Origin of the sequence: Streptomyces sp. NPDC058985 (genome assembly GCF_042740985.1) — a bacterium.
Lineage (GTDB): Bacteria > Actinomycetota > Actinomycetes > Streptomycetales > Streptomycetaceae > Streptomyces.
Genome location: NZ_JBHYJX010000035.1, coordinates 1 through 56928, shown reverse-complemented (window position 1 = coordinate 56928; position 56928 = coordinate 1). Strand labels below are relative to the sequence as shown.

The following is a 56928-nucleotide window of genomic DNA, read 5'->3' as shown; positions in this document are numbered from 1 at the left end:
AGGCCGCGCACGCCGCGCACCCGTTCGTCGTGACCTGGGACGACCACGAGACCGAGAACAACTACGCCGGGAGCATCCCCGAGAACGACATCCCGCCGGAGGAGTTCCTGCTGCGCCGGGCCGCCGCCTACCGTGCGTACTGGGAGAACCAGCCGCTGCGCGCCGAGCAGCTGCCGCAGGGACCGGACGCCCGGCTGTACCGCCGGCTGCACTGGGGCACGCTCGCCCAGTTCGACTTCCTCGACACCCGCCAGTACCGCTCCGACCAAGCGTACGACGACCGGCCGCACGCCCCCGGGCCCGAGTCCGACGACCCGGCGCGCACCATGACGGGCGCGGCGCAGGAGCAGTGGCTGCTGGACGGCTGGCAGGGCTCGACCGCGCTGTGGAACGTGATGCCCCAGCAGGTCTGCTTCTCGCAGCGCAAGTTCGACGACACCGCCGACGCCGCGCTCTCCATGGACGCCTGGGACGGCTACCGCGCCTCGCGCGACCGGCTCGTCGCCGGGGCCAAGGCCGCCGGGGTCGACAACTGGCTGATCCTCACCGGCGACGTGCACGTGGGCTACGCCCTGGACGTCAAGGAGGACTTCGACGACCCGGCGTCCGCCACCGTCGGCACCGAGATCACCTGCACCTCGGTGGCCAGCGGCCGGGACGGCGTGGAGCAGCCCGCCAACTGGGAGCTGTACCTGCGGGCCAACCCGCACATGAAGTTCTACAACGGCAAGCGCGGCTACGTCCGGGTGGAACTGGACCGTCAGGCCGCCCACCTGGACTTCCGGACCGTGTCCGCCGTCACCACGCCCGGCGCCCCGATCACCACGGCCGCGTCCTTCGTCACGGAGGCGGGCGCACCGGGTCTGAAGCCCGCCTGAGCCCCCGGGCCGGCCGACGGGCGGATGCCGCGCGTACTGCACTTGGCACCCACCGCGTCCCCCATAGCGCGAAAGACGGCCGGGGCCGGTGTCGCCGCCGGTCTTTCCGGCAAGACCTGTGACTTCGTCGCAGTCGCACCGTGACCCACGGTCGCGCACCGAACACCGCTGTCTCGCACAGCCCTCGAAGGAGGCACATCGCATGGTCGGCAGACACGCCGCGCGCAGCCGCCGCGCAGCCCTGACCGCGCTCGGCGCCCTGGTCCTGACCGCACTCCCCTCGGCCGCCTCGGCCGCGCCGCTCCCCGCTCCCGGTGCGCAGCCCGCCGCCGTCCGGACGCCCGCCCCGGCGGCGCCGTCGGCGCGGATGCTGCGCGCGATGGAACGCGACCTCAGGCTGTCGCCCGGGCAGGCGGCGGCACGGCTGGCCAACGAGCAGGAGGCGGGTACGCGCGCGGGCATGCTGCGCAACACGCTGGGCGACCGCTTCGCGGGGGCCTGGGTGAGCGGCGCGACCTCCGCCGAACTGACCGTCGCCACCACGGACGCGGCGGACACCTCCGCCATCGAGGCGGGCGGCGCCAAGGCGGCGGTCGTCGAGCGGGGCCTGGCCGAACTCCGCTCGGTCAAGGAGAAGCTGGACGCGTCCGCCGTCCGCATGCGGACCCGGCAGACACCGGTGTGGTACGTCGACGTGAAGACCAACCGGGTCGTGGTCCAGGCCACCAGCCGGTCCGCGGCGGACGCCTTCGTCGAGACCGCCGGTCTGGCGGGCCAGGACGTGGGCGTCCGGATCTCCCCGAACCGGCCGCGGCTGCTGACGGACCTGGTCGGCGGCGACGCCTACTACATCAACGACCAGGCCCGCTGCTCCATCGGGTTCGGCGTCACCAAGGACGACCAGCAGGGCTTCGCCACGGCCGGGCACTGCGGCGACCCGGGCGCCACCACCACCGGATTCAACGAGGCCGCCCAGGGCACCTTCCAGGCCTCGACCTTCCCCGGCAAGGACATGGCCTGGGTGGGCGTCAACTCGGACTGGACGGCGACGCCGGACGTGAAGGGCGAGGGCGGCGAGAAGGTGCAGATCGCCGGCTCGGTGGAGGCGCTCGTGGGCGCCTCGGTGTGCCGCTCGGGCTCCACCACGGGGTGGCACTGCGGCACCATCCAGCAGCACGACACGAGTGTCACGTACCCGGAGGGCACCGTGAACGGGCTCACCGAGACGACGGTGTGCGCCGAACCCGGCGACTCGGGCGGCCCCTACGTCTCGGGCACCCAGGGCCAGGGCACCACGTCCGGCGGCTCCGGGAACTGCACGAACGGCGGGACCACCTTCTACCAGCCGATCAACCCGCTGCTGAGCGACTTCGGCCTCACCCTGAAGACCACCTCGGCCGCGACCGGGACCCCCGCACCGCCGCAGGACAACGCGGCGGCGGACGCGTGGACCTCGGGCCGGGTGTACGAGGCGGGCGCCACGGTGTCCTACGCGGGCGCCCGCTACCGGTGCCTGCAGGGCCACCAGGCGCAGGGCGTGGGCTCGCCGGCGAGCACCCCGGCCCTGTGGCAGCGGGTCTGACGAACGGACGGCCGCCGCGAGGCGGTCCTGGGCGCGGGGCCGCCGCTGAACGCGGCCCCGCGCCTATCGCTGTGCCTGCCGCGTCTGCTGTGTTTGCCGTGTCTGCTGCGTCTGCTGCGTCTGCTGCGTCTGCTGCGTCTGCTGCGTCTGCGCCAGGAAGGCGTAGGCGCCCGCGATGAAGGGGTCCGCGGCGCGGAAGCGTCTGCCGCACACCGCCGCCAGGGCCGTGCCCGTGTCGGGGCGGAAGCCCAGGAACGCCTGCTGGCCCAGGGTGGCCCCGCTGTGGAAGTACATCGGCCCGCCGTCGGTGGGGTGCCGGAACCAGGCCACCGTGTGCACGTGCCGGTGCCCCACGCCCCGCCGCAGCACGGGTACGCGCACGGCGCCCAGCGCTCCGGCGGCCGGTGAGCCGGCCGGGTCGAGGTGGGCTTCGAGGAAGGTGAGCAGGTCGTGCGGGGTGGACCGGACGGCCCCGGCCGCCTGGAAGCCGCCCGCGTCGAACGGCGGGACGGGGGTGCGGCCGTCCTTGCGGTGTCCCACGGCGTCGGTGCCGGGGCCCTCGGCGCGCAGGGCGGTGCCGCCGAGGCCGAGCGGTTCGAGGACCTGACGGGTGAGCAGGTCTTCCCAGGAAGTCCCCAGGACCGCGGCGACCGCGTGTCCGAGTACGGAGACGCCGTAGTTGGAGTAGTGCCAGCGGGTTCCGGGACGGTGCCTGGGCCGGTGGTGCAGGAAGGTGTCCGTCAGCCGCTCGGCCGGGTAGCGCGCGTAGGGGTTGGTGCGCCAGGCGGACAGTCCGGTGCGCAGGAAGCCGGCCGGGAGGGCGGGCAGTCCCGCCGTGTGGGTGAGGAGGTGGGCCAGCGTCACGGGGTGCGGGCCGGCCGGGCGGCCTGGGTCCAGGCAGGTGACGGCGGCCTCGCCGCCGGTGAGCGCGCCGCGCCGTACGAGCCGGGTCAGCAGCAGTCCGGTGAACGTCTTGGAGGCCGACCCGATCTCGTAGCGCAGGTCCTCGCGCGGGACGTCGGGGGGCGGTGCGGTGCCGCCGCCGACCAGGATGCGCCGGCCGTGCCGGGAGACGGCGAAGACGACGTCGGGGGCGTCGCAGGCGGCGACGGCCTCGGTCAGCCGCTCGCGCAGGGCGGCGTCGTCGGCGGGTGCGGGGGGCGCCGGCGGGCCCGTCGGGAAGTCGCCCGCGTCGTCGGGGTCGCCCGGCCAGGGCGTGGGACGGCCCGTCACGACGCCGTGTGCGCCAGCTCGCTGAGCGCGCGGGAGGTGGCGAGCAGGGAGGCGAAGGCGGCGACCAGGGTCGGGTGGTAGACCAGGTCGAACAGCGAGTCGGGGCTGCCCTCGGGCATGGTGCGTACGGCGGGCATGGCGCCGTCGGGCTGCTGCGCGGCGGCGAAGCCCCGCCAGGCGGCCTCGTCGAGGGTGGGCCGGGGCAGGCAGGCGTCGACCACGAGGAGTTCGCCGAGCAGGTCCCAGCGTTCGAGGTCCAGCCAGTCGTCGATCCACACCGGCAGCCAGGTGGCGAGGTACTCGGCCACGGAGGGCGGCAGCCCGCCGGGGTTCTCGCCCCAGTCGGTCAGGTGGAAGACGGTGTGCGTGATGTCGTACGCGGTGTGGCCCTCGACCGTCCAGGGCTCGGGGGTCCCGGCCAGCCAGGTGGTGGCGACCAGGTCGGCCTCGGGCGGCCGGGCGGCCAGGCCGAACCGGCGCTGGAACGCGGACAGGCCCAGGCGCCGGGTCGGCGTCACCGGGAACCGGGCCCAGCTGTCCAGCCGGTGGTTGAGGACCGTGGCCTCCTCCACCTCGGGCTGGCTGTAGCCCAGCTCCTTGAACGGCAGGTACACCTCGAAAGGGACGGGCGAGAAGGGCTCGATCCGCTGGCCGCGCACCAGCATCCGGCCGCCGTCCAGGGTCTCGCGCCAGGTGTGGTCGAGCAGTTGGCGCGCGAGCTGGGCCTGCCGGGAGCCGGCGACTCCCTCGCGGAAGAGCACTTTGCAGATCAGGGCGAGTTCGCCGATCGGTTTGAAGCGCTCCAGGAAGCCGGTCTCGGGGTCCACGTCCTGCTCCAGGCGGAAGCCGTCGCGGTGGGCCCAGAGCCACTCCAGCGCACCGGCGCCGACGCCGTGGATCAGGCGGGTGTCCGTCATCCCGGCACTCCTTGTCCGGCGTGGTCCGTGTCGCCCAGCCGTGCGGTGGTGAGCGCGGCCGCGAACACGGCCATCAGGGTGGAGTGGTAACAGTCCGTGAAGTCATAGGGATCGTTTCCCGCGTGCTCCCCGGCGGCGTCCTGCAGGGCCCCCTCCTCGGGGATCGCGCCGGACGCGTCCTGGGCGGCCGCGACGCGCGGCCAGGCGTCCTCCAGAACGGCCGGCTCCGGCGGGTGCGGCAGGCCGGCGGCGACCGCCAGCAGTTCGCAGCTCAGGTCCCACATCCGGGCCTCCAGACAGGAGTCGAGCCAGGGCGGCAGCCAGTGCGCCAGGTAGTCCGCGAGATCGGACGGCACGCCCTGGGGGCTGCGTCCCCAGTCGGTGAGGTGGAAGACGACGTGGGTGAGCGCGTAACCGGCCGCCCGTTCGAAGGTCCACGGCTCGGGCAGGCCGCCCAGCCAGGTCCGGCCCAGCGCCTGCGGGAGCCGCCCGTGCGGGTGGATGCCGCTGTGCCGCTCGGCCTCCAGCACGCCGAGCCGCCGGGTGGGGTACTGCTCGGTCAGCCGCCAGCCCCGGGTACGGGCCACCACCGCGGCGGACGCCTCGTAGCCCGGGTGGCGGAATCCGGCCGAGGCGAAGGCGGCGTACACCTCCAACGGGTAGGTGGCGAAGGGCTCCAGCGACTGCATCAGCGGAAACAGCTCGCCCCGGTGGGTCTGCTGCCAGGCGAAGTCCAGCAGGTCGGACACCCGGCTGTGCAGCGGGTCCGCCGGCGGGGTGCACAGGGACACGGAGGCGCAGACCCGGGTCAGCTCGCCCAGCGGTTTCCAGGTCCGGTTGACCTGGCCCTCCGCCGCGAGCGCGTCCTCGCCGAGCGCGAAGCGGTCCCGGTGGTCCCACACCCAGTCCAGGGCCGCCTCCTCGACGCCCCGGACGCTCACAGGAGGACTCCGGCGGGCATCAGCCGCGCCGCCTCCAGCTGGAGCGCCACCCTGGGGTCCGAGCCGCCCATGAGGCGTACGAAGTCGAGTCCCGCTTCGAGGCCCAGGCTCTCCGGCACCCCGTCCAGGAGGGTGAGCCAGCGTCCGGCTCCGGCCGCCTGCTGCCAGTCCCGGCGGCGCACCGCCCGGACGAAACCGCGGGCCACGTCGACCGGGCGGCGCCGGGCCAGGCGGGTCACCGCGCACTCCTCGCCGGGCAGCGCGAGCGGTGCGAGGACCGCGAGCTGATGGGTCAGCACCTGCCAACCGGCCTCGTCGAGCCAGCCGGTGCCGGGTTCCGCACCCGGCTCGCCGGCGGTCGGGCCGGGCGGCGGATGGTCGAGCCGGCGCAGGGCACGGGCCATGGCCCAGTGGCTCCATACGACGGTGGGGGCCGCGTCGGGACGCGGCGGATGGGCCGTGACGGCGTCCTTGAACACCGCGAGTTGCCCGGGGTCGGGCGGAACGCGCAGGAGGACGGCGGGCAACAGCGTGTCGGCGCCCAGAACGCGTACCGCCGCACGCGCGACGCCCTCACCGGCGCCGCCGGTCGTCAGGGTGCTGCCCGCTCGCACGTGGTCTCCGCTCCGAAGAGCGGAGACCACGTCGGAAGCGAGGTCCAGCACCGCGCCCTGCAGGAGGGTTGACGTGCTCGACTGCTCCATTTCACTGCTCCCGTCGGTCCGTCAGCCCTTCTTCGGGCGCGGGGCCGGCGGCGAAAGCAGCAGACTGCCGCCTCCGGACTGGAGGGCGAGCGCGGCGCACTCGCGGCTGTCACGGAAGACTCCGTCAGCCTCGGCGGGGTCGAGTACCGCGTCGATCTCGATGTTCTCGGTGCGGGTGACTTCCTCGAGCACCTTGTCCTTGGAAGGCATTTCACCATCTCCCTCTGGTAGCCAAATGGCCTTCACACCCCAGGGTGTCCGGTGAGTCCCAAAACATGCCTCTCTTCTCAAAATTCTCAGAAGATAACTTCTTCAACAAAAGCGACATATCAGGTACATCAGGGCTCTCACGCCCGTCGCAGGCGCCACACGTTGTCCTCGCGGAAGCCCTCCGCACCCTCCGGCGAGACGCTCGGACGGCGGACGGTCTCCGTGGTCCGGACGGTCCACTCGCCGTCCGGCAGGGCGAGTTCGGCGAGAACCCCGTCCAGGGTGGGGAAGACCGCGTCGAAGGGCGGCTCGGTCTGCCAGGAGGGCCAGCCGGCGTGCATCACGACCAGCAGCGTCCCGCCCTGCGCCACGGCCCGCGCCGCGGCGTCCAGGACCGCCCGCTGGTCGAAGGCGACCGGGGACTGCAGATACTGCGCGTTGACCAGGTCGAACGCGCCCTCGGGGAAGGAGAGTCCCAGCTCGTGGCGTTCCCAGGCGATCCGGTCGCCCACCCCGGCCTCGGCCGCGTGCCCGGCGGCCCTTTCGAGAGCGGTGCCGGAGATGTCCACGCCGGTGACCCGCCAGCCGCGGGAGGCCAGCCAGACGGCGTCCGCGCCCTCACCGCAGCCGAGGTCCAGCGCGGTCCCGGGCGTGAGGCCGCTCGCCTCGCGGACCAGCAGACCGTTGGGGCGGCCGCTCCAGACGCGGTCGGTGTCGCGGTAGCGGGCCTCCCAGAACTCCGCGGCGGGAGCGGGGAGGGGCAGGTCGGTCATGATGCCTCCTGGGCGGCGGTCGGACGCGTCTGTGCACGGGACGCGCGACCCGCGCGCGCCCCGTACGCAGGCTCCACCGGCCGCACCGGCGACGCCAAAGATGTTTGCCGGACCGGCAAATCCCGGCCCTCGCGTGTCAGCGCGTGAGCGCGTCCGCCTCGGCGTCCGGCTGGTCGGTGCGCACCCACACCGTCCGCTGCGGGAAGGGGATGTCGATGCCCGCCTCGTCCAGGGCCTCCTTCACCCGGCGGCGCAGTTCACGGGTGACACCCCACTGCTGGAGGGGCACGGTCTTGACCGCCAGCCGCACGAGGACCCCGTCGGCGTCCAGCGACTGCACGCCCCACACCGCCGGGTCCTCCAGCAGGACGTCCGCGAACCGCGGGTCCTCGCGCAGGGCGTGGCCGGTCTCCTCCAGGACGCGGTAGACGGCGTCGAGGTTGGCCTCGTAGGCCACGGCGACGTCCAGGACGGCGCGCGCCCACTCCTGGCTGTCGTTGCGGACGCGCAGGATCTCGCCGTTGCGGATGTGCCACAGGCCGCCGTTGAGGTCACGTACGTGGGTGAGCCGCAGGCCGACGTGCTCCACCTCGCCGACGGCCTCTCCGAGGTCGACGGAGTCGCCGACGCCGTACTGGTCCTCGACCATGATGAGCAGGCCCGACAGGTAGTCGGCGACGAGGCTCTGCGCGCCGAAGCCGATCGCCAGGCCGACCACTCCGGCGCTGGCGAGCAGGGGACCGAGCGCGATGCCGACCTGGTCGAGCACCATGGCCACGCCGACCATGAACAGCACGATGGTCACGGCGCTGCTGAGCACCGAGCCGATGGTGCGGGCCCGCTGCTCGCGGCGCTGGCGCGCCCTGGTCCGGTCGCGGTGCAGGACGGTGGCTCCACGGTTGGACCTGCGGGGGCGGCTCTGCTCGGCCTCGCCCGACGACGGCTCCAGAACCCCCTTGACCACGCGGGTGATGGCCCGCTTGGCCACCGCGCGCAGCACCAGCAGGACCAGGACGATGAGTGCGATGCGCAGGGGTATCCCGATGAGCGCCTCGGTGTGATCGCCGAACCAGTCCGACCAGGAGGCCGCCAACTGCGCGTTCGTGCCCTGGGCGGTGGGTGGGAAGGTGTGCGACATCGGCTCGACTGCTCCGTTCTTCGGGGATGACGTGTCCGCCGTCGGGGCCGCCTACCCATCCGGGACCCGAACATGACGCCCGGTGAGCCGGGACACACCCACCCCCTTCCCGCCACTTGCCCCTTATGTCCGACAGTTGCGTCATCTCCACTCGGCATCCGCTCATCAGCGGCGTGCGCCGGGGCACCCGAAAGGAGTCGTCCACAGCGGAGGGGGCCCCGCACCGTGGTTTACGTTGCCGTCCTGCTGCTGCCCGGAGTCGGGCTGCTGCTGTTCACCATGACGTATCTGGAGGACCGGCTGTTCGCCGACCCGGTCCCGGCCCGGCACGCCCGGCGCCGCCATCTGAGACTCCTCCCGGGCGGCCGCGGCCAGGACGCCCCGGCCCGCCTCCCCGAGCCGGCCGCGCCGCGCTCCGCGGAACGGGACGCCGCCGCCTGATCCCGGTGCGCACCCCGCCGAGCGGCGTCGCGGCGCCCCGGGCGATGCTGTTCCCGACGGGACACACGCGGCTCGGACGAGGAGATCGGATGGACACCGGGGAACGGCACGACGCGGACGAGGAGTTCGTCGGATTCTGGCGGGAGCGCCGGGTGTGCTTCCTGTCGACGCCGCGCGCGGACGGGAGCCCGCACCTGGTCCCGGTCGGAGTGACGTACGACCACACCACGCGCACGGCCCGGGTCATCACCGGCCGGGGCACCGCCAAGGCCCGCAACGTGCTGCGGGCCGGGTCCGCCGTCGTCGCCGTGGGGCAGGTGGACGGCAGACGCTGGTCCACGCTGGAGGGCGTCGCGACCGTACGGGAGGACGCCGCGTCGGTCCGCGACGCGGAGGTCCGGTACGCGGCCCGCTACAAGCAGCCCCGGGAGAACCCGGAGCGGGTCGTCATCGAGATCGAGGTGCGGCGCTACCTCGGCACGGTGCGGCCCGCCCCGGGGACTCCCGGCGCGTGACGTCCCGCCCGGGTCACTCCGTCCCGGGCGGTGTGCGGTGGCCGAGCCGGCTCGGCCACCAGGCGGCGCGGCCGATGTCGCGGGCGAGCGCGGGGACCAGCAGGGAGCGCACCACGAGGGTGTCCAGCAGTACGCCGAAGGCCACGATGAAGGCGATCTGCACCAGGAAGGCCAGCGGGATCACCCCGAGCGCGGCGAAGGTGGCGGCGAGGACGACACCGGCCGAGGTGATCACGCCACCGGTGGCGGTCAGGCCCCGCAGGATGCCCTCCCGCACCCCGTGCTCCAGCGACTCCTGGCGCACCCGGGACATCAGGAAGATGTTGTAGTCCACGCCCAGGGCGACCAGGAACACGAACCCGTACAGCGGGACGGAGGCGTCCGTGCCGCTGAAGCCGAACACGTGGGTGAAGACGAGGGCCGAGACGCCCAGGGTGGCCAGGAAGTTCAGCGCCACCGTCGCCACCAGCAGCACCGGCATCAGCAGCGAGCGCAGCAGGGCGATCAGGATGACCAGGATGATGGCGAGGACCACGGGCACGATGAGCGTGCGGTCGTGTTCGGCGGTGCACTGGGTGTCGTACTGCTGGGCGGTGTAGCCGCCGACCAGGGCGTCCGCGCCGGGCACCTCGTGGACGGCGGTCCTGAGCCGGGCCACCGCGCTCTTGGCGGCGTCGCTGTCGGCCGGCGCCTGGAGCGTCGCGTCGATCCGCACCCGTCCGTCGACGACCCTCGGCTCCCCGCGCCCGGGGCGGCCGGACTCGGTGACCGGGGCTGCGGAGGCGACGCCGCGGGTGTCGCGGGCGGCCGTGAGGACCGGGTCCGCCCGGTCGGCGTCGGCGATGATCACGGCCGGGTTGCCGGAGCCGCCCGGGAAGTGCCGGGCCAGCGTCTGCTGGGCGGAGACCGAGGGCGCGTCGTTGACGAAGATCTCGTCCAGCGGGACACCCCGGGAGGTCAGGGTCGGCGCGAAGGCGGCGCAGGCGATCAGCGCGGCCAGCGAGATCGCCCAGATGCGGCGCGGGGCCCGGTCCACCCGTTCGGCGACGCGGTGCCACAGGCGGTGCCCGGCCTCGGGGTCGCCGGTCCGGACGGGCTTGGCCGGCCAGTAGGCGGCGCGGCCGAGCAGCACCAGCACGGCGGGCAGGAAGGTGAGCGTGCTCAGCACCGCGCAGACGATGCCGATGGCACCGACGGGCCCGAGCGCGCGATTGTTGGTCAGGTCGCTGAGCAGCAGCGCCAGCAGGCCCAGGGCGACGGTCGCCGCGCTGGCGACGACGGCGCCCCAGGAGGCCCGCAGCGCGGCGAGCACGGCGCCGAACCGGTCGGGGTGCCGGGCGAGTTCCTCGCGGAAGCGGGCGGTGAGCAGCAGCGCGTAGTCGGTGGCGGCGCCGATGACCAGGATGGAGAGGATGCCCTGGACCTGCCCGTCCACGCGGACGACGCCGCGGTCGGCGAGGGCGTACACGATCGCGCAGGCCAGGCCGAGGGCGAAGACCGCTCCGAGGATGATGACCAGGGGCAGCAGGACGCTGCGGTAGACGAGCAGCAGGATCACCAGCACGGTGATCAGGGCGACGCCGAGCAGCAGTCCGTCGATGCCGGAGAAGGCGTCGGAGAGGTCGGCCTGGGAGGCGGCCGGTCCCGCGAGCTGCGCCTCGGTGCCGGGCACCTTCCCGACGGCGTCCTGGACGCGGTCCAGGGCGTCGGGCAGTGCCTCGCCGAGGTCGGGCCTCAGCTGGACGACGGCCTGGAGCGCCTCGCCGTCCTCGGAGGGCAGCGCCGGCGACGGGGGCCCCACGACGCCGGGCCCGCCCTCGACGGAGGCGACCGACCGGGTGGCCGCCGCGCGGTGCTCGGTGACGGAACCGCCGTCGTCCGCGGTCCACACGACGATGACCGGGAGCGTCTCGTCCTGCTGGAACGCCTTCTGGGCGTCGACGACCTGGGTGGACTCCGCGCTGCGGGGCAGGAAGGCGGCCTGGTCGTTGGTGGCGACCTCGCCGAGCTTTCCGGCGTACGGGCCGAGCACTCCGCCGATGCCGAGCCAGGCCAGGAGCAGGACGACGGGGACGAGCCAGCGGGCGCGTCGGGTGGGGATGGACATCGGTCTTCAGGTCTCCTGGTCTCCGGCGGCGAGGAAAGTAACTCGATCATAAACAATCTCAATGATTGAACTACTGAGGCCTCTCGTGACACACCGCTCTTCTGCCCCGGCGGGTCCTCCGGATGCGGCGGACGGCCCTCGATCAGCCGGCGTCGGACCGTACGAGACCCAGTTCCTGGTTCATCGCCGCCAGGAAACGCACCACGACCGCCAGTTCGTCCTCGTCGAAGCGCGAGCGGGCCGACGCGGCGGCCTCGGCCAGCGGCCTGAAGTACGTCCGGGCCGCCGCCCGCGCCTCCGGCACGTAGTGCAGATGAACGACCCTGCGGTCGGCGCTCTCCCGGACCCGGCGCACATGCCCCGCGCGCTCCAGCCGGTCCACGCACGCGGTCACCGCGCCCGAGGTGAGCCCGAGGTGCTCGCGCAGCCGGCCCGGCGTCATGGGCTCGGGCGAGTCGAGGATCGCCGCGAGCGCCTGCACGTCGGTGGCGTGCAGACCGTGGCTGCCGGCGAAACCGTGCACGAGGCGGTTGATCTCGCCGTTCATCCGCCTCAGGTGCGAGGCGAGGACGTGCAGGTCACTCGCCTCGGGACCGGCCCCGGTCCCCCGTTCGTGCGCGTGCTGCCCGCGCTGGTTCGCTGTCGCCACGCGATCAGCGTATAGAAGGGTCAACCTGGGCACTCGCGCATCCATCACCGTGCGCCCGCGGGAAGTGATCACGTGATGACTGTCCCGGGAGAGACGGAGCCCCATGAGTGCAGAACGCGACCGCGCGAGCGGCGAAGGCCCGAGTGACGGCGGCGGAACCAACCTGCGCTGCCTCGTCACCGGCGCCACCGGCTACGTCGGCGGCCGGCTCGTGCCGGAACTGCTCGGCGCGGGGCACCGGGTGCGGTGCCTGGCCCGCTCCCCGCACAAGCTGCGCGACCACCCGTGGGCCGGCGAGGCCGAGGTGGTGCGCGGCGATGTCCTGGACGCCGACTCGGTGGCGCGGGCGATGGACGGCGTCGACGTGGCCTACTACCTGGTGCACGCGCTGGGCAGCGGCGACGACTTCGAGGAAACGGACCGGCAGGCGGCGCGCACCTTCGCCGAGCGGGCCGAGGCGGCCGGGGTGCGGCGCATCGTCTACCTCGGCGGACTGACCCCGTCGGACGTGCCGGAACGGGAACTCTCCCCGCACCTGCGCTCCCGCGCCGAGGTCGGCCGCATTTTCCTGGCCTCGGGGGTGCCCACGACCGTGCTGCGGGCGGCGGTGGTCATCGGCTCCGGGTCGGCCTCCTTCGAGATGCTGCGCTACCTCACCGAGCGGCTGCCGGTGATGGTCACGCCCAGCTGGGTGCACACCCGCATCCAGCCGATCGCCGTCCGGGACGTGCTGCGCGCGCTCGTCGGCAGCGCGACGATGCCGGCGGAGGTGTCCCGCGCCTTCGACGTGGGCGGGCCGGACGTCCTGACCTACCGCGAGATGATGGTCCGCTACGCCGAGGTCGCACAGTTGCGCAAGCGGCTGATCGTCTCGGTGCCGATGCTTTCACCGGGCCTGTCCAGCCACTGGGTCGGACTGATCACTCCCGTCCCCGCCTCGATCGCCCGCCCGCTCACCGAGTCGCTGCGGCACGAGGTGGTGTGCCGGGAGAACGACATCCTGAAGTACGTGCCCGCGCCGCCGGGCTATCCGCTCGGCTTCGACGGCGCGCTGCGGCTGGCCCTGCAACGCGTGCGGGACGCACAGGTCACCACCCGCTGGTCGTCCGCGTCGGTCCCGGGGGCGCCCAGCGATCCGCTGCCCACCGACCCGGACTGGGCGGGCGGCAGCCTCTACACCGACCACCGCACGCTCACCGTCGACGCCTCGCCCGCCGCGCTGTGGCGGGTCATCGAGGGGATCGGCGGCGACAACGGCTGGTACTCCTTCCCGCTGGCCTGGGCGGTACGGGGCTGGCTCGACCGGCTGGTCGGCGGGGTCGGTCTGCGCCGCGGCCGCCGGGACGCGGCCCGGCTGCGGGCGGGCGACTCGCTCGACTTCTGGCGGGTGGAGGAGATCGTCCCGGGCCGGCTGCTGCGGCTGCGCGCCGAGATGCGGCTGCCGGGCCTGGCCTGGCTGGAGATGTACGCCGACACCGACGCCGAGGGCCGGACGCGGTACCGCCAGCGGGCGCTGTTCCACCCGCACGGGCTGGCCGGGCACGCCTACTGGTGGAGCGTGTGGGCCTTCCACGCAGCGGTGTTCGGCGGCATGGCCCGCAACATCGCCCGGGCCGCCACCCGGGACACGTCCGCCTCATGAGAGCCGCGCGCCGCGGATCCGCGACCGGCGCCGCGGCGGCCCGATCCCCCCACCAAGGAGCGTCATGACCACGTCGGTCGTCCTGTTCACCCGCGACCTGCGGCTGCACGACCATCCGCCGTTGCGTTCCGCCCTGGACGGGTCGAGCGCCGTGGTGCCGCTGTTCGTCCGGGACCACGCCGTCGACGCGGCCGGGTTCGCGGCGCCCAACCGGCTCGCGTTCCTCGCCGACTGCCTGCACGACCTGGACGCGGGGCTGCGGGAGCGGGGCGGGCACCTCGTCGTGCGCTCCGGCGACCTGGTGGACCAGGTGTGCGCGGTGGCCGCCGAGGCGGAGGCCGACGAGGTGCACATGGCGTCCGACGTCAGCGGGCACGCCCACCGGCGCGAGGAGCGGCTCCGCGACGCCCTCGAGGCCAAGGGGTGCCGGCTGCACGTCCACGACGCGGTGACGACCGTGCTGGCGCCGGGGGCCGTCACTCCTGCCTCCTCCGACCACTTCGCCGTCTTCACGCCGTACCACAGCCGCTGGAGCGAGTGCTCCGTGCGCGAGTCTCTCGCCGCGCCCCGCAAGATCCGGGTCCCGGGCGGCATCGGCTCGGAACCGCTGCCGAGCCGCCGGGACCTCACGGGACTGTCCCCAGGCCTGCCGGCCGGCGGCGAGCGGGAGGCCAGGAAGCGGCTGACCGCCTGGCTGCGCGACGGCATCACCGGCTACGCGGACGGCCACGACGACCTGGCCGGCGACGCCACCTCCCGGCTCTCCCCCCATCTGCACTTCGGTGCCCTCTCCCCCGTCGAGCTGGTCCACCGCGCCCGCGGCAAAGGCGGAGCGGGCGCGGAGGCGTTCGTACGGCAGGTCGCCTGGCGGGACTTCCACCACCAGGTGCTGGCCGCGCGGCCGCGCTCCTCGGCGCACGACTACCGCACCCGGAACGACCACTGGCGCACCGGCGCCCAGGCCGACGAGGACATCGCCGCCTGGAAGGACGGGCGCACGGGCTACCCGGTCGTCGACGCGGCCATGCGCCAGTTGCGGCACGAGGGCTGGATGCACAACCGGGCCCGGCTGCTGACCGCCAGCTTCCTCACCAAGACGCTCTACATCGACTGGCGGGTGGGCGCCCGGCACTTCCTGGACCTGCTCGTGGACGGCGACGTGGCCAACAACCAGCTCAACTGGCAGTGGACCGCCGGTACCGGCACGGACACCCGCCCGCACCGCGTCCTCAACCCCACGACCCAGGCACGGCGTTTCGACCCGGACGGGGCGTACGTGCGGCGCTGGGTGCCCGAACTGGCGGGACTGGAGGGGCGGTCGGTGCACGAGCCGTGGCGGCTGACGGGCCGGGAGCGCGCCGAGTACGACGCCTACCCGGACCCGATCGTCGACCTCGCCGAGGGCCTGGACCGCTTCAAACGGGCCCGCGGACGCGACTGAACAGAAGCGCCGGGCACTGCGCCGTCAGGTGGGAGGGGTGTCGGGGCCGGCCGTGTGGTCCGGGTGGTTCCGGGTGCGGCGGGCCTCCTTCAGCTCCGCCTCGTACAGGTGGTCGCGGCCCTCGGCGAGCCGGTCCACGGCCTCGCGCTCCAGGTCCCGGAACGGCTCGTAGTAGGTCCGGTCGTACGCCTCGACGACCTGGAACGTCCAGTGGCCGGGGATGACGTTGCGGCCCAGGATCTCCGTACGGACCCGTTCCGCCCACTCCGGGTGCCCGGCGGCGCGCAGCAGGTCGACGGCGCGGTCCAGCTCGAAGTCCGCCGAGCCGGTCAGCTGGTGGAAGGCGAACAGGTGCCCGCGGGCGCACTCGGTCGTCTCCAGGGCCTTGGACAGGGAGCCCAGGGCCGCCACTGTCTCGTCGCTGACGCCCTCGGGGCGCCGGTGCGGGTCTCCCATCGGGTGCGTCTCCTTCCGGCGGGCGCGACGGCGGTGTCATGCGAGGGGGTCATGGCCCCAGTTCATGAGCGAGTAGCGCCACCTGGACTCCTCGACGTCGCCCGACGGGCGCTGGGCCAGGTGCCGGCGGACGTAGCCGACGACCTTGCGCATGTGCTCGTAGTCGTCGTCCGAGAGGTCCTCCTTGTTCGTCCGCTGGATCCGCACGATCCGACGGCCGGACGCGTGTCCGGTGGACTCGCCCCCGTCCTGGTGATGACCGGCGTCCTGGGACTCGTCGGTCTCCAGCCATGCCTCCAGATCGGCCGGCGCCATGTTCACCAGCTCGCGGAAGCCGTCCCGGATCTCCTGCAGCTCGTCACCGTCCATGTCGCCTCACTTCTTCTTCAGCGCCGACGGCTTGTGCACCGCCGATCCGCCCGACTTGTCGCTGCGGACCTTGTACTGCGGGTCGTCGGGCGAGGCGTCCACCGTGCGGCCCCCGGCCTCCGTGCGCTTGGTGATCTTCTTCTCCACCTCGCCCTCGGCCCGGGAGCCGTGGCTGCTCCAGGTGACCTTGTCGCCCTTCTCCAGGTCCTCGCCCTTGCCCCGGTTCCTCGCCATGGCGCCGCTCCCTTCCCCTTCAGCCCCCTGCGTTTCCCCACCTGGGTTCCCAGCCGGGGGCGGGCCACTCGGGAGATGACCCGTTCCGTGGCGGAACTATCCTGGTCGCGGCCCGGGCACCGCCGTCCGGGGCCCCTCTCCTCGCCGCCGTCGTTCCAGGAGCAGCCCGTTGAACACCAGCACCGCGACCCCGGACAGCTACTACGAGCGGATCGACGAGCACCGCTACAAGCCCACCGTGCACGCCGGCGGGGCGTGGAGCGCGGACGAGCAGCACTTCAGTCCGCTCGGCGGACTGATCGTGCACGCCGTCGACCGCCACCTGGCCGGGCGGGAGGGCGCGGCCATGTCCCTGAGCAGGATCAGCTTCGACATCCTCGGCCGCCCGGCCCTTGACGAGTGCGAGATCCGGGTGGAGACCGTCCGCCCCGGCCGCACCATAGAACTGGTCGAGGCGACCGTGCTCATCGCGGGCCGGTCCGTGACCCGGGCCAGGGCCTGGCTGCTGGCCGACGTGGACACCGGCGCCGTGGCGGGCGGCGGCGCGGAGCGGCTCGCCGCGCCGGAGACTCTCGCCCCCTGGCCCATGGACACCGCGTGGCCCGGCGGATACATCGCCTCCCTGGACGTGCGCCCGGTGGCACCGCCGCTCCCGGGCCGCACCACCGCCTGGATCTCCACCGGCCTCGACCTGGTCGCCGGTGAGACGGCGAGCCCGCTGGCCTCCTACGTCACCCTGGTGGACACCGCCAACGGCATCGCCGTACGGCAGTCGCCGACCGAGTGGATGTTCCCGAACGTCGACCTGACCCTGCACCTGCACCGCGCGCCCCGCGGGCCCTGGACCGGCCTGGACACCACGGTTGTCTTCGGCCCCACCGGCCAGGGCATCACCAGCACCGTGCTGCACGACGTCGACGGCCCCGTGGGCCACGCGCAGCAGATGCTGACCGTCCGGCCACTGGGGTGATCCGCCGGCGGCGGAGTGCGCCGGGGACGGTCACGAGGGTGTGAGGACCAGCCGCCCCCGCACCTCCCCGGCCTCCAGCCGGCGGTGGGCCTCCGCCGTCATCGACAACGGCAGCCGATCGGTGATGCGCGGCCGCCACTGTGTCTCGGTGAGGACGCCGACGACGCCCTCGGCCGCCTCGGCCAGGTCGGCGGTCGTGGCGTTGCTGATGGCGAAGCCCACGATGCTCGCGTCCCTGGTGTAGAGCCGGCTCACCGGCAGCGGGGAGGGCCCGCCGCCCAGCCCCACCATCGCGACCAGCCGTCCGCCCATGGCCAGCGCCTCCACGGAGTCGGCGAGCACTCCGTGCCCCGACGTGTCGAGGTGGACGTCGTAACCGTCGGGCGCCGCCCGGCGCACCCGCTCGGCGAGGTCGGGCGACCGGTGGTCGAGGACCTCGGCGGCGCCCAGCTCCCGGACCGCCGCCGCGTCCTCGGCACGTGCCGTGGCGACCACCCGGGCCCCGGCGCGGGCGGCCAGCGCCACCGCCGCGCCACCGACGTTCCCGGCACCGCCGCCGACGTACACGGTCTCGCCCGCCCGGAGCCGTCCGTGCCGGAAGAGCGCCAGCCAGGCGGAGGCCGCCGGGTGGGCGGCGGCCACGAGGTGTTCGGCGGTGATGCCGGGCGGCGCCGCGTAGAGGCGTTCGGCGGCGACCGCCGCGTACTCGGCGAAGGAGCCCTGCCGGCCCGCGTGGCCCAGGCTGTTGCACCACACCCGCTGCCCCGGGGTGAAACCGGCCGCGCCGGACCCGGCCAGGGCGACCTCGCCCACCAGGTCGCGGCCGACGACGAAGGGCAGCGGCAGCGGTGTGGCGTAGGCACCGGACCGTACGAAGGTGTCGACGGGGTCGACCGCCACGGCCGACACCCGCACGAGCACGTCGGTGGGTCCCAGCGGCGGCACCGGGAGGGGGCCGTGGCGGATGGCGTCCGCCGGACCGACGGCGTCGATGTACGCCGCCCGCATCACGTCGGGGACTGTGCCGTTCATGACGTCATGCTACGAACTGTCCCCTCCCGTCGCAGCCCGCCGGGGTGGCGGGGGCGAAGCCCGCGCCCGCGGCGGGTCGGTCCCCAGGGCTTGAGGACCGAGATCACCGTCATGAAGACGTAGGCCGTGAGCGAGACGACGGGGCCGAACAGGATGTCCCCGGCGTCCGGCAGCGACTCCCCCGCCGCCACGGCGGTTACCGCCGCGTTCACGCCGGGGCGCAGGGCGAGGACGGTGGCGGCCGTGGTGGCCAGGGTCAGCCAGAACTTGGTGAACACCCAGCGGTGCCGGGCGAGCCCCCACTGGGTGCCGAGGGCCAGCACCAGTCCGCTGAGCAGGGTGAGGAGGGCGAGAGGCGGCAGCAGCCAGTCGGCGAAGAGCTTCATGCCGCGGACGCCGGCCTCCACCGCGGCCGGGGAAGCGGTCGTGACCGCGGTGAGTCCGAGGGCCAGCAGCCCGAAGGTGAGCCCGAGCCAGCCGGCGGAGGCGACGACGTGGACGACGAGGAGGGCCCGGCGTGCGGGTCGGCTGAGTTTCACGCCCTCCACGCTGCCGGGGAACGGCCGCGCGGTCGTCCGGCAGCGGGAGCAACCCGCGGTACTGAGCCGGGAGTACCCGGCCGGGTCCGGCGTGCCTCGACCGGAGCACGAGGAAACGCGGGATGGAGTTCGAATTAACGGGAATTCGCGGAATCCGTAACGCCGTGAGATTCCGGTCGAATTTCTTTGAATCGGCGACTGATCCGGTCCTTGTCGCACAACTGCGTCTCTATGCTGATCAAGCTCCGCCGCGAGGGCGGGGCGGCCGCCGACGTGCCCGGGGAGGGGCGACGAGGGCGGTCCTGGGGGGTGCGGAGAAATCGGTCTCGTCACCCTGTGCTCCGTATGAGGAAAGCCGAGGAATTCCCGTGAGACGTACGACTTCCGTTCTGCTGTCCCTGAGCGCCCTGGTGGCGGTCACCGGTCTGGCCGTTCCCGCGGCGGTCGCCGCGCCGGTCGCCGAGCGGCCGGCCGCGCCCGCCGGCTGGGATGCGGTGGACGCCTCCGAGCTGGCACGCGTGACGGACGGGGCGGAGGCCCGCCGGGCCCCGCTCGCCGCTGCCGCCGAGCCCGAGCTGCTCGCCCTGCAGTCGGTCCGCAACAACCGCTACGTGGCCACCGAGGTGAACTACCCGGCCCCGAACACCGGCGTGCAGCGTGCCCGTTCAGCCGAGTTCGGCGGCTCCTGGGAGGGCTTCGCCTTCGAGTGGGACGAGGCGAGCCAGACCTACGCGCTGCGTTCCCTCGCGAACAACCGCTACGTGGCCGTGGAGAAGAACTACACCGGCAGCGCGCAGAACGTCCTGCGCGCCCGCTCCACGAGCGTGGGCGGCTGGGAGCGGTTCGTCCTCTACTACAACGAGAGCCTGGACCGCTACGCCCTCCAGTCCACGCTGAACGGCCTCTTCGTCACCATGGAGAACGGCTACACCGGTTCGCTCCAGTACGCGCTGCGTGCCCGCTCCGCCGAGATCACGGGTTCGTGGGAGGAGTTCGTCCTCTACGGCATCGCCTGATCCCGTTCCCGCCATTCCTCGTCGGTGAGGTCCAGCAGCGCCTCGACGGCTGCCGTGCCGGGCAGGGGCCCGTGGTCCCCGACCACGCGCAGCGCGGACGTCGCGGTGATGTGGCCCAGGCGCAGGGCCCGGGTGAGACCGGCGCCCCGCCACAGGCCGGCGAGGAATCCGGCGGCGAACGCGTCACCGGCGCCGACGGGTTCCACGACGTCCGTCCGCAGGGCGGGCACCGTGCACGCGTCGTCGCCGGTGTACGCGGTCGCGCCCCGGGCGCCGTCCTTGACGACGAGGACACGGGGCCCGCCGAGCAGTCCGCGCACGTCGTCGGCGGTCAGGCCGGCGCCCCACAGGTCCTGGGCCTCGTCGAGGCCGACGAAGGTGATGTCGGCGCGGTCGGCCAGGTCGCGCAGGACGTGGGGCGCCGTGTCCGGCGGCCACAGCGCGGCGCGGTGGTTGACGTCGAAGCTGACCGCGTGGGGACGCTCCTCGCGCGGGAGGTGCAGTGCCCGTTCCACCAGGGCCCGGCAGGACCCGGAGAGTGCCGGGGTGACGCCGGTCAGGTGCAGGAGGGCGGCGCCGCCGACCCGGTCGTCGTCCAGGGCGCCGGGGCCGAGGGCGGAGGCGGCCGAGCCCTTCCGGTAGTAGTGCACGCGGGTTCCCTCGGCGCCCGGGTCCTTCAGCAGCAGGCCGGTCGGCCGGTCCGGGTCGGTCCGCACGCCCGAGACGTCCACGCCGGCCCCCGCGACAGCCGCCCGCACCCGCCGCCCGAGCGCGTCATCGCCGACCGCCGAGAGCCAGGAGACGGGCACCCCGTGGTCGGCGAGGTACATGGCGACGTTCGACTCGGCACCCGCCACGGAGAGCCGGACCGACTCGGCGCCGTCCAGAGAGTGGGGCGGCTCGGGCGCCATGGCCGCCATGGTCTCTCCCACGCAGACCACTGGACCCTGGACGGGACGCCAGGCGCTCGCGGCGCTCATGACGGCTGCCCGGCGACGGCGGCGAGCGGTGGCGTCCGGGTGGAGCGGAACGTACGGTGCGCGCCGGTCACGGCCGGGCCTCCCGGACGGCGGCGCGGAAGGCGCGGGCGCGGGCGCGGAGGTCGTCGAGGCTGCCGCCGTCCGCGGCGTCGCCGATCAGCGGGGAGCCGACGCCGACGGCGGTGGCGCCGGCCGCCAGATGGGCGCGGGCGCCCGCCTCGTCGACCCCGCCGACGGGCACGAGCGGTTCGCGCGGGAAGGGTCCGCGCAGCGCCTTGACGTAGTCGGGACCGCCGGCCTGGGCGGCCGGGAAGAGCTTCAGTGCCGTGGCGCCGAGGGTGCGTGCCGTGAGGATGTCGGTGGGCGTCATGACCCCGGCCAGCACGGGCATGCCCAGCTCGCGGGCGGCGGGGACGCCCTCGCCCAGGCCGGGGGTGACGGCGAAGTCCGCGCCGGCCGCGTGGGCGGCCCGCGCGTCGTCGGCGGTCAGTACCGTGCCGGCGCCCAGCGGCCGGTCGGGGCCGAGGGCCTCCCTGGCGCGCTCGATGACCCGGAGGGCGTCCTCGCCGGTCAGTGACACCTCGATGAGGTCCACGCCCTCCTCGGCCAGGGTCAGTACGGTGCGCAGCGCGGCGTCGGCGTCGGCTCCGCGCACGATGGCGACGAGTCGGTGGGCGGCCAGGGCCGCTCGCAGATCCACAGGAGGTCTCCTTCTCAGCGTGTGACAGGTCGGGCGTCGCGCAGCGGCGGCCGTCGGCCAGGGTAGGACGGCACCGGAGCGCGCCGCGGGCCGGGACCCCGGTCGGTGTGATCGGGCCTCACCACTCGGCGAACGATCCGTCGGCGTGCCGCCACACCGGGTTGCGCCAGGCGTGCCCGTCGCGGTCGGCGGCGCGTACGGCCTTCTCGTCGATGTCGATGCCCAGGCCGGGCGCGTCGCTGCGGGGCGCGTGTCCGTCCACGAAGCGGAAGGGCTCGGTGTCCACGAGGTAGGTCAGCAGGTCGGCGCTCTTGTTGTAGTGGATGCCCCGGCTCTGTTCCTGTATGAGGAAGTTCGGCGTCGCGAAGGCGACCTGGAGGCTGGCGGCGAGGGCGATCGGGCCGAGCGGGCAGTGCGGGGCGAGCAGGGCGCCGTAGGTGTCGGCGAGCGAGGCGATGCGGTGCACCTCGGAGATGCCGCCGGCGTGCGAGAGGTCGGGCTGGGCGACGGCGACACCCGCGGCGAGCACGGGCAGGAACTCGCTCCGGCCGTAGAGCCGTTCGCCGGTGGCGAGGGGGATGTCGGTGGCCGCGGCGAGCCGGGACAGCAGGTGGCTCTGCTCGGGGACGACCGGTTCCTCGACGAACAGCGGGTGCAGCGGCGCGAGTTCGGCCAGGACCCGGCGGGAGCTCGCGGCGGTGAAGCGGCCGTGGAAGTCGACGGCGACGTCGCGGTCGGGTCCGAGGGCCTCGCGGGCGGCGGCGACCCGGTCGACGACGGCCGCGGTCTCGGCGGGGGTGGTCAGGGGCGAGACGGCTCCGGCGCCGTTCATCTTCACCGCGGTGAAACCGGCCTCCACCTGGGCGGCGATCTGCTCGGCGAGCGCGGCGGGCTCGTCGCCGCCGACCCAGGCGTAGACCCGGACCCGCTCGCGCACGGGGCCGCCCAGCAGGGCGTGCACGGGTGCGCCGTAGGTCTTGCCGGCGATGTCCCACAGGGCCTGGTCGAGGCCGGCGACGGCGCTGGACAGGACGGGACCGCCGCGGTAGAAGCCGCCCTTGGTGAGGATCTGCCAGTGGTCCTGGATGCGCAGGGGGTCCTTGCCGATCAGCTGCTCGGCGAGGACGTCGACGGCGGCGCGGACGACCTCGGCGCGGCCCTCGACGACGGGTTCGCCCCAGCCGGCCACGCCGTCGTCGGTCTCCACGCGGCAGAACAGCCAGCGCGGCGGGACCAGGAACGTTTCGATGCGGGCGATCTTCACTGGGTGGGCTGCCTCTCCGTGTGGTCGGCGGTGCCGGTCGTGCCTGTGCTGTCGGGGTGGCGCCCCGCATCGGGGTTGCCGATCCGCTCCTGGTCGCGGCCGGCCTGATCGAGCAGGGCTCGCATGGCCGCCTCCGCCGCCCGCGGGTCGCGGTCGCGGACGGCGTCCAGGACCGCGCGGTGGGCCGGTACCGGATCGCCGCTGTGCGGGGAGCTGTGCACGATGCGGTCGCGGTGGGCGAGCCCGGACGAGATCACCATCTCCATGCGTTCGAGGAGTTCGTTGTGGGTGGCGGCGAGCAGGGCGCGGTGGAACGCGAGGTCGGCCGCCACGGCGCGGGCCGGGTCGGGGTCCTCCTCCCCCATCGCGGCCAGCGCGGCCTCCAGCGCGGCGAGGTCGTCGTCGGTGCGGCGGCCGGCGGCGAGGCGGACGGCGGCCGGTTCCACGATGGCCCGCACCTCGGCGAGGTCGCGCAGCAGCGCGAGGCCGGAGCCTGCGCTGCCGCCGCCCTCGAACCGCCAGCGCAGGACGTCGGCGTCGAGCAGGTTCCAGTCGGCGCGGGAGCGGACGAAGGTGCCGCGCTTCTGCCGGGCGTCGACCATGCCCTTGGCGGCCAGCACCTTCAGCGACTCGCGCAGCGCGGTCAGGCTCACGTCCAGCTCGCTCTGGAGCGCGACCAGATCGAGCGTGGCTCCCTCGGGGATCCGTCCGCCCAGGATGCGGCGGGCGAGGGCTTCCACGGTCTGGCCGTGTACGCCGCGGCGGGCGTAGGGCGTCATGTCGTACGGCCTTCCGGTACGGGGCGGGGTCAGGTGCTCGTCGACGACGGCCTCGATTATTACTAATTTATGCAACGAGCGGTAGTGGCTCCATCCCGTTGACGGGCGCACCACGTTTTGCCCCATTCCTCCCGGTAACCCGTCTGGAGGACATCCGGATGCGACGAGGTGAGAACCATGCTGGTGCTGGGTCTCCTGCTGATGGCGGGCGCCGCCGCCTTCACGGGCCTGCTGATCGCGGACAACCTGTCCGGCGGTCCGGACTACACGGTCTCCCTGATGGGAACCGAGCCCTTCACGATCAGCACGCTGGGGGCGTTCCTCGGGGGTATCGCGCTGACCCTGATCTTCGGCCTGGGCATGTGGATGCTGCTGGCCGGGACGGTGCTGGCCCGCCACCGCAGCAAGAAGCGCCGCACGGACCGGCTGGCCGCCCGGCAGGCCTACGCGGAGCGCGACGAACTCGCCGGCCGGCCGGCGGGCCAGGACGCCCCCGCCGACCCCACGGCGGAGCCCGCGGGGCATCGCAGGCCGTCCCTCCACCGGCCGGGGTGGCTCCGGCCGCACGGCCACTGACCTCGGTGCGCCGCAGCGACCGATTCACGCATGCGGCGTCGGCCGGTAGACCAGCTCCTGGATGTGGCCGTCGAGCGTTCGCCGGTCGATCAGTTCGAGATCGAAGTCGTCCGCGCCCTGGAAGACCGGGTCGAGCCCGCTCTTCCCCGTGATCACCGGGAACAGCGTCACCTGGACGCGGTCGACCAGGCCGGCGGCCATCAGGGCCCGGTTCATCGACAGGCTGCCGTGGGAGCGCAACGGCACCTCGGACTCCTCCTTGAGCCGGGCGACGACGTCGACGGCGTCACCGCTCGCGACGGTCGCGTCCGCCCAGTCGAGAGGGCCTTCCAGCGTGGACGACACCACGGTCGTCGGCAGGTTCCGCATCCGGGTGACCCAGGGGTCACGCACGTCGGACCCCTCGGTGCTCTCGGCCAGCATCTGGGCGAACGCCCGGTACGTGTTGGCTCCGAAGACCATCCGCTGTTCCTCGGCGTACAGCGCGAGCCGGTGGTCGAGCAGCTCGGGGCCCTGCTTGCCCCAGTAGCCGGTCCAGTCGCCACCGGCGGCACCGAAGCCGTCGAGGCTGGAGAAGACGTCGAACGTGTAGGTGGTGGTCATGATCGGCTCCTGGACTGCGATTGCGGTTGACTGCGTCCTGGAGATACAGACCGGCGACCGGGGCACAAGTCATCGGCGGGGACCGCACCGGATGACGGCCGGTCTCGCGGCGGGCGGGATCAATACGTCTAGAGCCGGTTGCCGCGCCGTTCGTCGTACCCCGCGCCGCCGTGATCGACGTAGTCGGCGACCGCCCTCTCCAGCGCGCGGAACAGGAGGAGGGTGAGCGGCAGGCCCGCCGCGCAGCCGATCGCGAGCCGGCCCGCGACGGCCACCGGATGGTCGAGTACCGTCCCCACCCAGGCGCCGCCTCCCGCGCCCGCCGTGGTGAGCAGGCCGGGCAGTGCGGGCGGCAGCATCTCCACCCGCAGCAGGCGGGCGACGGCGAGTCCGACGACGAGACTGCCGAGGTCGAGCCCGGCGAAGAAGCCGGCCATCGGCGCCAGGCGGTCGACGCCCCTCGTGCCGAGCCAGAGGCCGAGCAGGGCTCCGAGGGCGGCGCCGGCGCCGTAACCGAGCCGGGCGACCCCCGCACGGCGCCGCTCGTCGTCGGCACCGGCCGCCAGCGAGCAGGCCAGTCCGCTGCCCAGGGTGGCCCCGCTGACGAAGCCGCCGTAGGCGCCGACGAGGGCTTCGGTCCAGGAGCCGATCGCGGCACCGGTGAAGCCGCCCACGGCGGCACCGCACGCGGCACCCAGGATCCGGCCCGCGTGCAACTGCCAGTCGTGACGCATCAGTTCAATGCATGCGGGGTGCCTCGGGCGTGGTACCCGGTCGGGGGGCAACCCCACCCGCATCCTGCCGGTAGCCCCATCGCACCGACTCGCCCGCCGTGGACATCCTGGTACGACACCGGCTCCGGTGACCTCGACGACCAAGGAGTCCACGTGATCGAACGCAGGCGAGCGCGAGGCGGCTTACTCACCCTGGCCCTTGCCATGGCCATCGGGGTCGTGGGGAGCACGTCGACAGGCAGCGCCCTCTCGGCCTCCCCCGCGTCGGACCGTGCCCGGACATCGGACCACGCCCGGCTGCGCGCCGTCCTGCAGCGCGTCACCACGGTCGACGGTGCGCCCGGAGCGCTCGCCGAAGTACGCACCGGGCGCGGCGGCAGCACGGTGATCACCAGCGGAGTCGCCGACGTGCGCAGTGGCGCGCCGGTCCGTGGTGACAGCAGGTTCCGGCTCGGCAGCATGACCAAGCCGTTCGTGGCGACGGTCCTGCTGCAGTTGGCGGGTGAGCGACGCGTGCACCTCGACGCGCCGGTGGAGCGCTACCTGCCCGGCGTCGTCCGCGGGCACGGCAACGACGGACGGGCGATCACCGTCCGGCAACTGCTCCAGCACACCAGCGGCATACCCGACTTCCTCCAGTACCTCCGTCCGCAGGAGATCGTCGCGGACCCGCTGGCCCACCGCGACACCCGCGAACTCCTCGACATCGCGCTGGCCCACCCCCCGGCCTTCGAACCGGGGACCGGCTGGCGCTACTCCAACACCGGCTACCTCGTCATCGGCATGATCATCGAGAAGGTCACCGGCCGTTCCTACGGCGATGAGATCCGGCGACGCGTCATCAGGCCGCTGCACCTGCACGACACTTTCGCGCCGGGCGACACCTCCGGCATCCCCGGACCGCACCCGCGCGGGTATGCCCGGCCCGGCCCGGACGCGCCGCTCGTGGACGTCACCGCGGTCAGCCCTACGATCGGCGGCGCGGCCGGTGAGCTGATCTCCAGCGCCTCCGACGTCAACCGGTTCATGGCGGCGCTCCTGCACGGCGAGCTGCTGCGCCCGGCGCAGCAGCGGGAGATGATGCGGACCCGCCCCACGGGCGGCTCGGACGGCCGGGCCTACGGCCTCGGTCTGGAAAGCTCACCGCTCCCCTGCGGCGGTCTCTACTGGGGACACACCGGCGACTTCCTCGGCTACGAGACGGCCCCCCGCATCGCCGGTGGCCGACAGGTGACCGTCATGGCGAACCTCGGCCCGGGCGCCTCGGACGCGCAGAGCGACGACATCGAAGCGGCCGTCGAGACCGCCCTGTGCGAACGCCACCGCACCTCAGACCAGTCATTCCGCTTTCTGCCCGGCGCGACCCGGCCGGGCAGATTCCGGTGACCGGTTCGCCTCCCCCGGCTGCCCTTCCGGCCTCCGCCCGCGGGGCCGGTCGTCCCGCAACTCCGCAGCCTGCGGCGCTACGCGCGGGTAACCGCGCCTCCGCCCGGGCCGTCCCGAACTCTCCATCATCCGCTCACAACCCCTCTACCCGGTCGACACGCCGAGGTGCGTAGCCTCTGAGCGCGTCGTCCGCTTGCGGCAGATGACGCCACTGAGTTAAGTCTTGCCCAGAGATTGATGTTCAGTTGTGAGGTACCCGGGCACCCTGGGGCACGTGAAAGAAGACAGCAGCGTGGAAGGCCGGCTCAAGGACATGACGTTCAGAACACCGTCTGCCCCCGCGCGAGGCGCCGCGTGACGCTCGGCACCCATCGTGCCCACCTCGACGGGTATGACAGTCCCCCCACTCCGCAGGCCGCGGACGAGCCGTTCCACCAGCCGCAGCAGGGCCCTCTCCCTCTCCCCCAGCCGCTGGGCCCGCACGAGTGCGACCTCGTCCGCCGCAGCGTCGCGGTGGTCGAGCCGCAGGCCGGGGAACTGGCCGTGTACTTCTACGCCATCCTCTTCGTGCGCTACCCCGAGGTCCGTTCCCTCTTCCCGGAGAACATGGACGTCCAGCGGGACCGCCTGCTGCGCGCCCTCCTGCGGATCGTGGACCTGGTCGACTCGCCCGAGCACCTGGCCCGGTTCTGCGCCCGCCTGGGGCGCGACCACCGCAAGTTCGGGGCCGTGACGGCGCACTACGCCGCGGTGGGCGAATGCCTGCTGGAGACGCTCGCCCGGTTCGCCGGCCCCGCGTGGACCCCGGAGATCGCACTGGCCTGGGAGCGGGCCTACGGCATCGCCGCCGAGACGATGATCCTGGCCGCGGACAGCGACTCCCGGCACCGGCCCGCCGTGTGGAACGCGCAGATCGTCGGCCATCGCCACCTCGGCAACGCGCTGGCCGAGGTCACGGTGGCCACCGACCCCGTGTATCCGTACCGGGCCGGCCAGTTCGTCAGCATGGAGACGCCGTGGCGGCCCCGGGTGTGGCGGCACTACTCACCGGCCAACGCCCCCCGGCCCGACTCGACCCTGACCTTCCACGTCCGGCACGTCGCCGGCGGCCATGTGAGTCACGCCCTGGTGTACCGGGCGCGGATCGGCGACATGGTGCGGCTGGGGCCGCCCGAGGGTGACATGGTGCTGTCCGCGCCCTCCGGCCGCGATCTGCTGCTCGCCGCGGGAGGGACCGGACTCGCCCCCATCAGGGCCCTGATCGAGGAGATCGCGAACGACCCGCACCGGCTCCAGGGCCGGCACGTGAACCTGTTCGTGGGCGCGCGCACCGGCAACGAGCTGTACGGGCTCGACGAGATGCTGCGCCTGTCCCAGCGGCACCACTGGCTGACGGTCCGGGCCGCCGTTTCCCACGAGCACATTCCCGGCGCCGAGGGCTCCCTGCCGGACGTCATCGCCGCCTCGGGCACCGGAGCTCACGCGGAGGCGTACCTCAGCGGGCCGCCCGGCATGGTCGCCGCCGCGCGGCAGGTGCTCCTGCGGTGCGGGCTGCCCCCCGCCCAGATCCACCACGACCCGCTGGGCGTTCCGGTACTGGACGCCCCTCTGGATCCAGGCCACCCGGAGAAGGAAGAGGACAACCGCATATGAACGACCGGCCCGCAGGCCGCCCCGGCTCCGCCGGCGAACGCCTCCTGCAGAGCCACCTGGGTACGGCCGACCGGGCCGCCACCTTCTACGACCGGCAGGTCCAGTCCCGTCTCACGGATCAGATGCGCGACTTCGTCCGGCGTCAGACCATGGTCTTCCTGTCGACCGCCGACGCGGGCGGCAACTGCGACACCGGTTTCCGGGCGGGGCCGCCCGGGTTCGTCACGGTCCTCGACGAACACACCCTGACCTACCCCGAGTACCGGGGCAACGGGGTCCACGCGGGCAACGGGAACATCCTGGAGAACCCGCACATGGGCATGCTCTTCATCGACTTCACCCACCATCACATAGGGCTGCACGTCAACGGGGCGGCCCAGCTGGTGGGGGACGCCGAGCAGCGTCGCGCGTACCCTCATCTCCCCATCGACTCGGCGCACGGCCGGCAGCCCGCCGTATGGGTGCACCTGAGGGTGGACGAAGCCTACGTGCAGTGCTCGAAGTACATCCCCCACCTCGAACCCGCTCCCCGGCCCCGCGGACTGGCGGCGGACCGTCCCAAGGACAGCGACTACTTCGTCCCACCGGTGGCCGGCCGCGGGGAGCCCCGGCACTTCCGCCCGGCGCCCACTCTGCCGATGGGACACTAGGGCGGGCGGCACGTGCGGGAAGGCCCCTGCCCTGTCGGTCACGCCGCCGACGGGGCCGGGCGCCCTATGACGATCATGGCGGCGTCGTCGTCCAGGTGGCCGTCGACGTGGTGCAGCAGGTCGCGCCGGAAGCGGCCGAGGAAGGCGTCGGGATCGTTCTCGGTCCAGCCGGTGATGCGCTCGGCCAGCGGATAGAAGGTGCCGGCGGAGTCGCGCGCCTCGGTGACGCCGTCCGTGTACAGGAGCAGCAGGTCGCCCGGCTCGAACGGGAAGCTTTCGACGTGGTAGCGGGGATCCACCAGGTGACCCAGGCCGAGCGGCGGCGCGGGGTGCAGGACGCTCATCGTCACCGGCCGCCCGTCGCGGACGACGACGGGCGGTGGATGGCCGCAGGAGACCATCCGGACCCGCCCGTCCCGGTCGGGGATGTCCAGCACGGTGGCGGTGATGAACCCCTCCCCGTGGCGGCCCGGCTCCGCGAGGTCCCCGCTCACGCTCCGGTCCAGGTGCCTCACCAGCTCCCCCAGCCCCGCCCGGCGGCCGGCCATGACACGGAACGCTCCCAGCAGCAGGGCGGCGTCGTTGACGGCGGTCAGTCCCTTGCCCCGCACGTCTCCGACGATCACCCGGGTACCGGAGGCGGTGCGGACCGCCGCGTACAGATCCCCGCCGATCTGGGCCTCGGCCTCCGCGGCGAGGTAGAGCGAGGCGGTGCGCAAGGGGCCGAGCCGGCTGGGCAGCGGCGGCAGGACGACGCGCTGGGCGGCCTCGGACACGTACCGGACCTGTCTCAGCTCCTTCGCCCGGCGCTCCCGCACGACACAGAAGACGACGAGGCTGGCGCCGACCAGGATCAGGGCGAGGATCTGTGCCTCGTGGTTGGCCGAGAGCAACTCGTCGGGGTCGCGCAGCACCCCGATGGCCGTCTGCGCGATCACCGCGAGCGCGGCCACCAGGGCCACCGTCCGGGGCCCGCCGAACAGGGGCGTGATCGCCGGGGCCGCGACGAGCAGCGGCCCCAGATGGATGTGGGGCGGCGCGAGCACGTCGACCACGGACACCGCGACGATCCACGCGATCGGGACGGCGACCAGCGGCCGCCTCGCGCGCACCGGCCGGCGAGGCTCTCCGATCCGCTGCGACATGCCTCCTCTCTACACCGTTCCCGGTCGTCCCGCACCGCCGGAGAGGGCCCGAGCGGCCACCCGTACGGGCGCACTTCGGCGCGGGCACGGCCAGCCTCTCCCCGTCGTGTCGACCGGACTGGATCATCGATGCCGCCCGTCCGTCGCCGCGTGCGGCGCGCGCCCGGCCCGACACATCGCCGTTGGAGGATGTCCGCATGTTCCGTTCGACGCGCGCGGCGCCGGCCTCCGTGGAGAACGACCTCGCGGACCGGGACGACGGCATCCGTACACCCCCCACGCGGGCCGTCGTCCTGGTGACGGTGGCGGCGACGGCGGTGACGATCGTCCTCGGGGTGCTGACCGGGACCGCCGTCCTCCTGCTCGGGCTGCTGGTGTTCCTGCCGGCCTTCGCCGCCGCGCTGTGCACTCCACGCCAGACGGCGATGGTCTCCACCTGGGTGAGCGTCGTCGTGGTCGTGCCCGTGGCCCTGTCCGGGGAACGGATCGCCGACCGGGTGGTGCTGGCGCTGTTCGCCGTCGGCTTCGGTGTGCTGGCCGTCTACGCGTCCCGGCTGCGTGTCTCGCGCGAGGGGGCGCTGGTGCGGCTGCGGTCGACCGCCGCCGCGATGCAGCGGCAGATCCTGCGTCCGCTGCCGCTGCTCACCGACGACGTACTCGTGGACGGCGTCTACGAGCCGGTGCAGCAGGACAAGCTCGTCGGGGGCGACATCTACGACGTGGCGGCCACCCCGTGGGGCACCCGGGTGCTCATCGGCGACGTCCAGGGCAAGGGGCTCGCAGCCGTCGGTATGGCCATCGACGTGGTCGGCGCCTTCCGTGAAGCCGCCCACCGCGAACCGACGGTGACGGCCCTCGTCGACTCGCTCGAGGCGGCGGTGGTCCGCCACAACGACTACGCGGAACAGCGCGGCGAGCCGCAGCGATTCGTCACCGCCGTCGTCCTGGGGGTGGACGCCGGCACCGATACCCAGCTCGTCACCTGCGGCCACGTCCCGCCGTACCTGCTGCACGACGGGGCCGTCACCGCCGTGGGCGCGGGCACCGAGCACACGCCGCTCGGCCTGGCGGACCTGGTCGAGGAGGCGCGCACGGTGTCCTGGTTCCCGTTCCCGGCCGGAGCGACCCTGCTGCTGTGCACCGACGGTCTGACGGAGGCCCGCTCGGCCGGGGGCGACTTCTATCCGCTGGAGTCGCGCCTTACCGACCGGGCCGACATCACCGCGGGCCGGCTCACCGAGTCACTCGTCGACGACGTGCACGCCTTCACCGCGGGCGCCCCGCAGGACGACCTGGCGGTCCTCGCCGTCCGCCGCTCCCCGCGCCGGGTACCGGGGTAGCCCGGTACCCGGCCCCGTCCCCGTCCCCGCACGAGGTCTACTCGTCGATCGCCGCCCCGAACCGCGCGTTCGCCGTCGGCGCCCCGAGACGTGCCCCGTCGTAGGTCCATGTGCCCTGGGCGACCAGCCCCGACGACGACGCGGGTACGACCCAGGTGAAGCCGTCGTCGGTGTTCTCGCCCGGTGCCGACGCCAGGAGCCCGAAGAGGCGGTCCTTGTTGGCGTCGACGAGCCGGACCTGGCCGCCCCAGCGGTCCGACTTCTCGGCCGTGCCGGGGATGGCGGCGAGCTGCTGGTCGAAGCTCTTCACCCCCGCGCTGCTGAAACCGGTCGGGTCGCCGCGCAGCACCCACACGGCACCCGCGTCGGTCACGCTGCCGATGTCCTCGCCGGGCGCACCGACGGCGAGGTCCGGGTGGCCGTCGCCATCGGTGTCCCCGGCCGACAGGTCGGCGCCCCACTGGTCGCCCGCCTCCGCGGTACCGGGCACGCCGGGCGAGTCCTGGGTCCAGTACTGCGCCGGCTCCGGTTCGAGCCCCGACAGGTCGCCGCGGCCCAGATAGAGGGTGATCCCGCCGCCCTTCGGTGCGCCGGCCCCCGTGTCACCGATGACGAGGTCGTCCTGCCCGGTGCCGTCCCAGTCGCCGGAGACGACGGCCGGACCTCCCGGGAACGTGCCCCCGTCGCCGAGAGCGCCGATGTCCGGCGCGCCGTGCAGCACGCGCACCGTGCCGGCGCCCGGTTGCTGCCCGGTGGTGACGCCGGAGACGGCCAGGTCGGCCCAGGAGTCCTCGTTGTAGTTGCCGTGGCTGAGGCCGCGGAACTCGAAGCCGCTGCTCCGCGGTGCGAAGTCCGTCGCCCTGATGCCGCCGTCCGACATCGTCGGTCGCTGCGCCTCCTGGCCGGGAGTGAGGGTGAAGAACAGCAGGGCGTCGTCCTCCAGGACGGCGATCGAGTCCCGCGGGTCGGCGTTCGGGTCCGCCGGGTCGGGGGCGGAGTACCGGGCCGCTTCGACGGCCCGCCCGAAGTGGGCACCCGCCCGCGGGTCGTCGTTCTCCAGCCAGGTGCTGTCGGATCCGTGCAGTCCGGTCGGCGATCCCCAGAAGATGACGGCGCCGCCCGCGTCGGACAGGCCGGTGAGATCCTCGTCCGGGATGCCGACGACGGCGTCGTCGTACCCGTCGTTGTCCAGGTCGCCGGAGGCGACGGCCCCACCGAAGCCGTCGCCGGCCTCGGCACCGCCGGGAACGCCGGACACGTTCTGGTGGAGCACGCTCTTGTTCGTCGTGCTGAGACCGCCCGACGAGCTGTACTGCACGGTGACGTAGCCGGCGCCCGGGGCACCGCTCACCGTCGCACCGGGGGCGCCGGTCAGCACGTCGTCGAAACCGTTGCCGTCGTAGTCGCAGTTGCGCTGCTGCCAGCCGATGGACGGGAAGGGCACGGCAGCAGGGGCGGCCTGGGCCGCGGGGGCCGCGGCGACCACGCCGCCGCCGAGGGTGAGGAGTGCGGTGGCCGTGACGACCGCTTGTCCGAGGTGACGCACAGGAAATCTCCCTGGTCTCCGAAACTGCCCACGACCACGGGTCGGCCGCGTCGCGGGCGAGGACGTGCAACCCCTCGCCTCCGGCACGGAAGGGGGGGCGACCGTGTGCGTCTCCCGCCGTCGGGCAGTGCGGAGAGGCACGGACCTTGCTGCGTACACCAAGAAGACATCCGCGGTTCGCCAAAGGTTGTGCACGAGTCTTCGGCCAGGGGTGACCGGTCGACGCCGCTTCAGCCGAGCCGGCCCTTCAGCCACCTCAGGACGTCGGGTGTGACCGGGTCGGTGATGTCCGCGAACTCGCCGTGCCGCTCGAGGAACTTGGCGACATAGGGGCAGACGGGAACGATACGCGTGCCGGAGGCGCGCACGTCGGCCAGTGCCTGCTGGACCAGTCGTGTACCCAGCCCTTGGCCGGCGAAGGCCTCGTCGATCTCCGTGTGGAAGAAGACACGCTGCTTGCCCAGGTCGCTTTACGCCGTCAGTCCGGCACGTCGGTCGCCGACCAGGATCTCGTACCGGCTGTCGCCGTCCGCGCGCTCGACAGTGGTGGTGGAGGACTCGCTCACGGTAGGCCTTTCAGCGGGAAGTTCGGCGGGCCGACGGGTTCCGCCGGGGTGTGATGACGGCGTTCGGCAGGGCCGGTGCGGGAAGTCTGCCGCGGGGCGAGCCCTCGACGACGCCGAAGCGGTCCGAGGAAGCCTCCCAGTCCTCGCGGGCCTTCGCGATGTCCCGGCGCTCCGCAGCGATGCGGGTACGAGCTGTCCGAACCGGCGACCCGAACCATTTGGTTGACGCGTCACCAAAGCTAGATGTCGATGATTGACGCGTCAACTACCCCTGTTCCTCGGCCACTCCACGAGCCGGACCGCTGGACGATCTCTGGAACTACCGGGGGTGCGACAGCGTGGCGTAGACGACGATGTTGTCGGCGTATCGACGGTCGGCGGCGGAGTAGTCGCCGGCGCAGGTGATCAGGCGCAGGCCCGCGTGGTCGAGGTCGCGGTAGACGTCGACGGTGGGGAACTCGTCCTTCGGATACTGCTCGACGCGGTCGACCGTGAAGGTCGCGGTGGTCCCGTCCTCCCGGTCCACGGTGACCATGTCGCCGGCGGTGAGTTCGGCGAGGCGGTAGAAGACGGACCGGTCACCGTTCCACGTGACGTGACCGGCGATGACGGCGGGGCCCCGCTGACCCGGTGCGGGCCCCGGCGTGTACCAGCCGGCCAGGTCGGGGTCGCGCGGGGTCTCCATCACGCCGTCGCCGTCGAGACCCAGATCTTCCAGGGCGGAGGAGACACCGATCGCCGGGATGTCCACCTTGGCCGGTGTCGATCGGCCGAGGGCGGTGACCGGGCCGTCACCGGCGTCGGGCCGGCCTCCGCCGGACGGGGCCCCGGTCCCCGGCCCGGTCGTTCCGCCGACGGGTGTCTCCGGCCCGGCCGGTGTGGTCACCGACGGGGCCGGAGGGGCCGTACCGGGCTCGCCGGAATCGCGCCAGAGGCCAACGGCCAGGAGCGTGCAGGAGAGCACCGCGACGGCGGCAACGGCGACGAGCAGCAGGCTCCGCCGGGACGGCCTGGGATTCATGAGGGCACCCGATCAGTGCTCACCGGCGCGGCGCCACACGACCACCGCTCCCACCGCGGCCGCCATCAGGCCCGCTCCACCGAGGGCCATGACCTGCGTCGAGTCCTCGCCCCCGGTCGCCGCGGTGCCGGTTTCGACTCCGCCCTCGGGCATCTCGCCGATGGACGCTCCGCGCACCATGCCGCAGTTGGCGGGGGCGGTCGCCTCCAGGGGCAGCTTCGGGTCGAGTTCGCTCTTGCCGGCGTCCGCGTCGTACTTGCCGTTGTCGTTGGCGTCGATGCCGTGCTGGACGATGTGCAGATCCTTGAAGTGGTCGGCGACGGCCTGCGAGACGCTGATGGTGCGCTCGTAGGAGAGGTTGCCGTCCTTGTCCGCGGTGGGCATCCGGTCGACCGCGAGGCCACTGTCCTTGCTGGTGTCCCCACTGGTGGTCAGCGAGATGTTGATGTCGCCGTAGGAGGGCAGCCCCTCCACTGTCGAGACGATGTCGTCGCCGTTCTTGTCGGCGCTCGCGTCGGGACAGTGGAAGTCCATGCCCTTGGTCGAGCCGTGGATGTGCTGGGCGTGCGGCGCTCCGGGCACCAGCCCCTCGGCCTGGATCTTCACCGTGAGTTCGGTGCCCTCCAGGCTGACCATGGCGGTGCCGCTCGCGCCCGAGTCGTTGAGCTGCTCGAGGTTGATCTGGTACGCCTGGCTGTCGGCGGCGAGCGCGGGAGCGGCGGCGGACAGAGCCACGGCCGCGGGCAGTGCGGTGAGTGCGGCTATTCGCGCGATGCGTCGGTTCCTCATGCGATGACGTCCTTCCTCGTGGCCCACCCACGAGGGGTGGACGGCTGAGCGCGGCGGCCTGCACCGGCCGCCGGGGCACGCTGACACCACTGATCCGGAGCGAACACCGGTGCCGGATTGGTCCCGGCGCCAGGCGCTGGGCGACTCGCATCCGGGTGTCATGTCTCCGCATGCCCGCATCCCGGCGGCCGGCCGGGATGCGGACGACAAGTGCCCTCCGTCAGTGGCCGGTGCCCCAGCCGCCCATGTTGGCGCAGCCGTTGCCGAAGGCGGGGTTGAGCACGCCGATGACGTCGACCGTGTTGCCACAGACGTTCACCGGTACGTGGACCGGGACCTGCGCCACGTTGCCCGAGGCCACGCCCGGGGAGCCGACCGCCGCACCCTGGGCGCCGCTGTCGGCGGACGCCGCGCCCGCCCCGCCCAGCACCAGGGCGCCTCCGGCGGCGAGGAGCCCGGCGGTCACGATCGCGCGAGTCTTCATGTGGTTCTCCTTCTCGTCTGCGGTTTCGTCGGTCACCCCGCCGCCGTCCTTGCCGAACCGCGGCGGGTGACCGTAATCCGCACCGGGCGGGGAGCCGGATTGCGCGGGAGGGTGAGTCTCACTCGAAAGAGGCAGTGCGGCCCGACTCACGGCCGACGGTCGCGGCGCACCCCGATGCGGCCCCGGGCGGGCGGGCGTGAGTTACTGGGATGCTTTGCACCATCGCGCCGCTGCCCCTCGGCAGCCCGGAAGGCCGCCCATGACAGAAGCCGTCCACACCGGACCGGACCCCGCCCGGGGGCCTGACCTCCAGCGACTCATCACCGAAGTGGCACAAGGGGACCAGGAAGCGTTCGCCGCGCTGTACGACGCGGTGGCCGGGCCCGTGTTCGGCACGGTGAAGAAAGTACTCCGTGACCACGCGCAGTCCGAGGAAGTGGCGCAGGAGGTACTCGTCGAGGTGTGGCGGACCGCCCCCGGCTACCGCCCGGAACGCGGCACGGTGATCAACTGGATCCTCACCCTGGCCCACCGGCGCACGGTGGACAGGGTCCGCTCCGTCGAGTCCGCCGCGGTACGCGACCACAGAGCCGCCCTTCTGGACCGGACGCCCGAGTTCGACGAAGTGAGCGAAGCGGTTGAGGCCCGCTTCGAAAGGGAACAATTGCGGCGCTGCCTGCGGTCACTGAGCGAGATCCAGCGCCAGTCCGTGACACTGGCCTACTACCAGGGCCTCACGTACCGAGAAGTCGCCGAAGCACTGTCCACACCTCTGGGCACGGTCAAGACGCGGCTGCGGGACGGGCTCATCCGGCTTCGGGACTGCTTGGGGGTGACCGCGTGACGACCGCCGAGTTGCACACGCTGACCGGCGCGTACGCGCTGGACGCTCTGGAGGACGAGGAACGCGTCGCGTTCGAGCGGCACCTGGCCCGGTGCGAGTCGTGCGGCCAAGAGGTGCGGGAGCTGACCGCGACCGCGGCGCGGCTGGGGCTCGCGGCCTCACTGCCGGCACCGCCCGGCCTGAAAGCCCAGGTCATGGGACGCATCGCCGAGGTGCGCCAGCAGCCACCGAACTCCCCGGACTCCGCACCGGCGTCGCATCGCCGCGCGCGCGTCATGCGCTGGGCACTGGCTGCCTGCCTGGCCGGTGTCGCGGCGCTCGGGGGCACGGCCTTGTGGCAGCACCAGAGGGCAGACGAAGCCGGTCACGAAGCTCGGGAGGCACGGGCAGAAGCCGACCGCGTCGCTCGAGTGCTCTCCGCGCCGGACGCCAGGATGGCCTCGGCGGACATCGGCGGAGCCGCGCGCGGCTCCGTGGTGGTCTCCCGCGGCCAGGACGACGCCGTCTTCATCACCTCGGGCATGGCTGAGCCCCCCGAGGGCAAGGTGTACCAACTGTGGTTCGCGGACGGCGACCGGATGCGCCCGGCCGGCCTGATGAATCCTTCCCGAACCGACCAGAGCGTCCCCATGACCGGCTCCGTGGGAGCGGCCTCCGCCGTGGGGGTCACTCTGGAACCGGCCGGCGGATCGGAACAGCCCACGACCCCGCCGATCGCCTTGCTGCAACTCCCCGCCTGAACCCCCTCCTCGCTCCGACGACAAGGGAAATGGAGGGCCCAGGAGCGGAACGGAGCCGGCTCCGGGAGGAGTCGGCCCCGTCGTCGCCATCAGGCGGGTCCTCCACGGACTTCGGCTCAGGGCCGCAGTTCGCAGACGGAGAGCAGGCAGAGATTGCCGCCCTGCACGAGACCGACCCCGCTCCCGGCTCCATCGCCGGAACCCGTCGAACAGCGGGACAGCAGGCACAGGTTGAAGCCCTGCGTGCCGCGGTAACCGCCCGAGGCCGAAGCGGCGCGCTGGGTGGGGGCCTCCTGCCGTGACCACGCGCTCTCCGACTTGCCGGACTCCCCGTGGGCCGACGCCGCCGTGGCGCCGGTGAGACTCAGGGCCAGCACGCTTCCGGCCACGGCGATACCGCGGAGTGACGTGGCCAATCCTGGACGCTGCATATGAAGTTGCTCCTCTGCGCTCGGAACCGGCGGCGGTGTCGCCCGCGCGCCGTACCTGACCGCGTTGATCCGTAGCCCTCCCCCGAACCGGATGGGTGTACGACGCCACGAGCCGACGGATGTCTGAAATGCCTCTGCCACTGGCGTGAAGGGGACTTCATACGCACCAGTAACAAATCATGTCCTGCATCACACACCAATCCACAGGCCCCATGCGTCGCGGATCAATCACGACAAGCAGTGCGGCGAGGGCTTCGCGTCCGCACTGGCCGAGGTGAGATCGGGAGGGTGGTCGACGGTGTCGGCACGGGTCGCTCTGGTACTGGGGCGGGAACATGACTGATCAGGACTCCGCCAGGCTGCCACTGACGGCCGCACAGGAATCGCTGTGGTTCGCCCATCACATGCGGCCACTCGATCCCGCTTTCACCATCGCCGAATACGTGGACATCGAGGGGGAGTTGGACCTCGGCACGCTGCGCCGGTCGGTCGCTCTCGTCTCGCGGGAGGTCGAGGCGCTGCGCACGACGATTCCCGACGCGCCGAGCGCCGGGGTGGCCGGCCAGCGCGTCCATTCCCGCCTGAGGCTGGACGTCTCGCTCGTCGACGTGTCCGCGAGTGCGAACGGTGAAGCAGAGGCACTTCGGGCGATGGAGCACCGTCTGGCGACGCCCATCGATGTCACGCGAGGACCGGTGACGGCCCTCACCCTGTACCGGCTGTCGCGCTCCCGCCACCTGTTGTACCTGCGCACGCACCACCTGGTGCTGGACGGCTACGGCGCCGCGGTGGCTCTGGGCCGGATAGCCGAGACGTACGGTCTCCTGGCCGCCGGAAGGGACGTCGCGGCCAACCCGCTCCCGCTCCACCCCCTGGTCTCGGAGTCGCGGGAGTACGCCCGGTCCGCCGAGTACGTCGAGGACGGCGCCTACTGGCGCGACCAGTTGGAAGGCGCCCCCGCGGCCGAACGGCTCACGGACGGCACCGTGGCCCCCGGTTCGGAGGTGCTGCGGCGATCGGCCTTCCTGGACGACGCGAGGTGGCGGCGGCTGCGGGACGGTGCCCGGCGGGGCAGGGTGGCGTGGCCCGCGTTGTTCGTGGCCGGTACGGCCGCCTACACGCACCGGATGCGCGGCGCCCAGGACCTGCTGCTCGGCATGCCGGTGACCGGTCGGCGCAGCCGGACCGCACGGGAGACGCCGGGGATGATGTCCCAGATCGTCCCCTTGAGACTGCGCATGAATCCGGCGGTGTCCGTCCAGGATCTGCTGCGGCAGGTGACGATCGCGATGCGCGGTGCCCTGCGGCATCAACGGTATCCGGTGGAGGAGCTGCGCAGGGAACGCGGACTGACCGGGGGCGACGCCCTGGTGGGGCCTGCGGTGAACGTCCTGGCCTTCGACGAGAACCTGCGGTTCGGGCCGGCTACCGGGACCTTGCACAACCTCTCGCTGGGGCCGGTGGAGGACCTCACGCTGGCCGTGCATCCGGCCGCCGGCGGAGCCGGGGCCCGCGTGGACGTGCTGGCCAACGCGGCCCTCTACGACGAGGCGTCCGCCACGGGGCACCTGGAGCGCATCCTGCGGCTCACCGAGGCACTGGTGGCCGACCTGGACCGCCCGCTGAGCGCTCTGGAGTTCACGGGACCGGACGAGCGGGACCGGATGCTGGCGATGGGCAGCAGCGGGCCGGAGTCCTCACCGGGCACGGTGGTTCCCGTCGACACCGACGCCGACGACGTCCCGACGCTGCCCGAGGCGCTGCGACGGCTGGCGCGCGAGACACCCGACGCACCGGCCCTCGAGGACGGCGCGCGCACTCTCACGTTCGCCGAGCTGGACCTCGCCGTGGACCGGGCCGCGTCCGCGCTGCGGGCCGACGGCGCCGGCCCGGGCACGACGGTGGCCGTCGCGCTGCCGCGGTCGGTCGACACGGTGGTCGCCCCGCTCGCCGTGCTGCGCAGCGGCGCGGTCTACCTGCCGGTCGACGTCTCCTACCCGGCCGAGCGCATCGCCCATCTGCTGGACGATGCCGCCCCGGTGATCCTGGTCTGCGAGACCGACGGCCCGGTCGCGGGCATGGCCCCCGCCGGCACCGCCGTACGGCGCCTGTCGCACTCCCCCGACGCCTCATCCGGGCTCCCGTTCGCAGGCCCGCGTCCCGGGGACGCCGCCTACCTCATCTACACGTCCGGTTCCACGGGCCGCCCCAAGGGGGTACTGGTGGAGCACCGGTCGATCAGCACCCTGCTGGCCCACCACCGCCAGGAGTCGCACGCGAGCGCGGAACTGGCCCAGGGACGCCGGCTGCGCGTCGCGCTCACGGCCGCGACCTCCTTCGACGCCTCCTGGGATCCGCTGCTGTGGATGCTCGGGGGCCACCATCTGCACATCGTGGACGACGCCACGCGCCGCGACCCGGAGGCACTGGTCGGCTTCCTGCGCACCGAGCGGATCGACGTCATCGAGACCACTCCCAGCTTCCTCCAGCAGCTACTGGCCGCCGGTCTCACCGCCGAGGGCCCCGGACCGGACGGCGGCCGCGGCCACCGGCCCCTGGTCATCGCGCTGGGTGGCGAGCCGGTCAACGGCGAACTGTGGCAGCGGCTCTCCGCGGAGCAGGGCCTGCTGGCCTACAACTTCTACGGGCCGACCGAGACCACGGTCGACGCTGTCACCGCCCGCGTCCGGGGCACCGAGCCCGTCATCGGGCGGCCGGTCCGCGGAGCCCGCTCCTACGTGCTCGACGCCGCCCTGCGGCTGCTGCCGTACGGGGTGACCGGTGAGCTGTATCTGGCGGGCGACGGGGTGGCCCGCGGCTACACCGGACAACCGGGGCTGACCGCCGACCGGTTCCTCGCGGACCCCTTCGGGGCCCCCGGGGCACGCATGTACCGCACCGGGGACCTGGTGCGGTGGCACGAGAACGGCTCGCTGGAGTTCGCCGGCCGCAGCGACACCCAGATCAAGATCCGCGGGCAGCGGGTCGAGGCCGGCGAGATCGAGTCGGCGCTCACCGCGCTGCCCGGAATCGCGCAGGCGGCGGTCGTTCTGCGCGATGCCGGACCGGGCGCGGAGACCCTGGCCGCCTACCTCGTTGCGACGACGGACGACGCGGGCGCCGACGTGCGGTCCGACCAGCGCCGGGTCCGCGACGCCCTGGCCGCCGCACTGCCGCAGCACATGGTGCCCGCGGCGTACGCGGTCACCGACCGGCTCCCGCTGACCCCCAACGGCAAGCTGGACACCCGCTCCCTCCCCGAAGCCGCGGCCGTCACCACGGGTCCCGGGGCTCCGCCGCGCACGCCCACCGAGAGAGCGGTCCACGCGGCGATGGCGGACCTCCTCGGTGTGGACGGGATCGGGCGGGACGACGACTTCTTCTCACTCGGCGGCCACTCGCTGCTGGCCACCGGGCTGCTGACCGACGTGGCGGAGCGCACCGGCGTACGGTTGCCGGTGCGTGCGGTCTTCGAGGCGCCGACCGTGGCGGGTCTCGCCGCGCTGGTCGACGCGGACCGGCGGTCACCACGGTCGGGCAACGCCCCGGACGGCGCCGGCGTCGTCGCGCGGCGCCCCGCGCGGCTTCCGCTCTCCGCCGCCCAGCACCGGCTGTGGCTGCTGGAGCGCATGGGCGAGGGGGGTACCCGCTACCACATACCCGTCGCCGTCCGGCTGGACGGCGACCTCGATGTCCCCGCTCTTCAGGCGGCCTTCGCCGACCTGCTGGCGCGGCACGAGAGCCTGCGCACGGTCTACCCGGAGGACACCTCAGGACCGCACCAGGTCGTGCTGCCGGCCGACGAGTGCGGCATCGCGCTGCGGACCGGGGCCGCGGCCCCGGACGGCAGGCGCCCCGAGGACTTCCCCGCTCCCGATTTCGACCTCGCCCGACGGCCTCCCGTGCACGCCCTTCTGGTTCCGGTGACGGAGTCCTCCGGGGGCGGCGCCGACTCGCATCTGCTCTTGCTGACCCTGCATCACATCGTCGCCGACGGCTGGTCGATGAGTCCCTTGGTGCGCGACCTGAGCGACGCCTACCGGGCACGCGTCGACGGGCACGCACCGCGGTGGCGGCCGCTGCCCGCCCAGTACCCGGACTACGCCCTGGGACAGCAGGCCCGGCTCGGCGACCGGAACGACCCCGGCTCGCTCTCGGCCCGGCAGCTGGCGGAGTCACGGACGGCGCTGGAGGGCCTGCCGCCCGAACTGCCACTCCCCCACGACCGTCCCCGGCCGGAACGGGGCACGTTCCGCGGCGGCCGGGTGCCGGTGCGCCTGGACGCCGCCGAGCACCGCGCACTCGTCTCGCTGGCCCGGGACGCGGGGGTCAGTCCGTTCATGGTCCTGCACGGGGTGCTCGCCACTCTGCTGCACCGGCTGGGCGGCGGAGACGACATCGTGGTCGGCACCCCGGTGGCGGGACGCGACGAGGAGGCTTTCCACGACGTCGTGGGATTCTTCGTCAACACCCTCGTCCTGCGCGTCGATGCCGGCGGCGACCCGACCTTCCGAGAGTTGCTGCGCCGGGTACGCGCGACGGATCTGAGCGCGTACGCGAGGCAGGATCTGCCGTTCGAGCAGCTGGTCGAGGGGCTGGCCCCGGAGCGGTCGCTGTCGCGGCACCCGCTCTTCCAGGTGATGCTCGCCCTGAACAACACCGGCGCTCCCCGGCTCGATCTGCCCGGAGTGCACGCACGGCCGCTCCGGGCCGAGAGGACGACCGCCAAGTTCGACCTCACCTGGGACCTCACGGAGCTGCACGACGCGGACGGCGGTCCCGGCGGGCTGACGGGCGAGGTCGAGTACAGCGCCGAACTCTTCGACGAGAGCACGGTGCGACGCTTCGCCGACCACTTCGTGCGGCTGCTGCGGTCGGCGGTGGATGCCCCCGGGACGCGGCTGGGCAGCCTCGGGATGCTCACGGAGGATCAGCGGCTCGCGGCCCTCGACCAGCACACGCGGGACGGTTCCGAGGAGGCCGGACACGAGCTGGTGCAGAGCGTCTGCGACGTCCTGGAGACACAGGCCGCGGTGACCCCCGGCCGCACCGCGGTCGCCGACCAGGACGGCACGATGTCGTTCGGCGAACTGACCACCGAACTGCACGCCGTCGCCCGCCGTCTGACCGCTGCCGGCGTCGGCCCGGGTGACCGGGTCGCCGTGGCGCTGCCCCGGTCGGCGCGGCAGATCGCCGCCGTCTTCGGCGTGCTGCGCGCCGGAGCGGTGTACGTACCGCTCGACCCGTCGCACCCGGCCGGGCGCAACGCGCGGATCCTGGAATCCGCACGCCCCGCGCTGCTGCTCACCGAGCGGGCCTGCGCGCCGTCCCTCCCCGCTTCGCGCACGCCCGCGCTGTACCTGGACGAGGCGCCCGGCGTCGGCGGCGCCTGCGGAACGCTGCCGCCCGACGGGCCGAGGGGAGCCGACCCCGCCTACGTGCTGTACACCTCCGGCTCCACGGGCCGGCCCAAGGGCGTCGTCGTCGAGCACCGCGCGCTCACGAACCTGCTGCGTCACCACGGACGCCATCTGATCGAACCCGCGGAACGGGACAACAACCAGCGGCCTCTGCGCGTGGCGCTGACGGCGGCGGCGACCTTCGACGCCTCCTGGGATCCGATGCTGTGGATGGCCGCCGGTCACGAGCTGCACCTGGTCGACGACCTGACCCGGCGCGACCCGGAGGCACTGGTGCGCTTGCTGCAGGAACGGCGCATCGACGTGATCGAGACGACACCGTCCTTCCTCGAACAACTGCGCCTCTGCGGCCTGTTCGCACCGGGAAGGCCCTGGCCGCGCGTCGTGGCCCTCGGCGGGGAGGCGGTGCGGGAGAAGCAGTGGAGCGAACTCGCGGAGCTGCCCGGTGTGGCCCTGTGGAACCTCTACGGGCCGACCGAGACGACCGTGGACAGCGTGATCGCCCCCATCACCCCCGGTGGCGGTGTCACGATCGGCCACGCGGTCACCGGTATGCGGGCCCGGGTGCTGGACGCCCGGCTGGCACCCGCGGCGCCGGGCGTCACGGGTGAGCTGTACCTCGCCGGAGCCGGAGTGGCCCGGGGGTACGACGGGGCCACGGGCCTGACCGCCGACCGGTTCCTCGCGGACCCCTACGGTCCGGCCGGCAGCCGCATGTACCGCACCGGCGACCTGGTACGACGTCGGCCGGACCACTCCCTCGTCTTCGTGGGCCGTACGGACGCCCAGGTCAAGGTGCGTGGGTTCCGCGTCGAGACGGGAGAGGTCGAGGCCGCGCTCACCGCACACCCCGCCGTCCGCCAAGCGGTGGTGACCGTTCGCGAGACCGGGGACGGCGGCACTCTGGCCGCCTGGGCCGTTCCGGAGACCGATGCCCGGCCGACACCCACGCAACTGCGGACGTTCCTCGCGGACCGCCTCCCCGGCTACATGACGCCCTCGCATCTCACCCTGGTACCGGACATCCCGCTGACCGTGCACGGCAAGACGGATTTCGCCGCACTCCCGGACCCCGGCCCGGCGGAGCAGGGGGCGGGCGAGCGTCCGCGCACCCCGCAGGAGGAGATCCTCTGCGCCCTGTTCGCGGAGTGCCTGGGCAGCGGGCCCGTCGGCCGCGACGCGGACTTCTTCGCGCTCGGCGGCCACTCGCTGCTGGCCACCCGCGTGGTCAACCGGGTGAGGAGCGCTTTCGGCGTCGAGATTCCGGTGCGTGCCCTGTTCGAGGACCCCACGCCCGCAGGTCTCGCCCGGCACCTCGACGGGGCCGGGCACAGCCACCCGTCACTGCACCGCCGCCCGGACCGGCCGGCGGAACCGCCCCTGTCCTTCGCACAGCACCGGCTGTGGTTCCTGAACCGGATGCACACCGACGACGCCTCCTACAACCTGCCGATGGCGGTCGGCCTGCGAGGGCGCCTGGACATACCCGCACTGCGCGGCGCGCTGGGCGACGTGGTGGCCCGGCACGAAAGCCTGCGGACGGTCTTCCGTGAGGCAGGCGACCGAAGCGGCTCGCCGGTCCAGCGTGTCCTGTCCCCGGGCGAGAGCCGTCCCGCACTCACCGTCACGCGGTGCGCGGCCGAGGAAGTACCGCGGTTGCTGGTCAGGTCCGCCCGCGAGGGGTTCGACCTGGCCGAAGACCTGCCGCTGCGCGCCGAGCTGCTGCGCACCGGGGCCGAGGACCACACCCTGCTGCTGACGGCGCACCACATCGCGGCCGACGGCTGGTCCATGGGGCCGCTGGCCCAGGACCTGGCCGCGGCGTACGCCGCCCGGATCAGCGACCGCGCCCCGCAATGGACACCCCTGCCGGTGCAGTACGCCGACTACGCGCTGTGGCAGCGTGACCTCCTGGGCGGCCCCGACGACCCGGACAGCGTGCACGCACGGCAACTGGCCCATTGGCGGGCCGTCCTGGCCGGCGCACCGGTCGAGATGCCCCTGCCCGCCGATCGGCCCCGTCCGGACATCGGCTCCGGACGCGGCGGCAACGTCGCGCTGCCGCTCACCGGCAGCGACGGCCGGCGGCTCGCGGAGCTGGCCCGGGGCGAGGGGGCCAGTACCTTCATGGCGCTGCACGCCGTACTGGCGGCGCTGCTCGACCGTTTCGGAGCCGGTGAGGACATCGTCGTCGGCAGTCCGGTGGCCGGGCGTACCGACGAGGCCCTCGCCGGTCTCGTGGGCTTCTTCGTCAACACCCTGACCCTGCGGGTGCGCACCGAGGGCGACCCCAGTTTCCGCGCCCTTCTGGACAGGGCCCGGGAGGCCGACCTGGCCGCGTACGCGCACCAGGACCTGCCGTTCGAGTCGCTGGTGGAAGACCTGGCACCGCCGCGCTCCCTGTCCCGGCACCCGCTGTTCCAGGTGATGCTCTCCCTCAACAACGCGGGCCGGCCCGCACTCGATCTGCCCGGTCTGCGCGCCGAGGTGCGGGGGGTGGACACGGCCGCGGCCAAGTTCGACCTGTCGTTCAACTTCTCCGAGCAGTCCGGCGAAGGGGAGCTGACCGGCGAGCTGGAGTTCGCCCGCGACCTCTTCGACGACGCCACCGCCCGGGGCCTCGCCGACGCCTTCGTGGCCCTGCTCCGGCTGGTCGTGGCGGAGCCCGACGCACCCCTGTCCGGGCACGATCCGCTCGACGCGCCCCGGCGGGCCGACCAGCCGGACCGCGGCCGGGGTGCGCCGGCCACCCCCCGGTACCCGACCGTGGTCGCGGGCTTCGCGGCCACGGCCGGGGCGGCGCGGAGCAGCGACATCGCGGTGCGCGGCAAAGCGCACGCGCTCTCCTTCTCCGAATTGCACCAGGACAGCGCCCGGCTGGCTCATCTGCTGCGGAACCGCGGAGTGGGCAAGGGCCGGTCGGTCGCCGTGCTGCTTCCGCGCTCCGCCGAGTCCGTCACCGCGCTGCTCGGAGTACTGACCGCCGGCGGTGTCTACGCCCCGCTCGACGACTCCCTCCCGCCGGCCAGGATCGGCGCCGTACTCGCGGACGCCCGGCCGACCGCGGTACTGGCGACGTCGGCGACCGCCGACAGGATCCCCGACGGGCCCTGGCAGACCGTCCTGCTGGACGCCACCCACACCCGGGCAGAACTTGCCGCCCTCCCCGGCGACCCACCGGCCGGCTCGGCGCCGGGGCCCCGCGACGCGGCCTACGTGCTGCACACCTCGGGCTCCACCGGCCGCCCCAAGGGCGTCGTCGTGGAGCACCGGTCCCTGGCCCAGCTGTGGGAGCACCACCGGCACGCGCTGTTCGAACCGGCCCGCGCCTCGACCGGACGGCACAGGCTGCGGGTGGCCCTCACCGCCTCGCTGTCGTTCGACGCATCCTGGGATCCCGTGCTGTGGATGCTCGACGGGCACGAACTGCTGGTCGTCGACAACGACACCCGCCGCGACCCGGCGGCCCTCGTCCGGGCCGTACGCGAGGAACGCGTCGACGTCCTGGAGACCACGCCGAGCCACGCGGCGGCCCTGCTGGACGCCGGCCTGTGCGACGCGGACGCCTCCGGGCACCGGCCCGCCGTCCTCGCCCTGGGCGGCGAGGCGGTGCCACCCGGCCTGTGGCAACGGCTGCGTGACGTTCCCGGTCTCACCGTCTGGAACCTCTACGGTCCCACCGAGGCCACCGTGGACACCCTGTACGCGGGTCTGCACGAGACGGACCGCCCCGTCCTCGGTGATCCCGTCTCGGGTACCCGCTGCCACGTCCTCGACCGCTTCCTGCGCCCGGCCGCACCGAACGCGACCGGCGAGCTGTACCTGGCCGGCACGAGTCTGGCCCGCGGCTACCTCGGGCGGCCCGCCGAGACCGCCGCGCGCTTCGTTCCGGACCCGTTCGGCCCGCCGGGTGAGCGCATGTACCGCACCGGAGACCTCGTACGCCGCACCGCGGACGGCCGGCTGGAGTTCCGCGGCCGGGCGGACGGCCAGCTCAAGGTGCGCGGCTTCCGTGTGGAACCGGACGAGATCGTCGCGGCGCTGGAACGGCAGCCCGGAATATCCCGGGCTGCCGTGGCCCTGCGCTCCGTGGGGTCGGCGGACGCCCACGGCACGGCGCAGCTGGTCGCCTACGTGGTGCCCGACGACGCCGTCGCGACGGCCACCGGACCGGCGGCGCCGGACCGCGAGACGCTGCGCGCGGCCCTCTCGGCCGAGTTGCCCGGGTACATGGTTCCCGCCGCGTTCGTCGCCCTCTCGGCGCTGCCCCTCACCGCGAACGGCAAGCTGGACGGCGACGCCCTCCCGGCACCGGGCGAGGAGCACCTGGCCCGCACGACGGGCCGGCCGCCCGCCGGACCGCGCGAGGACCTGCTGTGCGCGCTGTTCGCGGAGACCCTGGGTGTCGAGCGGTGCTGGTCCGACGACGACTTCTTCGGCCTCGGCGGGCATTCCCTGCTGGCCGCCCGCCTGCTGGCCCGCGTCCGGGACGCCACCGGGATCGATCTCGGCATCAGGGAGCTGTTCGAGACACCGACTCCGGCCGGCCTCGCGACCGCGCTCACGGCGCACGAGGAGGGCACGGGCGCCGGCCGGCCGGGCGCCGACCTGGCCTGCCTGCTGCCGCTGCGCGCCAACGGCGGCCTCCCGCCGCTGTTCTGCGTGCATCCGGCCGGCGGCCTGGCATGGTCCTACGCGGGTCTGCTCCAGCACATCGCCGACCGGCCGGTGTACGGACTCCAGACGCCGAACCTGGACGGTACGCGGCCGTTCCCGGACAGCATCGAGGCGATGGCGGCCCACTACATCGCCCAACTGCGCACGGTGCAGCCGCACGGCCCCTACCGGCTGCTCGGCTGGTCCTTCGGCGGCAACGTCGTCCAGGAGATCGCCGTCCAGCTCCAGGAGGCGGGTGAGGAGGTCGCCCTGCTGGCCGTCATGGACGCCTTCCCCGTGCCCCCGGCCGACGGTCTGGAGGACGCCGGACGCGAGGTCGTCTTCCGCGCCCTGCTGACCGCTCTCGGCCTCGACCTGTCCGCGTGGGACCCCGACGCACCACTGGACGCGGCAGCGGTACGGGACGCGCTGCGCGACACCGGCAGCCCTCTCGGGGCGCTGCCGCCGGAGGCCATCGAGACCATGGTCGGCAACTTCGCCGACCAGGCCCGGCTCATGCGCCCGTACGTCCCACGGACGTTCCACGGGGACGTGCTCTTCTTCCGCGCCACGGAGGAGGACCCGGCCAACGGCCTTGCTCCCGGCCTGTGGGCCCCGTACCTCGACGGCACCCTGCGGGTGCACGACGTGGCGTGCGGGCACGCCCAGATGCTCCGTCCCGACTCCCGGGCCGTCATCGGCCCCGTCCTCGACGCGGCGCTCCGCGCCACGTGACCAGGGCTCCCTCGGACGGCCTCGTCCGGAGTCCGACATCCCCCTCCCCCACCACCACACACACCCACTGACACAGGAGAGCGTCCTCACCATGACCAACCCCTTCGACGACCCCGCCGTCCAGCACCGCGTCCTGGTCAACGACGAGGGCCAGCACTCCCTGTGGCCCGAGTTCGCCGACGTACCCGCGGGCTGGCGACCCGTGCACGGGCCCGCCACCCGCGAGGCGTGCATCGCGTATGTGGACGCCCACTGGACGGACCTCACCCCCCGCAGCGCGCTGGCCGCCCGATGAACGCACCCGGAGCGAACCTCCTCGGCCCGCTCAGGCAGCCCCTGCCTCGGCAGGAGTACGCCGCTCGGGAGCCCGCACCTCCCGGAGAAAGGGACGCGATCGTGGCCGAGGGCCTCACCCGCAGTTTCGGCGGCCGCCGGGCGCTCGCAGGCATCGACCTGCGGGCCCCGGCGGGCAGCGTGCTCGGCCTGCTCGGCCCCAACGGCGCGGGCAAGACCACCACCGTGCGCATCCTCACCACGCTGCTCCGCCCGGACGGAGGCCGGGCCGCGGTCGCCGGACACGACGTCGGCGACGAACCCGAGGCCGTGCGTGAACGCATCGGTCTGTCCGGCCAGTTCGCCGCCGTCGACGAACGCCTGACCGCCCGCGAGAACCTCTGCCTCGTCGCCCGGCTGTACGGCATGAGCCGCGCGGCGGCCCGCCGCCGCGCGGGGGACCTGCTCGACCGGTTCGCGCTCACCGACGCCGCGGACCAGCCGAGCGGCGGCTTCTCCGGCGGCATGCGCCGCCGGCTGGATCTCGCGGGCGCCCTGACCGCCCGTCCGGCCGTCGTCTTCCTCGACGAGCCCACCACCGGACTCGACCCACGTGGCCGCGCCGACACGTGGCAGGCCGTGCGGGACCTGGTGGCGGACGGCACCACCGTCCTGCTCACCACGCAGTACCTCGAGGAGGCAGATCAACTGGCGGACTCCATAGCCGTCATCGACCACGGCCGTGTCATCGCCCGCGGCACCGCGGGCGAGCTGAAGGAGGCCGTGGGCGGGGACCGGATCACCCTGAGCCCGGCGGTGCCGGGGACCGCGGGCGCGATCGCCGGGGTGCTCGCCGCCCTGGGCCCGTACCAGCCGGAGACGGACCCGCGCACCGGCCAGGTGTCGGTGGCCACCGACCACGGCGCATCGGCGCTGCAGCGCGCCCTTTCCGCGCTGGAGACGGCGGACCTCGGCGTGCGGGACGTCTCCCTCGCGCCCCCCACCCTCGACGATGTCTTCCTGGCACTCACCGGCAGGCCACGGGCGCCCGGCGGCTCCGCCGAGGACCTCGGGACACGGGGACACGATCCCGCGGAGCACCACGACCGCGAGCACGGCGGTCAGGACACGGCCGGGCCCCGGCGCCGCCTCGGACGGCGGAAGGGAGCCCACGCATGGCGACGCTGAACCCGACGGCCCGGAAGCCGGGCGGACCGGTGGGCACCATCCGCGACGGTCTGCTGATCGCGGAGCGCAACCTGCTCAACCTGCGGCGGACGCCCGGGGCCGTCATCGCCGCGCTCGTCCAGCCGCTGATGTTCGTCCTGCTGCTCGCCTACGTCTTCGGCGGCAGCCTCGGTGGTGCCGAGTACCGCTCGTTCCTGATGGGCGGGATCTTCGCCCAGGCGGTCACCTTCAACGCCTCGTTCACGGCCATCGGGCTCGCCGCCGACATGGACAAGGGCATGGTCGACCGCTTCCGCGCGCTGCCCATGCCGCGCGGCTCCGTGATCCTCGGCCGCACCCTGTCCGACCTCACGATGAGCGCCGTCACGCTCACCGTCACCTCGCTGTGCGGGCTCCTGGTCGGCTGGCGGATCGAGGGGCCGGTGCTGGACGCCGTGGCCGCCTATGCCCTGATCCTGTTCTTCGCCTTCGCCATGTCCTGGGTCGGAGCGACGATCGGCCTCATGGCGCGCAGCGTCGAGGTCGCGCAGAGCGCCGGGCTCGTGTGGCTCTTCCCCGTCACCTTCGTCTCGGGCGCCTTCGTCTCCGTCACCACGATGCCCGGCCCGCTGCGCACGGTCGCCGAGTGGAACCCGGTCTCCGCGACCGCGACGGCCGCCCGCTCGCTCTTCGGCAACCAGTCCCCGCCGGCCGTCGTCCCACCGGACTCCTGGCCGGTCCAGCACGCGACCGCCTACGCGCTGCTGAGCACCTGCGCGATCATCGCCTTCTTCATGCCACTGGCCGTCAGCCGCTACCGACGCGTCGCCCGGGGCTGACGGGGCCCCCGCGGCCGGCAGCCGGGGCCGCTCGTCAGTGACTCACGAGCGGCCCCGGCCGAACCTGCCACGGATGCGCTCAGTTGGAGTTGAGCGTCAGCCCGTAGTAGTTGAGGGCATCGTCGAGCGGCTGGAAGTACGAGGAGCCTCGGGAGTAGACCCCGCCGGTGCACTGCTGGTCGATCGGGCCGCCGGAGGTCATGCCCTGGGCCTGGTTGCCGGAGATGTACGCACCGCCGCTGTCGCCGCCCTCGACGCAGACACTGGAGGTGGCCAGACCGGTGATGACCGTGTCGGGGCCTCCGTTGCGGTCGACGTAGGTGACGGTGTTGTTGTAGGAGCCGATCGTGCCGCAGGTCCAGCCGGTGGTGGCGCCGGACTTGCAGACCGAGGCGCCGGAAGCGGCGCGGCTGCCGCCCTTGACGGCGACCGGGCTGCTGTTGCCCCAGGTGCCGACGCTGGTGGTGATGGAGTGGCCGGGGTTGACGGTCAGGATGCCCATGTCGACGCTGCGGGTGCCGAGGGCGTAGCGGGTCTTGTAGCCCTTGGCGAAGGCCGTCCCGTCGTAGCGCAGGGTGTTCGTGACGCAGTGTCCCGCGGTCACCAGGTACTGGTTGCCCGACCGGTCGCGGGCCCCGTAGCCGACGGAACACCACTGGCTGGTGTTGTTGAACGTCATCTTGCTGCCGGGGTAGATCGCCGCCTTGGCCTCGGCCTTCTCCTCGCCGCGCACGATGCGGACGGCGGAGCCGTGCTCGGCGGCCTTGGCGAGGAACGCCCGAGCGGCTGCTCCCCGGTCGTTGTTGACCTTGACGGTGACCTTGTCGGAGGCCAGGTCCACGGACCAGGCGACCACTCCGGACGGGACCTTCCTGGCGGCGAAGGCGTCCAGTTCTGCCTTCACCTCGTCGAGTGCGGCCCGGCCCCGCGCGGGCACCCGGGCGTCGAGGCCGGCCTTCTCGATCGTCGCCGCCTCGGCGCTGTCGGCGGCGTTGACGGTCAGCTTGCCGGAGGCGTCGAAGAAGGCCCCGTCGCCGGCTATCCCTCTCCTGGCGAGCTCGGCGAGCTTGGCCTGCTGCTTGTCCTGACGGCCCAGACGGTCGGCCGCCGCCTCCTCACTCACTCCGAGCGAGGCGGCCAGCGCCCGGACCATCTCGGGCTGGTAGTGGGGGGTGGCGTCCGTGCCCTGTGCCTGGGCCACGGTCTGGGTTCCCAGAACCGCGGAGGCCGAGAGCACGAAACAGACCGCGGTCAGGCGGTACTTACGAGAGTTGCGCACGTTGATTCCTTCCGGAGTGACAGACAGGAACCCAATGGGGGGTTTACCTCCGGAACGCGACCGCGCCCCGGACAGGAGTAGTTCCTGCCTGACGGCGGGTCAGCAATCCGCCGTGGACCCGAACTATTGCGCAGCGATTTACGGAAATTCAAGAGGCCGGCGGCGGAAAATCTGTTCAGCGGAAATCGTGCCGCCCCGCTGAACAGGTGGAACCCCGTGGGCCGTTGCGGAAGGATAGAGAACCCGCGTTCACCGTGGTATCAGGTCAACGATTTCACGGATACGCAGAAAACCCCGCGCACCGGATACGTATAGGTGATGCCCGGCACCGGATATTCAGGAGGCGAGCCATTCCCTACATTGATGTGACCCATTGAGAAAGCGCACAGAAACGAAGAACAAGGAGCCGGTGCCGTGCCCGACGTCTATTTCGAGGTCCACGTGCCCATCCGGAACTCCGTACGGCCCGAGCAGTGCGGACTCCACGTCTTCACCGGCACGGCCGACACCTGGGCTACAGCCCTCCGTATCGCGCGCGAGACCTGTGACGAGGCAACCGCTGCGCAGCAGGGCGGTCTCCCGCTCCCCGGCCGGCGGCCGGACGGTTGGTCGGCTCTCGGGCTGCGCCCCGGCTGGGTGCTCGACTGGACGGCCGCGACCGTGGACGCATGGGGGCCGCACGGAAGACTTCGGCTCAGCAGATCTCACTTGCCCTGACGGAACGACCGTCCCGGGCCGGCCAGGGGGCGCTCACCGTCTCGGGACCCACTTCCAGTCGGCGGGCCAGGTCACGACGGGAGAGCGCGCCGGTCTTGCGCATGGCGCGGGCGATGTGCTGTTCCACCGTGCGGGGAGAGAGGTGCAGGGTCACGGCGATCTCCCGGTTGGTCAGTCCGGAGGCCGCGAGCTGTGCGACCTCCGACTCCCGGGGGGACAACTCGTCGGCGTGCGAGGGTCGTCCGGGAGGCCGGCCCTTCCTGGCCGGTTGCCTTGTGCGCAGCAGCGCCCTGGTGCGGGCCGCGTCCCAGACGGCACCGAGTTCGGTGAAGCGCTGGGCGCAGGACTCCAGTTCGGCCACCGCCGTCAGGGCGAAGGTGACGCCGGTCGCCGGTTCCGGAGACGTGGCGGTGTGCTCACTTGGCGCGGCCGGGCCGGGACCGGCATCGGTGTGCGCCGCGAGCACGCAGCGCGCGGCTCCCTCCGCCGTCAACGTCTGCGTGTAGGGGCGGGGCAGCTCTCCATAGGCCGCCGAGGCCGCCCGGTACAGCTCTGCGGCCCGGAGCAGGCCGACCCGACGGTCCCGGGACGGCGCCGTGGTTTCGGCGAGTACGGCCCGGCTCCAGGTCAGCGCGGCCCTGGCGGCCGGTGCCCGGCCCGGGCCGAGGCCCTGGGCGAAGTCCTCGACCATGGCCTGCGCCGTGACGCCGTCGCCCGCGCGTACCAGTGCTTCCACGGCCCACGGTGCGAGTTCCGCGGCCCATGGCCACACCCCTTTACCGGCCACCACGGACCAAGCGGCACGCGCCTCGTCCGCCGCCGCCCGCACCTCCTGCCGGGCCAGGGCGAGGCGGGTCAGGGCGCCGGCCGCCGTTGCGGCCAGGGGCACGGGAAGATCCTCCCTGCCGAACGTCCCGCGCTGGGAGAGCCAGGACGCGGCCTCCCCCCAGTCGCCCTGGGCGAGGGCGAGCAGGCCGCGGACGACGTAGGCGTCGGAGGCGATGAGCGGCATGTCGGCGGTCGCCGCGACGAAGTCCTCGCACCGCTTGGCCAGGTCCGGCCACTGGCCGGTCCACCATTCCTGGAGCAGCTGCGCGCCGAGCGCGTTGTGCTCGAAGTAGGGCGCACCGCTCCGTGCGGACAGCTCCCGGCCCTCCGCGAGCAGGTCGGATGCGCGCTCGTGCAGGCCGAGCCACACGGCGGAGTCCGCGGCGTTGCACAGACCGCGTGCCGCCTGCCCGGCGCGGGCGGTGTCGGTGGTGTCCCTGGGCAGCCGACGTACCAGCTCCCAGGCGTCCGTCTCGGCGCAACTCGTCGCCAGGGCGACCCTGTTGGCCAGGACGGCCGTGCGCATCGCGTCATCGCCGCTCGCGTCCGCGGCGGCCATGGCCTTGACCAGCCATTCCCGGTGGATGTCGATGGAGTTGCCCGGCCAGAAGGGGCTGGACAGGGCGCCCATGGCACGTGCGGCCAGGCCGGGGCGTACCTCGCGCAGTTCGGCTGCGGCTGTCTCCAGGGCCCGCCAGCCCTCGGGGTACCGTCCCATCTGGTTGCACAGCATCAGCCCCAGGTCGAGCCGCAGTTCTCCGCGTACGGCCGCGGGAAGCGATCCGTCCTGCACGAGCTGCGCGAGGACTTCCACCGTCTGGTCCGAGCGCAGCCCGGTGACCGCGCTGCGGGCCAGCAGCGGTGCCAGCCGGGCGCGGACCTGGGGCGGGAGGTCCGGGGTGGCCAGCGTCCGCTCCAACAGCGTGATGGCTTCCTGGTGCCGGCTGGCGGCCGCCGCCGACTCGGCGGCCTTCTCCACCGCGTTGATCCATCTGCGGCTCTCGCCGGCCGCCCTGTGGTGGCCGGCCACGGCGGCCCAGGGGACGGGCTGCCTGCGGCCAAGAGCTTTCGCCGCCCGCCGGTGGAGGTCCTGGCGTACGGGCCCGGGCAGGGAGGCTCGCACGGCCGACGTGGCCAGGGGGACGGTGAAGCCGTAGCGGTCTTCGCCGAGTTCCGCGAGTGCCGCGCCCTCCAGGGCTCTCAGCAACGCGGCCCTCCCCGGCACGGGGCCGAGCCCCGACACGGCGAGCAGTTCGTCGCGGCCGACGGGTGCGTCGAGGATGGCGGCCGCCCAGACGACCGGCCGGTCCTCGGGAGCCAGTGCCTGGGTACGGCACAGCACCAGCTCCGCCAGCCGGACCGGCGCGCCGGCCGCCTGCACTTCGACCGCCGTACCGCCGAACGCCGGCCGTCGTTCCCGCAGTTCGGTGAGGAGGTCGACGACCACCCTTGGCACTCCGCCGGTCAGTTGGTGCAGTCTCCGCACCGCTTCGGCCGAACAACCGTCACCCAGCGACTGCACGGCGGCCCGCCGCACGCGTGCCTCGTCCCAGGGCCTGAGCCGGTGCCGGAGTACGGTCATGCGGGCCGGGTACATCATCGGTGGGCCGCCCAGAGGCAGCCCGGGTACGGGCAGTTCCTCGGGGCGGTAGGTCACCGCGGCCGCCGAGCCCGGCCGCAGTCCCTCCAGCATCTGCCGCAGGCGCCGCAGTTCGTCCACGTCCGCCCGGTGGACGTCGTCCACGAGCCAGAGGGCCGGTGTGCCCGGGTGCTCGTCCTCGTGCGGCGGTCCGTCGCCGGCACCGCACCGCCACCACGACCGGGCCGCGTCCGCCGTCTCGGGCAGGCCGGCCAGTTCCTGGAGCAGGTGGCTCTTCCCCGCTCCGGCGGCGCCTTCCACGAACAGCAGCACCGGTTGGGCACGCTCGTCGGCGAGGACGCGGGTCAAGAGCGATCCAGCGAAACCACGCGTAGCGGTCACGCCGTCATCCTCGCTCATCGCCGCACCGTACCAAGACGATCACATCATCGGACATACACAGGAACAGAACGTCCACCGCCTCTACTCGCACGGACCGCGACCCCGCGCCGCGAGTCGGCCACGGCGGGCAGCCCCACCGTCGGCGAACGGCCGGACGTGTACGCCTTTGCCATTCGAGGGTGTACGTGCCCGGGCGTCTGGAGGAGCCTCCGGCGTCGAGCGCGCCGCGGAGCACGCCCGATCGACCGCTGCCCACCCGGCGCGCCATGCCGTCCGGCTCGGGACAGCCGGGGATCGACATGCGTGGCTCGTTCCATACGCCCGGGCACTTCGCCGCCAACCGGGACAGGCAGATTCCCCAGCGACTGCCGGCGGTTCCGCGAGCCCGGAGGCCGACACCCGAAACTAGCCACGGCTGCGCGACCGCGAACATCCGGGTAGGCGGATCCACGGATACTCAATCAACCTCCGGCAGCGGCCTGCGGCTGCCCAGCCGGTCCCAAGACCCTGGAACGGAACGTACCCGCACGCCGGTGGTCGCCGCGCCGGACCTCCCGATGCCCGGCGCCGACGGTGCCGCGCCGCGGGCGCCCGCGGCGGTGTGAGCGCCGCCCCTCAGCCCCGAGTGCCGACGCGTCTCCGCGAGTCAGCGCACTCTTCCTCGCGGTTTCAACGGCAACGGCGGCAGCTCCGGCGCGGCCAGCGGAGCCCCGTCGTACCCCTTGACCTCCCCGAACCGCACCCCCTCCATCCAGTCCCGCCGCGCCTGCTCGATCTCCTCCTGCGACCGTCCGATCCAGTTCCAGAACATATCGAGCCCTGCGCGCATAGCCGCAGGTCAGCGGCACGCCAGCCCTCCGACTCCCAGCAAACCGTCAGCATCGGTCGTGAAGGAGTCAGCAACATGGGGTCCACTGCCCTGGTTCGTGGGATGGGGTCGTTTTTCAAGGGGTGTGAGCATCCGCGGTCGCGGTGGTCGAAGTGTCCGCACCCGTACAGGGTCCGGTATCGGTCG

Annotated in this window: 48 protein-coding genes and 3 pseudogenes (1 of these 51 only partly in view); 20 read left to right on the top strand and 31 right to left on the bottom strand. The window is 73.3% G+C overall.

From position 1 onward, the window contains the following. Both ACFW01_RS26755 and ACFW01_RS26750 read left to right on the top strand, forming a co-directional pair. A protein-coding gene (locus ACFW01_RS26755) for an alkaline phosphatase D family protein (protein ID WP_384507331.1) crosses the window boundary here: on the top strand, positions 1 to 878 show its 3' portion. It extends 787 nt beyond the left edge of the window; 878 of the gene's 1665 nt are visible here — the last part of the coding sequence; its start codon lies beyond the left edge, outside the window; its stop codon occupies positions 876 to 878. A gap of 202 nt (positions 879 to 1080) precedes the next feature. Then, positions 1081 to 2460, top strand: coding sequence for an alpha-lytic protease prodomain-containing protein (locus tag ACFW01_RS26750; protein WP_384507328.1), 1380 nt, complete (start codon positions 1081 to 1083; stop codon positions 2458 to 2460). Between the two features lie 63 nt (positions 2461 to 2523). Here the strand turns inward: ACFW01_RS26750 and ACFW01_RS26745 are convergent, their stop codons facing one another. The 7 genes from ACFW01_RS26745 to ACFW01_RS26715 form a co-directional block, all read right to left on the bottom strand. Then, a complete protein-coding gene (locus ACFW01_RS26745; protein WP_384507325.1) occupies positions 2524 to 3693 on the bottom strand; it encodes a serine hydrolase domain-containing protein in 1170 nt (389 codons plus the stop codon). Beyond that, positions 3690 to 4610, bottom strand: a complete 921-nt coding sequence (locus tag ACFW01_RS26740) for a DUF6895 family protein (RefSeq protein ID WP_234955757.1) — start codon at positions 4608 to 4610, stop codon at positions 3690 to 3692. The genes ACFW01_RS26745 and ACFW01_RS26740 overlap by 4 nt, the downstream gene beginning before the upstream one ends. Next, complete coding sequence (locus ACFW01_RS26735; RefSeq protein ID WP_234955756.1) at positions 4607 to 5551, bottom strand: DUF6895 family protein; 945 nt, start codon at positions 5549 to 5551, stop codon at positions 4607 to 4609. Before ACFW01_RS26735 ends, ACFW01_RS26740 begins: the two co-directional genes overlap by 4 nt. Then, positions 5548 to 6255, bottom strand: coding sequence for a hypothetical protein (locus ACFW01_RS26730; RefSeq protein WP_384507321.1), 708 nt, complete (start codon positions 6253 to 6255; stop codon positions 5548 to 5550). Before ACFW01_RS26730 ends, ACFW01_RS26735 begins: the two co-directional genes overlap by 4 nt. Before the next feature lie 21 nt (positions 6256 to 6276). Next, the gene (locus tag ACFW01_RS26725; RefSeq protein WP_122615275.1) at positions 6277 to 6465 is read right to left on the bottom strand and encodes a hypothetical protein; all 189 of its coding nucleotides are present in this window, start codon (positions 6463 to 6465) and stop codon (positions 6277 to 6279) included. A gap of 137 nt (positions 6466 to 6602) precedes the next feature. Beyond that, on the bottom strand, positions 6603 to 7238 hold the full coding sequence (locus ACFW01_RS26720; RefSeq protein ID WP_384507317.1) for a class I SAM-dependent methyltransferase: 636 nt from the start codon (positions 7236 to 7238) through the stop codon (positions 6603 to 6605). Between the two features lie 136 nt (positions 7239 to 7374). Further along, positions 7375 to 8376: a mechanosensitive ion channel family protein gene (locus ACFW01_RS26715; protein ID WP_234955750.1), complete on the bottom strand. Its 1002-nt coding sequence runs from the start codon at positions 8374 to 8376 to the stop codon at positions 7375 to 7377. Positions 8377 to 8601: 225 nt separating this feature from the next. On the opposite strand from ACFW01_RS26715, the gene ACFW01_RS26710 reads away from it, so the two are divergent. Then, positions 8602 to 8817, top strand: a complete 216-nt coding sequence (locus tag ACFW01_RS26710) for a hypothetical protein (protein WP_234955748.1) — start codon at positions 8602 to 8604, stop codon at positions 8815 to 8817. An 89-nt stretch (positions 8818 to 8906) separates the two neighbouring features. Next, positions 8907 to 9332, top strand: a complete 426-nt coding sequence (locus tag ACFW01_RS26705; RefSeq protein WP_234955746.1) for a pyridoxamine 5'-phosphate oxidase family protein — start codon at positions 8907 to 8909, stop codon at positions 9330 to 9332. A gap of 13 nt (positions 9333 to 9345) precedes the next feature. Here the strand turns inward: ACFW01_RS26705 and ACFW01_RS26700 are convergent, their stop codons facing one another. Together ACFW01_RS26700 and ACFW01_RS26695 are read right to left on the bottom strand one after the other, a co-directional pair. Next, positions 9346 to 11439: an MMPL family transporter gene (locus ACFW01_RS26700; RefSeq protein WP_384507312.1), complete on the bottom strand. Its 2094-nt coding sequence runs from the start codon at positions 11437 to 11439 to the stop codon at positions 9346 to 9348. Between the two features lie 142 nt (positions 11440 to 11581). Continuing rightward, on the bottom strand, positions 11582 to 12088 hold the full coding sequence (locus ACFW01_RS26695; protein WP_234955742.1) for a MarR family winged helix-turn-helix transcriptional regulator: 507 nt from the start codon (positions 12086 to 12088) through the stop codon (positions 11582 to 11584). Positions 12089 to 12191: 103 nt separating this feature from the next. On the opposite strand from ACFW01_RS26695, the gene ACFW01_RS26690 reads away from it, so the two are divergent. After that, the gene (locus ACFW01_RS26690) at positions 12192 to 13730 is read left to right on the top strand and encodes an SDR family oxidoreductase (RefSeq protein ID WP_384507309.1); all 1539 of its coding nucleotides are present in this window, start codon (positions 12192 to 12194) and stop codon (positions 13728 to 13730) included. Positions 13731 to 13794: 64 nt separating this feature from the next. After that, positions 13795 to 15171 carry a cryptochrome/photolyase family protein gene (locus tag ACFW01_RS26685; RefSeq protein ID WP_384507306.1) on the top strand — a complete coding sequence of 459 codons (1377 nt, stop codon included), beginning with the start codon at positions 13795 to 13797 and terminating at the stop codon, positions 15169 to 15171. A 24-nt stretch (positions 15172 to 15195) separates the two neighbouring features. Here ACFW01_RS26685 and ACFW01_RS26680 read toward each other — a convergent pair whose 3' ends face one another. Genes ACFW01_RS26680 through ACFW01_RS26670 form a run of 3 tightly spaced genes read right to left on the bottom strand, consistent with a single transcriptional unit; the run spans position 15196 to position 16230 of the window. Next, positions 15196 to 15627 carry a hypothetical protein gene (locus ACFW01_RS26680; protein WP_234955736.1) on the bottom strand — a complete coding sequence of 144 codons (432 nt, stop codon included), beginning with the start codon at positions 15625 to 15627 and terminating at the stop codon, positions 15196 to 15198. A gap of 36 nt (positions 15628 to 15663) precedes the next feature. Next, positions 15664 to 15996, bottom strand: a complete 333-nt coding sequence (locus tag ACFW01_RS26675) for a DUF3140 domain-containing protein (protein ID WP_234955734.1) — start codon at positions 15994 to 15996, stop codon at positions 15664 to 15666. A gap of 6 nt (positions 15997 to 16002) precedes the next feature. After that, the gene (locus ACFW01_RS26670; protein ID WP_352156919.1) at positions 16003 to 16230 is read right to left on the bottom strand and encodes a DUF2945 domain-containing protein; all 228 of its coding nucleotides are present in this window, start codon (positions 16228 to 16230) and stop codon (positions 16003 to 16005) included. 169 nt (positions 16231 to 16399) lie between these two features. On the opposite strand from ACFW01_RS26670, the gene ACFW01_RS26665 reads away from it, so the two are divergent. Further along, complete coding sequence (locus ACFW01_RS26665; RefSeq protein ID WP_234955730.1) at positions 16400 to 17200, top strand: thioesterase family protein; 801 nt, start codon at positions 16400 to 16402, stop codon at positions 17198 to 17200. A 30-nt stretch (positions 17201 to 17230) separates the two neighbouring features. Here the strand turns inward: ACFW01_RS26665 and ACFW01_RS26660 are convergent, their stop codons facing one another. Together ACFW01_RS26660 and ACFW01_RS26655 are read right to left on the bottom strand one after the other, a co-directional pair. Further along, entirely contained in the window at positions 17231 to 18232 is a 1002-nt protein-coding gene (locus tag ACFW01_RS26660; protein ID WP_234955729.1) for a zinc-binding dehydrogenase, read from the bottom strand. After that, positions 18229 to 18771 (bottom strand): DUF2269 domain-containing protein, encoded by a 543-nt coding sequence (locus ACFW01_RS26655; protein WP_384507300.1) that lies wholly within the window; start codon positions 18769 to 18771, stop codon positions 18229 to 18231. The genes ACFW01_RS26660 and ACFW01_RS26655 overlap by 4 nt, the downstream gene beginning before the upstream one ends. A gap of 368 nt (positions 18772 to 19139) precedes the next feature. On the opposite strand from ACFW01_RS26655, the gene ACFW01_RS26650 reads away from it, so the two are divergent. After that, positions 19140 to 19787 (top strand): hypothetical protein, encoded by a 648-nt coding sequence (locus ACFW01_RS26650; protein ID WP_384507297.1) that lies wholly within the window; start codon positions 19140 to 19142, stop codon positions 19785 to 19787. Here the strand turns inward: ACFW01_RS26650 and ACFW01_RS26645 are convergent. The 4 genes from ACFW01_RS26645 to ACFW01_RS26630 form a co-directional block, all read right to left on the bottom strand. Next, positions 19772 to 20767 (bottom strand): sugar kinase, encoded by a 996-nt coding sequence (locus tag ACFW01_RS26645; RefSeq protein ID WP_384507294.1) that lies wholly within the window; start codon positions 20765 to 20767, stop codon positions 19772 to 19774. The two genes, ACFW01_RS26650 and ACFW01_RS26645, sit on opposite strands and share 16 nt — an antisense overlap. A 67-nt stretch (positions 20768 to 20834) precedes the next feature. Beyond that, complete coding sequence (locus tag ACFW01_RS26640; RefSeq protein WP_384507291.1) at positions 20835 to 21467, bottom strand: bifunctional 4-hydroxy-2-oxoglutarate aldolase/2-dehydro-3-deoxy-phosphogluconate aldolase; 633 nt, start codon at positions 21465 to 21467, stop codon at positions 20835 to 20837. A gap of 118 nt (positions 21468 to 21585) precedes the next feature. Beyond that, a complete protein-coding gene (gene dgoD / locus ACFW01_RS26635) occupies positions 21586 to 22731 on the bottom strand; it encodes a galactonate dehydratase (RefSeq protein WP_234955719.1) in 1146 nt (381 codons plus the stop codon). Next, positions 22728 to 23510 (bottom strand): FadR/GntR family transcriptional regulator, encoded by a 783-nt coding sequence (locus ACFW01_RS26630; protein ID WP_384507403.1) that lies wholly within the window; start codon positions 23508 to 23510, stop codon positions 22728 to 22730. Before ACFW01_RS26630 ends, dgoD begins: the two co-directional genes overlap by 4 nt. A 177-nt stretch (positions 23511 to 23687) precedes the next feature. Between ACFW01_RS26630 and ACFW01_RS26625 the strand changes: the two genes are divergently transcribed. After that, complete coding sequence (locus ACFW01_RS26625; RefSeq protein ID WP_234955717.1) at positions 23688 to 24086, top strand: hypothetical protein; 399 nt, start codon at positions 23688 to 23690, stop codon at positions 24084 to 24086. Positions 24087 to 24110: 24 nt separating this feature from the next. Here the strand turns inward: ACFW01_RS26625 and ACFW01_RS26620 are convergent, their stop codons facing one another. Next, the gene (locus ACFW01_RS26620) at positions 24111 to 24689 is read right to left on the bottom strand and encodes a dihydrofolate reductase family protein (RefSeq protein WP_384507287.1); all 579 of its coding nucleotides are present in this window, start codon (positions 24687 to 24689) and stop codon (positions 24111 to 24113) included. 128 nt (positions 24690 to 24817) lie between these two features. Beyond that, on the bottom strand, positions 24818 to 25423 hold the full coding sequence (locus ACFW01_RS26615) for a hypothetical protein (RefSeq protein ID WP_384507284.1): 606 nt from the start codon (positions 25421 to 25423) through the stop codon (positions 24818 to 24820). Positions 25424 to 25627: 204 nt separating this feature from the next. Between ACFW01_RS26615 and ACFW01_RS26610 the strand changes: the two genes are divergently transcribed. From ACFW01_RS26610 to ACFW01_RS26600, 3 genes are all read left to right on the top strand, one after another. Then, positions 25628 to 26809 carry a serine hydrolase domain-containing protein gene (locus ACFW01_RS26610; protein ID WP_384507281.1) on the top strand — a complete coding sequence of 394 codons (1182 nt, stop codon included), beginning with the start codon at positions 25628 to 25630 and terminating at the stop codon, positions 26807 to 26809. Between the two features lie 354 nt (positions 26810 to 27163). Next, complete coding sequence (locus tag ACFW01_RS26605) at positions 27164 to 28462, top strand: globin domain-containing protein (RefSeq protein WP_384507278.1); 1299 nt, start codon at positions 27164 to 27166, stop codon at positions 28460 to 28462. Next, positions 28459 to 29112: a pyridoxamine 5'-phosphate oxidase family protein gene (locus ACFW01_RS26600; protein WP_234955695.1), complete on the top strand. Its 654-nt coding sequence runs from the start codon at positions 28459 to 28461 to the stop codon at positions 29110 to 29112. Before ACFW01_RS26605 ends, ACFW01_RS26600 begins: the two co-directional genes overlap by 4 nt. Before the next feature lie 38 nt (positions 29113 to 29150). Here ACFW01_RS26600 and ACFW01_RS26595 read toward each other — a convergent pair whose 3' ends face one another. Then, entirely contained in the window at positions 29151 to 30257 is a 1107-nt protein-coding gene (locus ACFW01_RS26595; RefSeq protein WP_234955694.1) for a PP2C family protein-serine/threonine phosphatase, read from the bottom strand. 197 nt (positions 30258 to 30454) lie between these two features. On the opposite strand from ACFW01_RS26595, the gene ACFW01_RS26590 reads away from it, so the two are divergent. After that, positions 30455 to 31597, top strand: a complete 1143-nt coding sequence (locus ACFW01_RS26590) for a PP2C family serine/threonine-protein phosphatase (protein WP_234955692.1) — start codon at positions 30455 to 30457, stop codon at positions 31595 to 31597. Between the two features lie 37 nt (positions 31598 to 31634). Here ACFW01_RS26590 and ACFW01_RS26585 read toward each other — a convergent pair whose 3' ends face one another. The 6 genes and pseudogenes from ACFW01_RS26585 to ACFW01_RS26560 form a co-directional block, all read right to left on the bottom strand. Then, positions 31635 to 33143 (bottom strand): FG-GAP and VCBS repeat-containing protein, encoded by a 1509-nt coding sequence (locus ACFW01_RS26585; protein ID WP_234955690.1) that lies wholly within the window; start codon positions 33141 to 33143, stop codon positions 31635 to 31637. A gap of 230 nt (positions 33144 to 33373) precedes the next feature. Further along, positions 33374 to 33709: pseudogene (locus tag ACFW01_RS26580) on the bottom strand (GNAT family N-acetyltransferase). A 10-nt stretch (positions 33710 to 33719) separates the two neighbouring features. Beyond that, positions 33720 to 33872: pseudogene (locus ACFW01_RS26575) on the bottom strand (pirin family protein); the annotation flags it as partial. A gap of 156 nt (positions 33873 to 34028) precedes the next feature. Then, the gene (locus tag ACFW01_RS26570) at positions 34029 to 34730 is read right to left on the bottom strand and encodes a class F sortase (RefSeq protein WP_234955688.1); all 702 of its coding nucleotides are present in this window, start codon (positions 34728 to 34730) and stop codon (positions 34029 to 34031) included. A gap of 12 nt (positions 34731 to 34742) precedes the next feature. Next, positions 34743 to 35519 carry a hypothetical protein gene (locus ACFW01_RS26565; protein WP_234955686.1) on the bottom strand — a complete coding sequence of 259 codons (777 nt, stop codon included), beginning with the start codon at positions 35517 to 35519 and terminating at the stop codon, positions 34743 to 34745. Between the two features lie 220 nt (positions 35520 to 35739). Continuing rightward, a complete protein-coding gene (locus ACFW01_RS26560; protein WP_234956169.1) occupies positions 35740 to 36003 on the bottom strand; it encodes a chaplin in 264 nt (87 codons plus the stop codon). A gap of 259 nt (positions 36004 to 36262) precedes the next feature. Between ACFW01_RS26560 and ACFW01_RS26555 the strand changes: the two genes are divergently transcribed. Together ACFW01_RS26555 and ACFW01_RS26550 are read left to right on the top strand one after the other, a co-directional pair. Continuing rightward, a complete protein-coding gene (locus ACFW01_RS26555; RefSeq protein ID WP_234955684.1) occupies positions 36263 to 36847 on the top strand; it encodes a sigma-70 family RNA polymerase sigma factor in 585 nt (194 codons plus the stop codon). After that, positions 36844 to 37587 carry an anti-sigma factor gene (locus ACFW01_RS26550; RefSeq protein WP_234955682.1) on the top strand — a complete coding sequence of 248 codons (744 nt, stop codon included), beginning with the start codon at positions 36844 to 36846 and terminating at the stop codon, positions 37585 to 37587. Before ACFW01_RS26555 ends, ACFW01_RS26550 begins: the two co-directional genes overlap by 4 nt. A gap of 116 nt (positions 37588 to 37703) precedes the next feature. Here the strand turns inward: ACFW01_RS26550 and ACFW01_RS26545 are convergent, their stop codons facing one another. Beyond that, on the bottom strand, positions 37704 to 38003 hold the full coding sequence (locus ACFW01_RS26545) for a hypothetical protein (protein ID WP_234955680.1): 300 nt from the start codon (positions 38001 to 38003) through the stop codon (positions 37704 to 37706). Positions 38004 to 38353: 350 nt separating this feature from the next. Here ACFW01_RS26545 and ACFW01_RS26540 point away from each other — a divergent pair, with 350 nt between their 5' ends. The 4 genes from ACFW01_RS26540 (at position 38354) to ACFW01_RS26525 (ending at position 51108) form a co-directional block, all read left to right on the top strand. Beyond that, on the top strand, positions 38354 to 48829 hold the full coding sequence (locus ACFW01_RS26540; RefSeq protein WP_234955678.1) for a non-ribosomal peptide synthetase: 10476 nt from the start codon (positions 38354 to 38356) through the stop codon (positions 48827 to 48829). A gap of 91 nt (positions 48830 to 48920) precedes the next feature. Further along, on the top strand, positions 48921 to 49124 hold the full coding sequence (locus ACFW01_RS26535) for an MbtH family protein (RefSeq protein ID WP_234955676.1): 204 nt from the start codon (positions 48921 to 48923) through the stop codon (positions 49122 to 49124). 101 nt (positions 49125 to 49225) lie between these two features. Further along, positions 49226 to 50290 carry an ATP-binding cassette domain-containing protein gene (locus ACFW01_RS26530; protein WP_384507267.1) on the top strand — a complete coding sequence of 355 codons (1065 nt, stop codon included), beginning with the start codon at positions 49226 to 49228 and terminating at the stop codon, positions 50288 to 50290. Further along, positions 50278 to 51108, top strand: a complete 831-nt coding sequence (locus ACFW01_RS26525; protein ID WP_234955672.1) for an ABC transporter permease — start codon at positions 50278 to 50280, stop codon at positions 51106 to 51108. Before ACFW01_RS26530 ends, ACFW01_RS26525 begins: the two co-directional genes overlap by 13 nt. A gap of 79 nt (positions 51109 to 51187) precedes the next feature. Here the strand turns inward: ACFW01_RS26525 and ACFW01_RS26520 are convergent, their stop codons facing one another. Continuing rightward, on the bottom strand, positions 51188 to 52387 hold the full coding sequence (locus tag ACFW01_RS26520; RefSeq protein WP_234955670.1) for a S1 family peptidase: 1200 nt from the start codon (positions 52385 to 52387) through the stop codon (positions 51188 to 51190). Between the two features lie 414 nt (positions 52388 to 52801). Between ACFW01_RS26520 and ACFW01_RS26515 the strand changes: the two genes are divergently transcribed. Beyond that, positions 52802 to 53104 (top strand): hypothetical protein, encoded by a 303-nt coding sequence (locus tag ACFW01_RS26515; protein WP_234955668.1) that lies wholly within the window; start codon positions 52802 to 52804, stop codon positions 53102 to 53104. On the opposite strand, the gene ACFW01_RS26510 is transcribed toward ACFW01_RS26515, so the two are convergent. Together ACFW01_RS26510 and ACFW01_RS26505 are read right to left on the bottom strand one after the other, a co-directional pair. Further along, entirely contained in the window at positions 53082 to 55931 is a 2850-nt protein-coding gene (locus tag ACFW01_RS26510) for a LuxR family transcriptional regulator (RefSeq protein ID WP_234955666.1), read from the bottom strand. The genes ACFW01_RS26515 and ACFW01_RS26510 overlap by 23 nt on opposite strands. Before the next feature lie 628 nt (positions 55932 to 56559). After that, a pseudogene (locus ACFW01_RS26505) lies at positions 56560 to 56730 on the bottom strand (pirin family protein); the annotation flags it as partial. Between the last annotated feature and the right edge of the window lie 198 nt (positions 56731 to 56928).

What these genes read in the sequence shown, in the direction of transcription:
- ACFW01_RS26750 (WP_384507328.1), top strand. Translation starts at nt 1,081, where the DNA reads ATGGTCGGCAGACACGCCGCGCGCAGCCGCCGCGCAGCCCTGACCGCG.
- ACFW01_RS26740 (WP_234955757.1), bottom strand. Translation starts at nt 4,610, where the DNA reads ATGACGGACACCCGCCTGATCCACGGCGTCGGCGCCGGTGCGCTGGAG.
- ACFW01_RS26730 (WP_384507321.1), bottom strand. Translation starts at nt 6,255, where the DNA reads ATGGAGCAGTCGAGCACGTCAACCCTCCTGCAGGGCGCGGTGCTGGAC.
- ACFW01_RS26725 (WP_122615275.1), bottom strand. Translation starts at nt 6,465, where the DNA reads ATGCCTTCCAAGGACAAGGTGCTCGAGGAAGTCACCCGCACCGAGAAC.
- ACFW01_RS26720 (WP_384507317.1), bottom strand. Translation starts at nt 7,238, where the DNA reads ATGACCGACCTGCCCCTCCCCGCTCCCGCCGCGGAGTTCTGGGAGGCC.
- ACFW01_RS26715 (WP_234955750.1), bottom strand. Translation starts at nt 8,376, where the DNA reads ATGTCGCACACCTTCCCACCCACCGCCCAGGGCACGAACGCGCAGTTG.
- ACFW01_RS26705 (WP_234955746.1), top strand. Translation starts at nt 8,907, where the DNA reads ATGGACACCGGGGAACGGCACGACGCGGACGAGGAGTTCGTCGGATTC.
- ACFW01_RS26700 (WP_384507312.1), bottom strand. Translation starts at nt 11,439, where the DNA reads ATGTCCATCCCCACCCGACGCGCCCGCTGGCTCGTCCCCGTCGTCCTG.
- ACFW01_RS26690 (WP_384507309.1), top strand. Translation starts at nt 12,192, where the DNA reads ATGAGTGCAGAACGCGACCGCGCGAGCGGCGAAGGCCCGAGTGACGGC.
- ACFW01_RS26685 (WP_384507306.1), top strand. Translation starts at nt 13,795, where the DNA reads ATGACCACGTCGGTCGTCCTGTTCACCCGCGACCTGCGGCTGCACGAC.
- ACFW01_RS26680 (WP_234955736.1), bottom strand. Translation starts at nt 15,627, where the DNA reads ATGGGAGACCCGCACCGGCGCCCCGAGGGCGTCAGCGACGAGACAGTG.
- ACFW01_RS26675 (WP_234955734.1), bottom strand. Translation starts at nt 15,996, where the DNA reads ATGGACGGTGACGAGCTGCAGGAGATCCGGGACGGCTTCCGCGAGCTG.
- ACFW01_RS26670 (WP_352156919.1), bottom strand. Translation starts at nt 16,230, where the DNA reads ATGGCGAGGAACCGGGGCAAGGGCGAGGACCTGGAGAAGGGCGACAAG.
- ACFW01_RS26660 (WP_234955729.1), bottom strand. Translation starts at nt 18,232, where the DNA reads ATGAACGGCACAGTCCCCGACGTGATGCGGGCGGCGTACATCGACGCC.
- ACFW01_RS26645 (WP_384507294.1), bottom strand. Translation starts at nt 20,767, where the DNA reads ATGAGCGCCGCGAGCGCCTGGCGTCCCGTCCAGGGTCCAGTGGTCTGC.
- ACFW01_RS26630 (WP_384507403.1), bottom strand. Translation starts at nt 23,510, where the DNA reads ATGACGCCCTACGCCCGCCGCGGCGTACACGGCCAGACCGTGGAAGCC.
- ACFW01_RS26625 (WP_234955717.1), top strand. Translation starts at nt 23,688, where the DNA reads ATGCTGGTGCTGGGTCTCCTGCTGATGGCGGGCGCCGCCGCCTTCACG.
- ACFW01_RS26620 (WP_384507287.1), bottom strand. Translation starts at nt 24,689, where the DNA reads ATGACCACCACCTACACGTTCGACGTCTTCTCCAGCCTCGACGGCTTC.
- ACFW01_RS26615 (WP_384507284.1), bottom strand. Translation starts at nt 25,423, where the DNA reads ATGCGTCACGACTGGCAGTTGCACGCGGGCCGGATCCTGGGTGCCGCG.
- ACFW01_RS26610 (WP_384507281.1), top strand. Translation starts at nt 25,628, where the DNA reads ATGGCCATCGGGGTCGTGGGGAGCACGTCGACAGGCAGCGCCCTCTCG.
- ACFW01_RS26600 (WP_234955695.1), top strand. Translation starts at nt 28,459, where the DNA reads ATGAACGACCGGCCCGCAGGCCGCCCCGGCTCCGCCGGCGAACGCCTC.
- ACFW01_RS26595 (WP_234955694.1), bottom strand. Translation starts at nt 30,257, where the DNA reads ATGTCGCAGCGGATCGGAGAGCCTCGCCGGCCGGTGCGCGCGAGGCGG.
- ACFW01_RS26590 (WP_234955692.1), top strand. Translation starts at nt 30,455, where the DNA reads ATGTTCCGTTCGACGCGCGCGGCGCCGGCCTCCGTGGAGAACGACCTC.
- ACFW01_RS26570 (WP_234955688.1), bottom strand. Translation starts at nt 34,730, where the DNA reads ATGAATCCCAGGCCGTCCCGGCGGAGCCTGCTGCTCGTCGCCGTTGCC.
- ACFW01_RS26565 (WP_234955686.1), bottom strand. Translation starts at nt 35,519, where the DNA reads ATGAGGAACCGACGCATCGCGCGAATAGCCGCACTCACCGCACTGCCC.
- ACFW01_RS26560 (WP_234956169.1), bottom strand. Translation starts at nt 36,003, where the DNA reads ATGAAGACTCGCGCGATCGTGACCGCCGGGCTCCTCGCCGCCGGAGGC.
- ACFW01_RS26555 (WP_234955684.1), top strand. Translation starts at nt 36,263, where the DNA reads ATGACAGAAGCCGTCCACACCGGACCGGACCCCGCCCGGGGGCCTGAC.
- ACFW01_RS26540 (WP_234955678.1), top strand. Translation starts at nt 38,354, where the DNA reads ATGACTGATCAGGACTCCGCCAGGCTGCCACTGACGGCCGCACAGGAA.
- ACFW01_RS26535 (WP_234955676.1), top strand. Translation starts at nt 48,921, where the DNA reads ATGACCAACCCCTTCGACGACCCCGCCGTCCAGCACCGCGTCCTGGTC.
- ACFW01_RS26525 (WP_234955672.1), top strand. Translation starts at nt 50,278, where the DNA reads ATGGCGACGCTGAACCCGACGGCCCGGAAGCCGGGCGGACCGGTGGGC.
- ACFW01_RS26510 (WP_234955666.1), bottom strand. Translation starts at nt 55,931, where the DNA reads ATGAGCGAGGATGACGGCGTGACCGCTACGCGTGGTTTCGCTGGATCG.